Source organism: Deinococcus humi (assembly GCF_014201875.1).
Classification (GTDB): domain Bacteria; phylum Deinococcota; class Deinococci; order Deinococcales; family Deinococcaceae; genus Deinococcus; species Deinococcus humi.
The window spans coordinates 227,939-284,434 of sequence record NZ_JACHFL010000003.1 but is presented as its reverse complement, the minus strand read 5'-3'; the positions used below and the strand labels follow the sequence as shown (position 1 = coordinate 284,434).

Here is a 56,496-nt window from a genome sequence, read left to right as displayed (position 1 = left end):
CCAGCCGCCATAGCGCCCGTTCTTGATGTGCGGTGGGTGCCAGTCGATCGTCTGGTTCAGCTCGATCAGCCGCTCCTTCATGGAGGTGTTGTTCAGGTACCAGGACTCGGTGGCGTAGTACATCAGCGGTGTGCCGCAGCGCCAGCAGTGCGGGTAACTGTGCACGAAATTCTTGTCGCGCCACATCAGGGAGCGCGACTTGAGATCACGGATGATGTCCTGGTTGGCGTCGCGGAAGAAGACACCTTTCCAGGGGCCGTAGCGGTGCTTCCCCTCCGGGTCGACCCCCACGATCACTGGGAAGCCGTAATTTTTGGCCAGCCGCATGTCGTCCTCGCCAAAGGCCGGAGCAGTGTGGACGATCCCGGTGCCGTCGCTGTCGGAGACGTAGCGGTCCAGGCCGCTCATCCAGACGGGTGCGCCGTCGCCTTCCGCGTCGTACGCCTCGGTGTAGAGGGGCGCGTAGCTCAGCCGGTCCAATTCCGTGCCCGTGAAGGTCTTCACGACTTCCGCGCCCTCGCCCAGCACCTCGTTCAGGAGCGTGCGGGCCAGGATCAGCACTTTGCCGTCCTTGTCCCTGGCCGCTACGTATTCGAAGTCCGGGTGGATCGCCACGCCCACGTTGTACGGCAGCGTCCACGGCGTCGTTGTCCAGACCAGGAAGGCCGCGCCAGTCTCCAGCCCGAGTTTCTCCGGCTCCCGCAGGTCGAGGGCGACGTAGATGCTGGGGTCCTGGATGTCCTTGTAGCCCTCGCTGACCTCGGCATTGGAAAGGGTGGTGCCGTCCTTGGGGCAGTACGGCGCCACGCGGAAGCCACGGTACAGCAGCCCCTTCTTCTCCAACTCGGCCACGCTCCACCACACCGACTCGATGTAATCCTTGTGCAGCGTCATGTAGGCGTCATCCAGATCGACCCAGTAGCCCATGCGTTCGGTAAACCTGCGCCACTCGGCCTCGTAGACGAAAACGCTCTGGCGGCATTCGGCATTGAACCTGTCGATGCCGTAAGCCTCGACTTCCCGCTTGGAATTCAGGCCCAGTTTCCTCTCGACACCGATTTCTACGGGCAGGCCGTGCGTATCCCAGCCCGCCTTGCGCGGCACCGAGAAGCCCTGCATGGTCTTGAAGCGCGGGAACAGATCCTTGAAGCTGCGGGCCTGGACGTGGTGGATGCCTGGCTGCCCGTTGGCCGTGGGCGGCCCCTCGTAGAACGTGTAGACCGGACCACTGGCGGTGGCCTCCAGGCTGCGCTCGAAGATCTTCTTCTCGGTCCACCACTGCAGGGTGGCCTCTTCCAGCGCGGGAAATTTAGGGTTGGGTTCGACGGGTTTAAAGGTGGACATTTGGGAACCTCAGTGGGGGAGAGTGAACGCTGGAAAGACGGTGCTAATCGACGATAAACAGCCTGGCGCCCGTCGCCGTGCTGGAGCGGTGCGCCTCGGCGTGATCGGCGACCTGATAGCTCTGGCCGCTGGTCAGCGTGAAGGTGCGGCCGTCGGCCAGCTCGGTGTCCAGCTGCCCGTCCAGGACCAGCAGGATGTGGCCCTTGCTGCACCAGTGATCGGCCAGGTAGCCGGCCGAGTACTCCACCATGCGGACGCGGATGCCGCCGAAGGTTTGCGTGCGCCAGTGCGCCATGCCCGTCACGCCGGGATGCCCGGTCCTGGGCACGGCCGACCAGTCAGTAACACCGAACGGAATGTCGTGCATCTGCATGATGACCTCCCACAAACCAGAAAACCTAACGAGAAAGACGACGCGCCTCAGCTTCAATGCTGGGACGCGCCGCCTGTATCAGAAGACGTGTGCGTGGTACCACCCAACTTCGCCGCCATCTTTGCTTGCGGCCTCGTTGCACGGCCCTCTGCCGGGGGGCGTCCGGACGGGTCTAATCGGCCCCTGCGGGCTTTTCTTCCGTCTGCGCGGGAGGTGATCTTCGGCGTGGCGGCTGGTCTGTCAGGCTCTCACCGTCCCTGACTCGCTCATGACTGCCCTGCGCTGGCGTACTGTCCTCTCGGTCGCGTTCGAGTGCTCACCCCTTTTTCAGGAGTGACCCTCATGGTAGGGCGGCGGGCCAGTGCGGGTCAATGTGCTGGGCCGCAGTTGGACCCAGAATGGATGAAGTCACCCCGGCGATAGGGGTATGCTGGGTGTCGTTTCCGTCTGCCTCCCCCCTGTCGCCGCCCGCCCTCACGGTGGATTTGGTGGTGGGCGCGTACAATCCTTGTCAGGGAGTATCACATGAAGTTGCCTTGTCATCGTCCAGAGAGCCGTCATCACATGAACACCTGTTTCACCTCGCCCCAGGGAGGCCGCCCGCAGTGACCGAATTCACCGGTTCCGCCCCCTATACCACTGCCCTGCCGTTCCAGGAACTCCAGCAGAAGATCCTGCCCGAGCTGCACCTGATCGCCGCCGGATACGGCATCGACAACTACCGCAAGCTGAAGAAGGACGCCCTTGCGCTGGCGATCATGGAGCATCAGGCCGACGCCGAGGGCCAGCTGCTGGCGCGCGGCTACCTGGAAATCAGCGCGGACGGCTACGGCTTCTTACAGTCGGACCTGCTGGACCCCAACAGCCGCACGGTGCTGGTCACGGCGGGCCTGATCAAGGCCAACCACCTGCGGACCGGCGACGAGGTGATCGGCCGCGCCCGTCGCCCGCGCGAGAGCGAGCGTTTCGGCTCGCTGGTGCAGGTGGAAGCGGTCAACGGCCTGGACCCTGAGGCGGCCCGTCGCCGCCCGCGTTTCGATGACTTGACCCCTACTTTCCCCGAAGCGCAGCTCGTGTTGGAAGACCCCGGCAACTCCGACGGGCTGAGCCTGCGGGTGGTGGACCTGCTCGTCCCCATCGGCCGTGGGCAGCGGGCGCTGATCGTCGCGCCGCCCAAGGCCGGGAAAACGACGCTGCTCAAGCAGATCGCCAACTCCATCGTCAAGAACTATCCGGACGTGACCGTGATGGTCCTGCTGGTCGATGAGCGTCCCGAGGAAGTGACCGACTTCCGCGAGAGCGTGCAGGGCGCGCAGGTGGTGGCGTCAACCTTCGACGAGCCGCCGCAGCATCACGTCCGGGTGGCCGAGTTCGTGCATGAACGTGCCCGGCGCATCGTGGAAGACGGCGGCCATGTGGTCATCCTGCTCGACAGCATCACCCGTCTGGCCCGTGCCAACAACCTGGTCACTCCGCCCACCGGGCGCACGCTGTCGGGCGGTCTGGACAGCAACGCGTTGCACTGGCCCAAGCGTTTTCTGGGAGCGGCGCGCAACATCCGCGAGGGTGGGAGTCTGACCATCCTGGCCACCGCGCTGGTGGAAACTGGCAGCCGAATGGACGACGTGATCTTCGAGGAATTCAAGGGCACGGGCAACGCCGAACTGGTCCTGTCCCGCCGTCTTGAAGAACGGCGCATCTTCCCAGCACTGGACATCATCAAGTCGGGCACCCGCCGCGAGGAACTGCTGCTGCAGCCCGAGGTCCTGAAAAAGATGTGGCTGCTGCGCAAGGTCATCAGCGATATGGACCCTGCCGACGCGATGGAAATGCTGCTCTCGCGTATGGGCAAGACGCGCAACAACGTCGAGTTCTTGCAAAACCTGGCGGGCGGCTGACGCCCGCTGCTGAATTGATCAGGAGTTCTTGAAGATTGACTGTCCTGTCCTTTGCCCGTCGGCGGGCCTGCGGCCTGATCGGCGCCACCCTGCTGGCCGCCAGCCTGCCCCTAGCCCACGCCTCAGCCCCGCTGCCTGAACGGCTGGGCGGATTGCTGGCCACACCCTCCGAACTGTTCACCCCCGGGGCTGAGGTCACCCTTCAGCCAGACACACGCGGTCCGGCCCTGCAAGTCGTCACGAACGGCCAGACCACGGGCAAAGTCCTGGCCCGGCGCTATGGCGTGACCCCTGGTGCGGTGCGGACGCTCAGCTCCGGCGCTGGCTGGCGGCTCCGGGAAGTGAGGCTCCCCTATCCGGGTGTGGCGCGGGCTCCAGCCCGCCCGGCCTCGATCCAGGCCTACACCGTGCGCCCCGGCGACACGCTGAGTGGGGTGGCCACGCGCCACGGCCTGAGCATGGTGGACCTGCTTGGGGTCAATCTGGATCGCCAGAGCCTGGATTCGCTGCGGGCGGGCGAGACGCTGAACATCCCCACCCGTGAACGCGGCCTGCTGGTCCGAATCAAACCCGGCCAGTCGGCGTTGTCGCTGATTGCCGGCTACGGCGCGGACCTAGTGACCACGGCCCGCGCCAACGACGTGCTGCCCACCGAACTGCACGTGGGCGACGAGCTGCTGCTGCCGGGCATCCGCGCAGAGAGTTTCCGTCAGCAACTGCTGGCCGCCCGTGAGGCCGACCGCCTGGCGCAGATCGCCTACGAGAAGCAGCAGAAGTATGGGGAGTATCTGGCCTGGAAGAGGGACCGCGAGCGTCAGCGTTTGCAGGAGAAGTATGCCCGTCAGGAGAAATACGAGGCGTACCTGGCCTGGAAGAACAGCCCGGAGCGCCAGCGCAAGCAGGCGGCCTACGAGCGGCAGGCCCGCTACGAGGCGGCACAGGCCGCCGCCCGGCAGCGGGCTGCCGTCGTGCAGCAGCCGGCCAGCCGTCCCGGGCGTGTGCAGACTGCCAGCACTGGCCACGTGGGCGGTCTGGCCTGGCCGCTGCGCTCCTTTACCCTGACCAGCCGCTTCGGAGAGCGCGACATTGCGTTCCACCGCGAGGTCTTTCACGGCGGTATTGATCTGGCTGCGCCTTTCGGCACGCCGATTTATGCGGCCAGTGCCGGCACGGTGTCGGCCAGCGGTTATGGGGCCTTTGGCCTGAATGTCTGGACGGTCAACGGCAACAGCACCGTGATCTACGGCCACATGAGCCAGACGGCAGTGGTTCCCGGCCAGACGGTGCAGACGGGCCAGCTGCTGGGTTATGTCGGCTGCACCGGGATCTGCACGGGCCCACACCTGCATTTCGAGGTGCGATTGGGGGGACAGGCTGTCGATCCTCTCGCGCTGCTGCCGTGACCCCACGGTCATGAGGCACCGCCTGTGAGTGATGGGGCACCGCCGCCGCGCCGCCCCCTGCATCTGCTGGTGGTGGACGACGAGCAGCAGATTCTGGAGTTGCTGGACCTGACCCTGGGCATGCGGGGATATACTGTGTGGCCCGCTTCGGACGGCCCACAGGCGCTTGAGGTCTCCCGCCAGCATCCCATCGACGTCATCGTCATGGACGTGCTGATGGCCCCCTGGGACGGCTTCGAGACTGTGCGGCGACTGCATGCCCAGTACACCCAGCCCAGCAACGCCCCGCCCGGCCAGAGGATGCCCCCGGTGGTCTTTCTCTCCGGTCTCAATCCACCGGACGCCCTTCCCGAACTGGCCGAAAAGCTGATCCAGACCTACTTGGTCAAGCCCTTCCGGCCAGCCGATCTGGTGCAGGCCATCGAGAACGTCTGGGAAGCCCAGCACAGGCAGTCTTCAACTGACCCCATCTGAACCGCTTTTCTGGCCCTGTTGGTGGGGGCAGTTGCGGCTTATGCTGCGGCCATGAGCGAAGACACTTCCCAGACCCCCCAGCAGGCAGACCTCAACTTCGGCTTTGCCGAGATGTTCAAGGGCGGCGTGATCATGGACGTGGTCACGGCAGACCAGGCCCGCATCGCCGAGGCGGCGGGGGCCACCGCCGTGATGGCGCTGGAGCGCGTTCCGGCCGACATCCGCGTGGACGGTGGCGTGGCCCGCATGAGCGATCCCAAGATGATCAAGGAGATCATCGCGGCCGTGACGATTCCGGTGATGGCCAAGGTCCGCATCGGTCACATCGTCGAAGCACAGATCCTGCAGGCGTTGGGCGTGGACTTCATCGACGAGTCCGAGGTCCTGACCCCGGCCGACGAGCAATTCCATATCCTCAAGTCGGACTTTAAGGTGCCGTTTGTGTGCGGCGCCAAGAATCTGGGCGAGGCGCTGCGCCGTGTGGGCGAGGGCGCCAGCATGATCCGCACCAAGGGCGAGGCCGGCACCGGCAATGTGGTGGAGGCCGTGCGCCATGCCCGCACCGTGCTGGGCGAAATTCGTGCCATTCAGGCCCGCCCCGGCGAGGAACTGATGACGGTTGCCCGTGACCTGCAGGCCCCCTATGAGCTGGTCAAATATGTCCATCAGAACGGCAAGCTGCCCGTCGTGAACTTCGCTGCCGGTGGCGTGGCCACCCCTGCCGACGCCGCCCTGATGATGGTTCTGGGCCTGGATGGGGTCTTTGTGGGCAGCGGCATCTTCAAGAGCGACAACCCCGAGCGCCGCGCTCAGGCCATTGTCAAGGCGGTGACCCACTTTCAGAATCCCGAAGTGCTGGCCGAGATCAGTGAGGATCTGGGCGCACCCATGACCGGCATCAATATCGACGATCTGATTCCCGCCGAGCGTCTCGCCTCGCGTGGCTGGTAAACCCCCAAAAATTGGCGTCCTGGCCCTCCAGGGCGCCTTTCGTGAACATCGTCGCCTGCTGGAATCGCTGGGAACGACGGTGCAGGAGGTTCGGCTGCCCGCTGATCTGACTGGTCTGGACGGCTTGATCCTGCCGGGAGGGGAGAGCACCACGATGGCTCGCCTGCTTACGGAGTATGCCTTGTGGGAGCCGATTCGCGCCTTTCAAGCCAGTGGTGGTGCTCTCTGGGGGACCTGTGCCGGAGCGATCCTGCTGGCCCGCGAGGTCCGGGGTGCCCCGCCGCAGTTCGGCGGACGGCAGGAAAGTCTGGGGCTGCTGGACGCTGCCGTGGTGCGAAACGCTTTTGGGCGACAGATTAACTCTTTTGCCGCTCCGCTGTCAGTGCAAGGCCTCGATGGTTCGTTTCCAACGGTCTTCATTCGCGCTCCAGCTTTTGGAGAGATTGGAAATGACGTTGAGGTTCTGGCCCAGTGGCAGGAACAGGCAGTGATGCTGCGCCAGGGGAACATTCTCGCCACCGCCTTCCATCCCGAATTGACGCAGGATGCTCGGATCCATCAGCTCTTTTTGGATATGACGAGTGATTCCAAGGCTGTTGTCATGTAGCGAACAGATTTTTCACAATCTAGATTCATCGTGAAACTATTCACTTGCTTTGGAATGACTAATTAACCAGAGCCCATCAAGCCAAACGGGAACGTTCAGCCGCAAATGCCATGCGGTGCGAATCGAGCGACTCGGCCAGGGGAGTAGGTACGGCAGCTTCACCGCGCAGGAATGCCAGCCAGTCGTGAACCAGCCGCGTATCGCCGCCGCCGTGATTGCCGCTGGCCTCCACGGTCCAGCGCTCCACGGTCCCGCCGTGGAACCCGTGAACTTCCAGCTCACCAAGTTCCATCTGGCCGCGCAGTTCGCCGTGCGTGCCCAGCAATTTGAGGGTTCGGGTGTTGTTGTGCGTGAAGGCGCTGACGCTCAGGCCAGCGGTGACTCCGTTGGCGAAGGTGACACTCACGGTCTGGTGATCGGCAACATTGTTCAGACCCAGATAGACGCACTGCCCGTACGGCCCGCTTGCCAGAGCCTCGGACAGGGACTGGCCACCGGCAGTCAGCACCGTGTTGGGCCACACGTCCAGCGGGCGCGGACCATAGATTAGCCGGGCGTCGTACGGGCAGCCGCTTACCAGGCAGGTCACGCAGCGTTCTGAAGCCCCGGGCGGCGCGTTCTCCGGTCGGAAATGGTGTAACCCGCCCTGACTGTCCACTCGAGACGGCGGCGCACCCGCGAACCAGCGCAGCAGGTCCAGATCGTGGCAGCTCTTGGCGAGCACAAAGGGCGCTGCTGGAGGTGAGGAACGCCAGTTACCCCGCACGTACGAGTGCGCGTAGTGCCAGTACGCCACATTCTCAGCGTGCTGTATGCCAACCAATTGTCCCAGCCGTCCGGAGTCCAGCACCCCCCGGATCTCCTTGAAGAACGGGGTAGCGCGCAGGACATGACAGACGGTCACGCTTCCAGTTGACCGGGCCTCGGCGTGCAGCAAAGTGTCCAATTCGGATTCGGCCAGGCAGACCGGTTTCTCCAGCAGAACGTCATAGCCCAGTGCCAGCGCCCGCAGGCACGGCTGAACATGGGCATCATCCGGCGTGGCGATCACCACAGCGTCGGCCACCCGCCCCAAAGCAAAGAATGCGTCCCAGTCCGGGAAGCAGACCGCTGATGTCAGGCCATGCCGGGACGCCACCTCCGAGAGACGGGCCGGGCGTGGGTCCACCAGATGCGTGACGAGCGCCCCCTGGGCAGCCAGATGACGGGCGTATACGTCGCCACCCCGATTGCCACAGCCGAGAATGGCAACCGTAATTTCCTTCACCGCCGCTCCACGCCCCAGCCCGGGCCCACAGGCCGGGCCAGTTCGCCTGCCGTCCACTCCAGGCCCGCGAACGGATCGTCGGCCAGCAGCAGCGCCCCGTCCAGATCGGCCCAGTCGCACAGGCCCGCCAGATGGGCGGCGGCGGCTATCCCCAGGCTGCTCTCGATCATGCAACCCATCATGACGCTCATGCCGTGCGCGCGCGCCAGCCGCAGCGCCGCGAGCGCCCGCAGCGGCCCACCGAGTTTGGCCAGCTTGAGGTTCACGCCGTCAAAGGCCCCCGACAGGGCAATCACGTCCCGAACGTGATGCAGGCTCTCGTCGGCCACAATGGGCACCCGCGACAGGCGGCGCAGTTCGGCGTGGCCTTCCAGATCGTCCGCCGCCAGGGGCTGCTCGACGAGTTCCACGTGCGCCGCGTCCAGCACGCCCAACATGCGTTTGGCCTGCGGGCGGGTCCAGGCCGCGTTGGCGTCCACGCGCAGGGTCACGTCCGGCACCTCCTCCCGCAGCGCTTCCAGAATGGCCGTATCGCGGGCCGTGCCCAGCTTGACCTTGAGGAGCGTCTGTCCAGCCGCCACTGCCTCTTTCGCCTGGCGCCGCATGTCGGGTAGTTCGGCCAGGCTGACCGTGAAGCTGCTGCGGGGCAAAGCGGTGGGGGAGAGGCCCAGCAGGGTCCACACCGGCAGGCCCGCCGACACCGCGCACCACTCCAGCCCTGCCATTTCCAGCGCACATTTGACCGAGGGATGATCATGCGGCATTCGTGCCGAAAGACGGTCATGCAAGCCGTCCCAGTCCCAGGGATCAGTCAACGCCTCCGAGAGCAGAGGAAGCACCGCCTCCACTGTGCCGCGCGTCTCACCGTAAAAAGCGTTGGGAGCAGCCTCTCCGCGTCCGGAAACGCCGTCGCGCGTGAAGGTCACAAACGTGCGTGGGTAGACGCTGTGCGTCCAGCGCGCAATACCGAAAGGCTGGGCGGTGTGAAGCTCCAGCGTCTCCCAGTCCATACTCACGCCGTCCACCGCCCAAAACCAGTGCAGCCCGCCTGTAACCTCTGCCCATACTCGCCCTCGCCCAAGGTTTCTATCGTCACGCGCATGTGGGTGGCATTGGCATGGACCATGCGCCGCTCGTCCAGCATGATGCCGACGTGGCCGGGGAAGAAAGCCAGATCGCCGCGTCGGAGAGTGGTGACCGCCTCCAAGGCTTCCTGTTGCTGGTCCGCGTCACGGGGAAGCGGCTGACCGAAGGCACTGAACGCAAGCTGGGTCAGTCCCGAGCAGTCCAGCCCCCAGGCACTGCGCCCGCCCCAGACATACGGCGTGTCCACAAAGCGCAGGGCCAGCTCTGCCGGGTCCGCGTCCGTCAGAGGAGAGAGGACGGCCTCGCCCACCCAAGCGACCGTGCCGTCTGGCAGCGAGACCGGCACCCAGCGCCGCCCCCCCTCCTCGGCCACCTCGCCCGGAGCGCGGGCCACCCTGGCCCCCAGGCACAGCTCGCCGACAATCGGCTGGCTGACCTTGGGTCTGGCGAAGGCGTGGGCGCGCAGGGCGGTGACGGTGAGCGTTTCGCTCTCTAGCGGCGCACCCAGCCCGGCTGCCGGGGTCCAGCCCAGGTAGCGGTCGTGCAGGGTCCGGACGTAAGCCCAGCCGTGCCCGTCCTCCCAGAGGCGTTCCAGCGCCTCGCCGGGCAGCGCCTCCGTGACCTGGGCCGCGTCAGCGCGGGGCGCGGCCCGCAGGGTCAGGCGGGCAGTGGCGGCGCTGGGCTGCGGGACCACATAGGTCCAGTCCGTTCCAGTCAGCTGGCCGCGCAGACCCTCTTCGGCCATGCGAGTGTCGGGATGGTGGGCGTGGGTCCGGGGATCGGGCAGGGTGGAGACCATACCCGACAGGGTAGCGGGAAATCCCATGGAGCACGCGGCAGCGTTACAGGTAAGCGGTCAGCCAACGCCGCCAGTTGTCACTTGCGACCCCAGCACGGTGCTCAGTGGGCAACACGTCCAGCAAGCCGGGCAGATCGCGGTAGCGTTCAATGCCTACCGGCGTCTTCTCGGCCCCAAAACCGCCGTCCATGTCGCTGCCCACCGCCACCCGATCCCAGCCGATCAGTCCGGCGTAATGCCGGGCGTGGCTCGCCAGATCGTCTCCCGTCGCGCCCCACGTCACTCCATCCCGGAGAAACTGACTCAGGAAGACGAGGCCGATCACCCCGTCCGTATCGGCGATGGCACGCGCCATGTCGTCACTTAGATGTCGGTTGCCAGGGACCAGCGCGCGGGCGTTGGAATGCGAGGCAATCATCCTTGGCCCGATCTCGGCAGCGTCCCAGAACGCGGCGTCGTCCAGGTGCGAGGCGTCCAGGGCAATGCCAAGGTCACGCATGGCCGTCACCAGCGCCCGCCCCGCGTCCGTCAGCGGCCCCGGCGCTCCCGTGCCACCAGCGTAGCGGGTGGCGCCCCAGGCCGGTCCGATTAGCCGAACACCCGCCTCCAGCCAGAACGGCAGATCATCGGCGTCCCGGACCGGGTCTGCCCCCTCCATCAGCAAGACGACGCCGGGAGGAGCGTCCTGCAGCGCCAGATGGGCGCTGACCTCGGCCCCTGAGCGCAGCAGCCGGATAAAACCGCCGTCTTCCCAGCGGCGATACACGTCTAACTGGGCGAGCGCCTGCGCCCGTGCCCCAGCGTGATCGGTGTAGCCGTCCGGTGACTCCGCCGTATGCGGCAGGGCGAACAGTGTGCCGAAGCACACCCGCATATCAGCCGCCCGCAATTCGGAAAAGGTGGTGGTGGCGGTCTGTCCCTCCACCGGATCATCCGCCCGCAGAGCGTCGAGATCCAGCGTTAGATCACGTCCATTCAGGGCGTTGTAGGCTAGGTCCAGATGGCCGTCGATCAGCATGCGCCGGCCACCACCTCGTCAACCAGCTCCAGCACGGCGCGCAGATCGTGAATAGCCTGCATTTCCCAGCCCTGCAGATCAATCAGCTCGGCCCGCATGCCCAGTGCGCGGGCCGCCTCCACATTCTCCAGCCTGTCGTCCACGAATAGAATCTCCTCCGGCAGCACTCCCAGCGCGTCGGCGGCGTGGAGGAACGCTCCGGCATCCGGCTTATGCACGCCCACAGAGCACGTCGCCACCGCCACATCTACCAGATCGTCCAGGCCCACCGCTTCCAGAGTGCGGGCGATGCTGGGCAGCGTGTTGCTCAGCACACCGATCTTCAGGCCACGGGCGCGCAATTGTTGCAGGACCTCGCGAGCGTGCGGCACAGGCTTCATGAAGCGCTCGTAGGGATATTCGGCCATGAAGGCGACGGCCTCGGCGTGCGGCAGGCCCAGCCGTTCCATCAGGTCCAGGCCGTACCCGTCCCAGAAGCTGGTTTCATCGTCCTCGGTCCGCAGGTCCCACCAGGCCAGTGCCTGCTCCTGCCACTGGCCCAGCATCGCGGTGCCCACCGCCTGCGCGTCCAGCCCATAGGTCCGGGCGGCCCAGCTTGCCGCCTCGGCGTAGATCTCGCGGTCCGTGTAGGCGATGGTGTCGTCCCGGTCGAACAGCACAGCTCGAAGGGGGGGGTGGGCCGCGGGCAGTGTGGTCATGCGCTCCATCCTAATGACATCGCCGATCCATGGGGTGACGAGGGGCTGAATCGAGCCTCAACCTGTTGTGTGATAAAGCATCTGCGCGTTTTACGATATCTTTGAGCAATTTTATTGTGTATTTAGGGTCATAATCCGCTTATGACGCAACAAAATTGCCAGACGGCAACCAAAGCTCTATGCTTTGGGCATGCCTCTGGACGCCTTTCGCGAACACGTTCTGCTGACTCCCGGTCCCACCCCAATCCATCCACGCGCCCTGCAGGCCATGACTCGCCCGATGTTGGGCCATATGGACCCGGAAGTTTTTGCCCTGAATCGCGAGATCCAGGCGGATCTGCGAGTGATGTACGGCACGGAGCCGGAGGGCTTCACGGCGCTGTTGGCCGGCACCGGCAGTCTGGGGATGGAAGCAGGGTTCGCCAATCTGGTGGAGGCAGGCGACGAGGTCTTGGTCTGCGCCAACGGCAGCTTCGGGCGACGTATGGCCGAGATGGCCGCCCGTTACGGTGCACGGGTCCACCTGGTCACGGCCCCACTGGGCGAGGCCGTCCGCCCGGAGGACGTGGCCACGCAACTGGAGATGGTCCAGGACCTCCGCATGGTGGCCGTCGTCCACGGAGAAACGAGCACCGGCGTCCTGAACCCGGTGCCCGAGATCGCCGAGCTCGTTCGTGGCACCGGGGCATTGCTGGCAGTGGACGCCGTGACGACGGCGGGCATGGAACCCTTCCACATGGCCGAGTGGGGGGTGGACTACGCATACACCGGCGCGCAGAAATGCCTGAGCGCTCCTCCCGGCGTGGCCCCAGTGGCGATCAGCGATCGGGCGCTGTCACGCTATGGGGCCCGACACACCCCCACGCCGCTGTGGTACTGTGATTTCGAGGGCCTGCGTGACTACTGGACCCGCCACACCTATCACCACACGGTCCCGGTCAATCTGCACTTTGCCTTTCACGCGGCCCTGCAAGCAGCGCTGGACGAGGGCATGGAGACCCGTCAGCGCCGCGTGCAAAGGGTAGGTGATGCGATCTTGAGTGCGCTGACTCCGCTGGGCTTCTCCCCCTATGTGCGCCGCCCACAGGACCGTCTGCCCACCGTGCTTGCCTTGAGACTGCCCGACGGCTTCGATGACGCTGGGGTACGTCAGGCGCTGCGGGTTCGCGAAATCAGCGTGACCGGCGGCCTCGGCCCCACGGCTGGCGTGATCTGGCGTCTGGGACTGATGGGTGAGGCAGCCCGCCCAGGTCCCTACCGTACCCTGATGGCCGCGCTGGAGGATGTACTGGGCGCACGAGGACTGGTGGCGCGGTTTGATGAGGCGCTGGAAGGCGTCCTGGCTTGAGCGTGTAGGAGTACGGCAGGATGGTGAGGCACCGTCTGGGGTGGCGCACCATCCGCTGGCTGTAGTCGGTCCTGGAGGCCGGCAGTCTCAACGTCCAGTGCCTGTGAATAACTTTTAGCCCATCCGTCCAGTCTTGATCACGTCTGCGATCACTGGGGGCAGGCTCCACGCCATGATGTCGAAGGCGCTGGAGGCGTAATCGTAGGTGATCTTGTGTAATGAGACCTTGGGTTTACGCCCGATGCAGTCCACAATTACCACGTCCGCGCCAGGTTCGTGATTCAGGCTCAGGCCCACGCTGCCCGGATCGACGAAGGTGGTCTCGCCGATCACCCGGCTAAAGGGGACATGCGAGCCGCCCACCACGATCACGCGTGCGCCCAGCGTCTCGGCCAGGTCCTCCAGTTCGCGCTCGTTGGCCATCAGATCAAGGCGCTGTTCGGGATCATGGGGGCTGCCGTGGAAATACCGCACCCGACCAACTGGGGTCATGATGCGTCCACCTGCCGGTAGGCGCCGCAGGAACTCGATCTGCTCAGGGGTCAGGACTTTCTTGGTCCAGGTCAGCACCTGATCGGCCACGCCGCGCCGCCCCTCGCGGTCCCCCAGATCGATAGCGACACGCATGTCGCTGGAGCCCAGCCCGGTGGGCCAGCCCTCGCGCTTAACAAAGTCGATCACCGGGCCGGGGCTGGCACCGTAGCCCACCAGATCGCCCACCACAATCACCTGATTGACGATGTTCTCGGTGAGGAACCGCTTGACAGCCGTCAGGGCGTGGATATTTCCATGAATGTCGCTGATGAAGGCCAGTCTCAAGGTGCAATCATCTTAACCCAGAGACAGCCGCATGGACACTCGGTTCGCGGGGCGTCCTCACTTAACTTCCCTCTATCATGGAGGGCGTGCCATCTGTTCCTCCACCCCTGCTGGCCCTGCTGCTGGGCGCACTTCTTGGTCTGTGTGGCCTGCCGCTGCCCTGGAGTTTCCTGGGCTTTGTCCCCCTGGCGGGGGTCCTGGCTTTTGCGGCCTCGGCGCGGACCATGGAAGGGGTGTCGGGCCGTCTGTTGTGGTCTGGCGTGGGGTACTTCGCGGTGCACCTGTGGTGGCTGACCGCTTTTCTGGGCAAATTGTTCGGCTTCCCTCCGGCGGGCGTGCTGGCCTTCGCACTCTTCATTCTGGAGGGTCTGTTTCTGGCGGTGATGGCCTACCCGGTGGCCCGACTGGTGAAATCGCCCCAGGCACGGGTCTGGGCACTGGCGGGCGGCTGGGTGGTGCTGGAGTGGCTCCGCTTCCTGGGCCCGCTGGCCTTTCCCTGGCCAACGCTGGGGTACGGTTTGTTGCCCAGCCCGGCCATTCAGATTGCGGATCTGGGCGGCGTGCTGTTGGGCAGCGTCCTCGCGGCCCTGAGCGCGGCGGCACTGGCCGGCCTGGGTCTGAGTCGGGGGGAGCGGGGGAGAGGCGGTCCGGTGATTCTGGCCGCGTTGTGCTGGGCGGCGGCCCTGGCATATGGTCTGACCCGCACGCCGGGTGAGGGACCTGAACAGCCCATGCGGGTGCTGCGGACGGATTTCGATTCGTTTGGGAGGGCAGTGGGGAGTCTGCCGCCGGAACTTCAACTGCCCGCTCAGCAGGCTGCCTCGGTCCGAAACTCACCGGGAGAAGTCGTGGTCTGGAGCGAAACTGCCCTGACAGCGCCAGCCTCCGAAACCCTGCTGCCACAGTTCCCCGGTCCAGGGATCAGCGGGCTGGGGACGCCACGCTACGAACGGCCAGAGCGGAACAGCGTCGTTGCCATCGACGCTCAGGGTCAGATCACCTCCAGGGAGGAAAAGGCAAAACTGGTTCCCTTCGGTGAATATTTTGTCTTCTACAACGGCATCCTGCGTCCAATCTACCGGATGATCGAGAACACCTTGAACTTCGAACTGGCCAGCGCCCAGCCTGCCGAGATGGTCCAGCCGCTTACTTTGAATGGCGTGCAGTACGGCGCCTACATCTGCTATGACAGCGTCTTTCCCTGGGTGGCCCGCAGCCTGACCCGGCAGGGCGCGCAGGTTCTGGTCAATCCCAGCAATGACGGCTGGTATGACGGCTGGGGCGTGCAGCAGCACTTCATGATGGGCCGGGTGCGTGCCATTGAGAATCGCCGCTGGCTGGTCCGCAGCGTGAACAAGGGTGTGGCCGGTGCGGTCAATGACCTGGGGCAGCCCGTGGAGATTGTTTCTAGCGGAGATTCGATTCAGGCGTTGAGTGTGCGGCCCAAACTTCTGACCGGCCGTACGGTGTTCAACCGCGTCGGCGACTGGCCCGCGCTATTGCTGGCGCTGGGGATGATCGGGTATGGGTTGAGGTTGGATCGGCGGCGTTGAGGATTACTCTTGTGGATCGCGCAGACGTTCCATCGCTTCCATTGCCTCCCGCCTGACCTCCGTGTCCATTTTGGCGTAGATGGCCGAGGTATTAACGGATGAGTGGCCCAGCACGTCCGCAACGACATGGAGGTCACGGGTGGCGCGGTACAGGTGGGTGCCTGCCGTGCGTCTGAGGGTGTGAAGCCCCCACAATTCTGGAGACAGACCAAGTGCCCGGTAATAAAAGGCGGCGATATCGCGTCCGCCTTTGGTTGTCAGCCGCCCGCCATAGTTGCGTCCGGTCAATGAAACCAAGAGGGCATCGGTTTTTAGCTTTTCTCCTGAGAGCGCAGACCGGGAAACGATCCAAGCTCGTAGCCTGCGCTCGATTTGGGTAGTGATAGGTATCGTGCGCTGTTTGCCGCCTTTGCCGCGAATTCGTAAGTGGCGCCCGCCGAGGTCTATGTCATCCATATTTAAACCGACCAACTCTGCAGCACGCAGGCCGACGCTACCGCCGAGTTCGAGGAGGAGGACGTCGCGGTGGGCGCGGAGTGTGTCTGTGAGGTGCAGAGCAGCTGGCAGCGCCAGCAAGTCCGCGTACTGTGCGACAGAAAGGGCCTGCTTCTTAGCGTGTGCAGGCGTCGTGTCGCTAGGAGGTCTCACCCCAGCAGTGGGATCACTAGCGATCGCTCCAGCCCAGACCAGCGCCTTCATCAAGTTTCTCACACCGTAAAGGTGGCGCTTGATGCTTGAGGTTGACAGACCAGTCTGCTGCATAGTCAGGAGCCAGACCTCAAAGTCCTCAGCGTTGAGCTGATTCAGAGCCCGCTCAGGCGATTCGGGGGGTCCAGTAAAAATCAGAAAGCGTCTGACCGATTCACAGTAGTGTTCCAGTGTCAGTTGGCTGACCCGCGCGCCTCGGCTGGATTTGAGACGCATATACGTTACAAGCAAATCGGATAGCGCACCAGCATTTTGCTCATGCGCTGCCCTCAGGCCTTCACGCCGACGGTTGGCGGCGTTTGCCCAACGAGAAGCTAAAACTAGCGCCTCACCTGTCACGTGCTGATCCTATGTTCCATAAGTGAAATTATAGAACATAAACTATGTATCTGACAAAGTCTGTAACCGCTGAGCCGCGCCGCGCAACCAGTCCAGAAACTCAGTTTCTGTAGAATTCCATTTGGCGCGGTTACAAGGTTCGCAACACAGCGCGATATTACCAAAGTCGTGAGCGCCGCCTTTCGACAACGGGATGACATGGTCGAGCTGAAATCCTCGTCCCAAACCGTCGTTGGGTAAGCCACAGTATCGGCAGCCTTGCGTTTCCAGCATGACAGTTACTAGTTGCTCCGGCGGCAGTCGGGCCAAATGGGGAAAACGCCGCTCCACACTTCCGTTCATACTGTAAGCAATCTGGAAAGCTCGGCGTCGATCATCATAGTGATATCTCGTCTGGTACGACTTGGCCTGACTGACATACCAGACAACGCATATGACGGCTGCCATCGGGCCGATTCTTTGGAAACAGTTCAAGAATTTTGGTCTGACGGCAAATCCGACAGGTTCGCTGGTTGTCAGACCTATAGGAGGCATTGGTCACGACTCAAGGATAACAATTCGTCCTTAGGTCTCTACCTCTTCCTCTCTGACCGCGGTGATAAACCGAACCGCACGGGGCAAAATACGCGCGGTGAAGGGCGTCGTCTCCACCATGAGTTCGCCGTCGTATTGCAGCGGAAAGGGATCAACCGCGTCCACGGTAATCTCACGGGCGTACAGGGTTTCCAGATTGCCACTGAACAGAGGATCACCCAGGTTCAACTTGGCCCGCAACGAGTCGATCAGGTTGGGAATCAGCCGCAGCAAGTTGCCCGCCTTGAGCAGCACCACTGTGAACTGGCCGTCGCTGGGATTGATGTCGGTGGTGATCGGCATCCGGTAGTTGGCCATGCCAAAGTTGGCAGCCATCACGCCAATGCCCACGAACTCGCGCTCCTGCCCATCCAGAATGAGTTTGAAGGTCGTCTTTTTCGGGTTGAGTTGTTTCATGGCGCTCAGGACGTAGGCCATCACGCCGAAGTGCTCCTTGAGTTCCTCGCTGTCCCGGATCATGGCGGCATCCGCCCCGGCTCCAGCGAGCATGGCGAAACCGTTTCGCTGACCATTCACGTCGATCTCGCCCAGATCAACGGTGATGCTGTGCCCAGCCAGCACCAGATCAGCCAGTTCTGAGGCGTCGGTGGGCAGCGCCAGGTTCTGCGCGATCAGGTTGGCAGTCCCCGCAGGAAATGCCAGCAGTGGGATCCCCGTGTCGCGGGTGGCGTAGGCCAGGCTGCTGACTGTTCCGTCGCCGCCCGCCGCCACCAGACAGTCGAAATCTGAAAGGTCCTTGACCTGATCTGCCAGCGGCGTCTCGCGACCCAGTTCGCGTTGCGTCACCTCGGCTCCCGCATCTTGCAACAGCTGCACAAATTCCGGCAGATCGCTGTCGCCTTTGCCGCTCTTAGGATTGAAGACGACCAGAACGCGCTGGGCCTTGGAGGTGCTGGGGGGGCCGGGGGGGGAGGTTTGACCTGTCATCTGAACGTTCATTAGACTGTGAACTCGGAGGCTGTTGCTATGCTGCGTTTCTTGGTTGCTTCTTCACTCATGGTTGGGGCGCTCGCGTCCTGCGCGCCTTCTCAATCCACAGACCGTTTCGTGACGGTCACCCCTGTCCTCATCAAGGTTTCCGAAGCGGCTAAGCGTGGCGACACAATCACCATCCAGGGTCGCTATCTGGGCGGACCCACCACCGGGCAGGTTCGCCTGGGAGCAGATGAATCCGGCAAGGGCGGCTACGTCTTCCCTGGCTCGGCCATTCAGTCCTGGACCGACAGCGAGATCGTTTTGACCATTCCCACCGACGCCCCCGTGGGTGGGAGCTGGTTGTTCGTGGAAGTGGCGGGTAAGCAGTCGACCGGACTGCCGTACAGCGTTCGTCAGTAGAGCGCGGCGCAGAGGAGGCCACCTTCCCGGTCTGGAAGGTGGCCTCCTCTGCCGTTTGCTTTGACCGTGGACCCTGTGGCCTTTAGACTCCGCAGGTTATGGCGATTACCCGCCCCAAGGGCACCAACGACCTCCTGCCACCGGGCAGTCCCAAACTCTCAGCGCTGACCAGCGCCGCCGCGCATGCCTGGTTGACCGGCGTGGCACGGCGCGTGCTGGAACGGGCCGGAGCGCAGCGCATCGAAACGCCGGTTTTCGAGGAAGCAGAACTCGTCAAGCGCGGTGTGGGCGATAGCACCGACATCGTCCGCAAGGAGATGTTCACGGTCTACTACTTTGGCGACCACGGCGGCTTCATCCTGCGGCCAGAGGGCACGGCGGGCATCGTGCGTGCGTACCTGCAGAATGGTCTCAAGCAGTTGCCCGCGCCGCTCAAGCTCTGGACCTCTGGACCGAACTTCCGTGCCGAGAACGTGCAGAAGGGCAGGTACCGTCAGTTCCATCAGGTGGATTACGAGGTGCTGGGCAGCGCGGATCCCCTCGTGGACGCCGAGGCGATTGCCCTGATGGTGGACGTGGTGCACGAGCTGGGCTTGAAAGATGTGCGCGTCAAGCTGGGCAGCATCGGCGATCCTGCGGACCGCGACACCTACAACACCTACCTGCGCGACCTGTTCACCGCCCACAGTGACCGCCTCTCCGATGATTCCAAGGACCGCCTGAGCCGCAACCCGATGCGGATTCTGGACTCCAAGAGCGAGGGCGATCAGGCCCTGATTGCCGAGCTGGCCGTGAAACCCATGCTCGACTTTCTGGGCGAGGAGGCGCGGGCCCATTTTGAAGCGGTCCAGGGATACCTGAAGGACTGGGGTGTGCCGTACGACCTGGACCCCAGCATCGTGCGCGGGCTGGACTATTACCGCCGGACCGCCTGGGAATTGCACCATGAAGGTGTCGGTGCAAAATCCGCGCTGGGTGGCGGCGGACGCTACGACGGCCTGGCGCAGTTGCTGGGTGGCCCCGAGGTCCCGGGCATCGGCTGGGCTTTCGGCATCGAGCGACTGCTCCTGGCACTGGAGGCCGAGGGCGTCGAACTGCCGCAGGCCGAAGGTCCGCTCCTGTACGTCGTCGCCCTGGATGAGGAAAACGTGCCGCACGCCGCGAAGATTGCGCTGCAGGCCCGTGCTGTGGCCCGCGCCGAGTTTGCCTACCGTGCCCTGAAACCCGGAGGTGCCTTCAAGGACGCGGAGCGCCGGGGCGTGAAGTGGATTGCGCTGCTCGGATCACAGGAAGTCGAGAACGGAACGCTGAGCCTCAAGAATCTGTCCAGCGGCGAGCAGCGTGTGATCGACGTTTCCGAACTGTCCGAATTCCTCGCGAGTGCCAGCTGATGTTCCTCCCTGTCTTTCCCATCATTCTGAAGGAGTTCAAATGAAACGCACCGCCATGATCGGCCACCTCTCCCCCACCCACGCCGGGCAAACGGTGACCCTGCAGGGCTGGGTCAACCGTCGTCGCGACCTGGGCGGATTGATCTTCGTGGAATTGCGGGACCGCAGCGGCATGATTCAGGTGCAGGTGGAGCCGGACTCCCCTGCATTTGCCCAGGCTGATCGCCTGCGTGCCGAATATGTGGCCGAGATCGAGGGCATGTATCAACTTCGCCCTGAAAGCCAGCGCAAGGGTGGCGTGGCAGATTATGAGGTCATCGCCTCGCGCGTGAAGGTCCTGAACACCGCAAAGACTCCTCCCTTCGAGCTGGAAAAGGGGGCGGAGGTGGCCGAGGACATCCGGTTGAAGTACCGCTATCTGGACCTGCGCCGCCCGGAGATGCAGCGTGCATTGATGCTGCGGAGCCGGGCGACGGCGGCGGTCACGGCCTTTCTGGACGGCGAGGGCTTCGTGGCAGTGGAAACGCCCATGCTCACCCGGTCCACCCCGGAGGGCGCGCGGGATTTCCTGGTGCCTAGCCGCCTGAATCCCGGGGAGTTCTACGCGCTGCCCCAGAGCCCGCAACTGTTCAAGCAACTGCTGATGATCGCTGGGTTTGACCGTTATTACCAGCTCGCCCGCTGCTTCCGCGATGAGGATCTGCGTGCGGACCGCCAGCCGGATTTCACGCAACTCGATATGGAAATGTCGTTTGTGGAGCAGGAGGACGTGCTGAATCTGCAGGAACGCCTGCTGGCGCACGTGTTTCAAACAGTGCTGGATGTGGCCCTGCCTCTCCCCTTTCCGCGCCTGAGCTACAGGGACGCGATGGACCGTTACGGCTCCGACAAGCCCGATCTGCGCTTTGGGATGGAGTTCGCGGACGTCACGACACTGTTTGCGGGTGGGGAATTCGCTGCATTTGCCAGTGCAGAGGCGGTTAAGGTACTGGCCGCGCCAGAACTGACCCGCAAGCAGATTGATGAGCTGGAGCGGGTGGCCAAACAGAACGGCGCGAAGGGGCTTGCCTGGGCCAAACGCAGTGGCGAGGGTTTCACCGGCGGCATCAGTAAATTTCTGACGGCGCAGGCTGCCTCCCTTCTGGAACAAACCGGCGTGCAGGACGGTGGCATCTTGCTCTTCGCGGCAGGCGAGTGGAAACGGGCCGTCACGGCGCTGGGCGCCGTCCGTCTGAGCCTGCGAGACCTGTTCGGCCTGGCCTCGGCTGGTCCCCAGTTCCACGTGTCCTGGGTGACCGACTTTCCTCAGCTGGAATATGACGAGGACAGCGCCACCTGGACCTATATGCACCATCCCTTCACTGCTCCGCATCCGGACGACGTCCCCCTCTTTGGGACCGAGCGACAGAGCGAGATTCGCGCCCAGGCCTACGATCTGGTGCTGAACGGCTTCGAGATCGGCGGTGGCAGCATTCGTATCCATGACCCAGCAGTGCAGGAACAGATGTTCGCTGCCATCAGCTTTACCCCGGAGGAGGCGCGGCGGCAGTTCGGCTTTTTTCTGGATGCGCTGGAGTCGGGCACTCCCCCGCACGGTGGGATTGCTTGGGGTTTTGACCGCTTGGTTATGGTGATGTCTGGTGCCACCAGCATTCGCGAGGTCATTGCCTTTCCCAAGAACAATCGGGGGGCAGACCTCATGGCGCAGGCCCCCTCCTTTATCTCGACAGCTCAGTTGGAAGAGGTAGGGCTGGAGCTGGCTCAGGAGTAATGTTGTGGGGCAAAGTGCCCCATTCATAATTTCTAAGCTAGTGAATATATTCACGACAAGTCCAGTTCGTGAAAATTTTATGCTCTATTGGCCAACTGCATTCAAAAAGTCGATGGTATATCGAGCCATTGTTCGTGGAAAGAGGTCGGTCAGCGCGTGCGTTCCGCCTTCAATTTCACAGACGTACGCGGTGGGAATGGCGTCCCGGATGGCCTTGAGGGTCCACGTTCGAATCACTGGATCGGACGTTCCGTCCACCAGAAGTGTCGGAGCCTTGATCTGCAACAACAGTGGGCCAGTACTGTGGTGGCGCTGATCGTCAGCCAGCTTGAGCATCCGCCGCGCACCACACCGGACGTAGGCCCGTACACCCGGAATCATCAATCCCAGGCGTTCGCGTGGCAGGTCAAGCAGCAAACGGACAAACTGGGCCAGGACGCTGGGGTTCTCCGGAATCCCAGTGGGCGCGCAGGCAATCAAGGCGCCCACATGCTGGGGGTAGCGGGCCGCCAGGTCAAAGGCCACCTCAGCACCCAGCGAGTGCCCGAAAATAGGTGCTCCCTTCAGACCAGCCACTTCCAACCACGCAGCCAGATGATCGGTGAGTTGCTCGATACAATCCGGAAGGTGCGGGAGGCCCTGGCTGTGACCGTGACCAGGCGGATCATAGACGTACACCGTGCGGCGGCTGGCCAGTTCACGGGACACACGCACGTACATCCAGGAGGCACAGCCCAACCCCGGCACAATGACTAACGGTGGGCCACTGCCCCGGACCCAGGCGTGTGTGGTCAAACCATTGACTTTCAGATACAGCGCCTGCCCCTGGCTCACTCATCAACCTGTGGACCATCGACAAAATTCAACACAGCCGCATTGAAGGCCTCGGGCGCGTCGACCATGACCACATGGCCGGCATGGGGAATCACGGCTAATTGCGCGCCATCGATCGACTCAGCGAGAAGCTCACCCAGCGGTAACGGCACCAGCGCGTCGCGCTCCCCCCACACGACCAGCGTTCTGGACGAGATCTGAGGGAGGCAGTCCTGCACGCTGTCCTTGAGCAGGTCACTGGCACTCCGCCACAGGTTTAGTGGCCCCGCCAACAGGGCGTCAGTCAGGATACGTGGCACAAAGCGTTTGCGTCCGGTGACCAAGGCGCGCGGCAGGTTCAGGGCCGTGCGGTAGGCGCTGGCCTTCAGCAACCCACTGGCACACACCAGCACCAGATTCTCAATGCGCTGCGGATGGTCTGCAGCCACACGGATGCAGATATGGCCTCCCATGGAGTGTCCGATCAACGTAATGCCTTGCAAATCCTCAGCCTCCAGCCAGTCAGCAATCAGGGCCGCACTCTCACGAACCGACAACGCACGCTGGCGGCGGGCGGAACCGTAGCCGGACAGATCGAGGGAATACACTCGATGACTCTGAGTGAGTGCGGCGAGATTTCTGCGCCACCAGCGTGAGGAGCCACTCAAGCCATGAACCAGCACCATCGGCGAGCCCTTCCCCGAGACGCTGTAGTGCATCCTGACCCCTGATCGCTCGTAGACACCGCTGGACACAGCAAGAAGATAGCGCCTCACTTTTGAGTTGCCCGGAATAGATAAGCATTACTAATAATGCAAGTGAATAGTTTCACGATAAATCTAACTCGTGAATTTTATATTCGATTGTCTACCTTTGCAGTGAAACAGTAACAGTTACCGCTTCAGCAAATGGTTGAACGTTCACGACACGTCCCACATCTACTAGGAAGGCATTCCAGCCCTTTTTCAGGGATGCCTGATACCCCTTGTTGGCGGTCACCGTCACATCAGCGCTTACCCAGGGGATGAACAACGACGATCTGCCGACCATCGGCGAGACCTCACGCAAGGATTCGTTCTCGTCATGGCGTGCGTTGCCGTTCTGATCGCGGTACACGAAGAGCTTCAGCTCTCCAGTCTGTGCGGCGGCGCTCACCTGCACTGGATCGATCACGCCAGGCCAGGACACGTTCTGCGAACTCAACACGGCCTGGGCACGGGCAGGCGGCGGCCCCGCAGGAAGATCAAGTCGGAATTGACCGCTATCAAGCGATGAGCTGGCCAGTTCCTGCACCGGCTGACCGAACGGCGTGACGGCAAACCCAGCGAGACGCAGATCCGGCGCCGCGCTGCCCTGTACCGTGCCTGTGACCGTCAAGGCCGACGCCTGGGGCACAGACAAACCCAGCGCAAGGGACAGCAGAAGGCGGAGATTCATGGGTCCAGTGTAAGCTGGTCGGCTGATCTGGACGTGACGCGCTGGTAGGAATGCCCCAAAGGGCGACGCAAGGTCAGCAACAGAAAAGGGACCGCCGACGCATCGGCAGTCCCTCCAAAAAGACAGAATTACTTGTTGAGCGCTGCCTTGACGAGATCGATGATCTCGGGCATGGTGTCGGCCACCGGAACACCCGCATCCTTGAAAGCGGCCAGCTTGCTTTCTGGGGTCCCAACGTTGCCCATGATGATGGCTCCCGCGTGGCCCATTCGCTTACCCGCCGGGGCGCTGCGCCCACTGATAAACGCCACCACGGGCTTCTTCATGTTGTTCTTGATGTACTCAGCCGCCGCTTCCTCGTCCGCACCGCCGATTTCACCGATGACCACGACGGCGTCGGTGTCCTCGTCCGCCTCGAACATGGGGAGGACGTCGGCGAAGGTGGTCCCGATGACCGGATCGCCACCGATGCCCACGGTGGTAGAAGTGCCCATCCCAGCGTCGTTGAGCAGCTTCGCTGCTTCGTAGGTCAGGGTCCCGCTGCGGCTGATCAGGCCGATGCGGCCGGGGTTGGTGTAGATCTTGTTGGGCATGATGCCCACCTTTGCTTCCCCGTTGGTCACCAGACCGGGGCAGTTGCCACCGATCAGGCGCACGCCCTCGCCACCGTGTTCGCGGCTTCTGGCGTCGAGCATCCTGACTTCCTGAACCGCCTTCATCATGTCGACCGTGGGGACGCCCTCGGTAATCAGGATGACAAGCGGGATGCCCGCGTGCGCGGCTTCCAGCACGGCGTCGGCGGCCCCGGCGGGCGGCACGAAGATGATGGACACGTTTGCGCCCGTGGCCTCCTTGGCCTCGGCCACCGAGTTATAGATGGGCCAGCCCTCGAAGTCCGTGCCACCCTTGCCCGGGGTCACGCCCGCGACCACCTGGGTCCCGAATTCCTTCATGGCACGGCTGTGTGAAGCGCCCTCACGTCCGGTCATGCCCTGGACGATCACCTTGCTGTCCTTATTGACGAGAATGCCCATTTACTTATTCGCCTCCTTGGCGGCCTCGGCGGCGGCATCGAACATATTGGGGTACATCTGGATCAGCGGGCTATTGACCTCGGCCAGCAGCGCCTTGGCTTCCTCTTCGGCCGTTCCGGCAATGCGCATGCGCACCGGCTTGGTCAGGATGCCGTCCTGGAGCGCCTGAATCACGCCCTTGGCGACCTCGTCGGCGCGGGTGATGCCGCCGAAGATGTTGATGAAGATTGCCTTGACGTCGGTGTCCTTGGACACGAGCTTGACCGCGTTGTACACGATCTCGGCCTTGGCCCCGCCGCCGATGTCGAGAAAGTTGGCCGGCTTGGCCCCGGCACGGTTGACCACGTCCAACGAGGTCATCACGATGCCTGCGCCGTTGCCCAGCACGCCCACGTTGCCATCATCGAGCTTGACGTAGGCGAAGCCGTACTTGCTGGCCTCAATTTCCAGCGGATGCTCCGCTTCCATCTCGCGCCAGTCGGCCAGATCCTTGTGGCGGTACATGGCGTTGTCGTCAATCTCGAACTTGGTGTCCAGCGCCAGGGGAGTGCCGCTGACATCCACGAACAGCGGGTTGATCTCGACCAGCACAGCGTCACGCTCCAACGCGGCCTGGCTGAGCTTGACCATCATGTCGGCAATCTTGTTCAGGTTGCCCTTGAAGCCCGCCTGAATGGCGACCTCGCGCGCCTCGTAGGGGCGCAGGCCGGTGATCGGGTCGACACGGTAGTGTACGATCTTTTCGGGGGTCTCGGCGGCCACTTCCTCAATGTCGACGCCGCCCTCGGCGGAGGCCATCAGCGTGAAGCTCTGGACGTTGCGGTCCACGATCATGCCAATGTAGTACTCAGTCCCGGCGTCGATGTCCACGGCTTTGGTCACCAGCACCTTGTTGACGGTCAGACCCTTGATGTCCATGCCCAGGATCTTCTCGCCGTTCTCGTACGCCTTGTCGGGGGTGGGGCTGAATTTCACGCCGCCCGCCTTGCCACGCCCACCGACATGCACCTGGGCCTTGACCACAACGGCATCTCCGTAGTCGCGCGCGATCTGACGCACCTCGTCCGGAGTCGTGGCGACCCGACCCTCTTGCACGTTGACGCCGAACTGGCGCAGGATTTCTTTGCCCTGATATTCGTGAAGCTTCACGGTGTCCCTCCTTGGGGATGGGGCCTGGGTAGGCCCGCTGTGCGAATCTCGTGTTGTCCCGATAGAGGAGTATAAGCGTCCCGTCAGATTGATGGACGTTGCAGGGGCAAAACCTTAACCGCGAGGTGTCTCCTGAACGGGGACAGGTTGCAGTGGCGGCACGAATGGGGAAAGGGCAAGGTGTTAGCGTCTTGGTTTATGAGCCAACTGCAAAGGTTGAGAGACGCGATAAGCGAGGCGGGCGTGGACGCCCTGTGGGTCAGCAACCCGGCCAACGTGAGGGCGCTGACGGGCTTCACGTCGCCCGAGGACGGCCGGGTGCTGGTGACCCCGGACGCCACGACGCTGTACACCGACGCGCGGTACACCGTTCAGGCCCGCGAGGAGTCCAGCGTGCCGCAGCACATCGCCCGCCCGCCGGAAACTTTCAAGCATGCAGCGGGGACGCTTGGGGGGCGAAAAGTCGGTTTCGAGGCCGATCACCTGACCGTGGCGGGGCTCAAAGATCTGAAGGAACACTGGCCGGACGCCGAGTTGGTGCCCTTGCGCGGCGTGGTTCAGAGGTTACGGCTGCACAAGACCTCGGAGGAGATCGGGGCCATCCGGGCGGCGCAGGATCTGGCAGACCAGGTCTTTTCCGAGGTCCGGCCCATGATCGCCGCCGGGGTGCGTGAGCTGGACATCGCGCTGGAGATCGAGACGCGGCTGCGCAAGGCCGGAGCCGGACCGGCTTTCGGGGTCATCGTGGCCAGCGGGCCGCGCGGAGCAATGCCACACGGCTTGGCCTCGGAGCGGGTGATTCAGGACGGCGAGCTGGTGACGGTGGACATGGGCGCACGCATGAACGGCTACAACAGCGACATGACCCGCACAGTGGCCGTCGGTCAACCCTCCGACGAGATGCGGCGGGTCTACAACGCGGTGCTGGAAGCCGAGGAAGCCGCCGTCAGGGCCGTCAGGCCAGGGGTGCGCGCCGCCGACCTCGACAAGATCGCGCGCGACATCCTGACCGGGCACGGGCTGGGCGAGGCCTTCTCACACTCGCTGGGCCACGGCGTTGGTCTTGAGGTCCATGAGGGGCCGGGGCTGCGCGGCACCAGCGAGGACGTGCTGGCACCAGGCATGATCATCACCATTGAGCCGGGAGCGTACCTGCCAGACGTGGGTGGCGTGCGGATCGAGGACCTGTTGCTGGTCACGGAGGACGGCTGCGAGGTACTGAGCCACGCACCGAAGGAGTCGGTTTGAGGCGCATGGCCCTGGCGCTGACCCTGATCCTCTCCCCTCTTGGCGGAATGGAGACAGGGACGGCCAGCGCTTCTACCGCTGTTTTTCAAAGCGGCTCGGCGGTGTTCTACGGCGGCCGAACCGCGCGGCAAACCGTGATGACCGCCGCGCACCGCAGCCTGCCGTTCGGCACCTGGGTCCGGGTCACGCACACTGGCACGGGCCGCAGCGTGGACGTGATGGTCAATGACCGTGGGCCGTTCGGGAGTTCGCGGCGCATTATCGACCTTTCACGCTCTGCTGCCGCCTCGCTGGGCATTCTGGCGCAGGGCGTCGCCCCGGTCACCCTGAGGATTCTGTCGAGACCCTGAAGGCACACCCCCCGCATCTTGGACTCCGGTTCAAGGTGCGCACTGGACGGCAGGTGTTAGAATCGTTCGGGTTTCAACCACGCACCAATGTTGGAGCGTTGAGCTTCACCCCCTCAAGGAGATGGTTTTGATGACGATGGAAACGGCACTGCTGACCCTGGATACGCTGGCGAAGTACCTGAAGGAAAAGGAAGTCCAGCTCGATATGGAAGAGAACAACGGCCAGCGCTTCATCCGCATGGGCTGGCGCTTCGAGATGGGCGACGCCGCCGTGCTGGTCAGCGTCAATGACGGCCCCAACAACACCTCGCGCCTGGAAGTCACCTGCGTGACCCAGAAGACCTACACCGATCGCCGCGACGAGGTCGTCAACATGCTCAACGACCGCAACCGCGAGCGCGCGTTTGCCCGCAGCATCGACAGCGACGGCAACGTGTGGCTGGAGTACGTGGGCTTCTACCCCACCCTGGCCGAAATGCCCCAGGAAACCTTCGACACCTTGTTCGGCGGCGTGCTGATGCATTTCCAGGACGACTACGCCACCCTGGAAGGCTTCGTTCCCGGCCCGCAGCTGCAGCAGCCCCAGGCATAAGCTTTCAAGTAAGGAAAGAGGCGGGCCAGTACCCGCCTTCTTCTTATCTCTTATTAGTGAAAGTATTCACGATATTTTTAATTCGTGAAATTTTTGTTCTTCTGGCAGTGTTCAGAGTGAGAAGCACTCCTGTCCTAACATCGGGCCAATACACTTCCGCCCGATCAGGCTCCGAGGCGCTCAATAAAGCTGGCGCCCGTGCACAGCCGCACGTCTTGCAGGGTGGTGCCGGGCATCAGACCGGTCAGGGTCAATTGCCCGTCCACCATCTCGAAGACGGCCTTATCGGTGATGACCATGTCTACCGCGCCGCGCGCCGTCAGCGGCAGCGTGCATTCAGGGACGATCTTGGGCGTGCCATCTGGATCGGTGTGGGTCATGGTCACGATCAGTTTTTTAGCTCCACTGGCCAGATCCATCGCGCCGCCCACGCCCAGCAGGGGCTTGCCCGGCACGGCCCAGTTCGCCAGATTGCCCGCCTCATCGACTTGCAGTCCACCCATCACCGCCACGTCCACATGGCCGCCACGGATCATCCCGAAACTGTGGGCGCTGTCAAAGTAACTCGCTCCCGGCAGGGCAGTCACTGGAATCTTGCCCGCATTCACGGGGTAGTCCATGGCGCCGCCACCCTCGGGGGCCGGCCCCACCCCCAGCATACCGTTTTCGGTGTGCAGGTTGACCTGCATCTCGGGGGTGATCAGGTCTGCCACCAGGGTGGGGATGCCAATGCCCAGGTTCACGACGTCGCCGGGGCGCAACTCCTGCAAGGCGCGGCGGGCCATGTTCATTCTGGCCTCGTCCACCCGCTTGGCTCCTCCCCTGACATCTGCGCTGCTGCCCAGATCCGCCAGGGTCAGGGTGGCGTGCACCAGGGCGTCCACATACAGTCCGGGGGTATGGACGTGCTCGGGGGCGATCTCGCCGACCTCCACAATTTCCTCGACCTCAGCAACCACCAGTTGCGCCGCCGTCGCCATCGCCGGGTTGAAATTCTGTTCAGTCAGGCGATACTGCAGGTTGCCCGCCCGGTCCGCCCGCCATGCCCGGACGAACGCCACGTCGCCGCGCAGAGCAGGGACGAAGACCATCTCCTGACCGTTCAGGGTCCGGGTGTCTGTGTCCCCGGCAATCACAGTGCCAACTGCGGTCGGTGTGTAGAAGCCGCCAATACCGGCCCCACCAGCACGGATGGCCTCGGCCAGCGTGCCCTGCGGGATCAGCTGCACTTCCAGGGAGCCGTCCTGCGCCGCCGCCACCGCCTCGCGGTTGGAGGTAAAAAAGGAGCCCACCGCCTTTTTCAATTGACCGTTTCTCAGCAGACGGCCCCCGCTCAGGCCCGCCTCACCGACATTGTTGCCGACGAAGGTCAGGTCACGGGTGGCCGTTTCGGCCAGCGCGTGGACGAGATGCACCGGATTGCCAGTCATCCCGAACCCGCCCACCAGCAAGGTATCCCCGGACGTGACCAGCGCAGCGGCCTCATCGGCGGAGATGATCGGGACGGTCTTCACGCCTCCACCCGTTCGATGATGGCCGCCTCGCCCTGCCCGACGCCCACGCACAGCGTCGCCAGCCCGTAACGCCCGCCCGTCCGGCGCAACTGGTGGGTCAGCGCCACGATCAACCGTGCGCCCGACATTCCAAGGGGATGCCCCAGCGCAATCGCCCCGCCATTGACGTTGACCTTTTCGGGATCCAGGCCCAATTCGCGGATCACAGCCAGTCCCTGGGCTGCAAACGCCTCGTTCAGCTCGATGAGATCGAGGTCCGCCTGCTTGATTCCGGTGCGCTCCAGCAGCTTACGCGTCGCTGGAATGGGTCCCAGGCCCATCACGCGCGGCTCCACCCCTGCCACCGCCCCGCCCACCCAGCGGGCCAGCGGCTCGATGCCCAGTTCCCGCGCCCTGCCCGCGCTCATCAGCACCAGCGCCGCTGCGCCGTCGTTGAGCCCTGAGGCATTGCCCGCCGTGACACTCCCACCCTTACGGAAGGCCGGTTTGAGGCCGGCCAGCTGTTCAGCCGAGGTGTCCAGCGTGAAGGTGTCGCCGACCCGTTGAAAGCGAGGATGCTCATCGGTGTCGAAGACGGTCACGCCCTTCCTGCCCTTGACCTCCACCGGCACGATTTCATCTTTGAAACGGCCCGCGTTCAGGGCGGCCACGGTCCGCCGTTGCGATTCCAGCGCGAAGGCGTCCTGATCCTCTCGGGTGATCTCACCGCCCGCGTACGCGCCCTCGCGGCTGCGTTCAACGATGTTCTCGGCGGTCTCCCCCATTGCTTCCAGGGGAAACAGTTCCTGCATGGCGGGGTTGGGGAACCGCCAGCCCAACGTGGTGTCGTAGACCGTCACGTTGCCGTTCTGAAAAGCCCCTGCACCCTTGGGCATCACCAGGGGAGCGCGGGTCATGCTCTCCACGCCGCCCGCCACATACACGTCGCCGTCGCCGTTGCGGATGGCGCGGGCCGCCGTGTTGATGGCTGAAAGGCCCGAGGCACACAGACGGTTGACCGTCAGGCCCGCCACGGTGTCGGGCAGCCCAGCCAGCAGGGAAGCCATGCGCGCCACGTTGCGGTTGTCCTCGCCAGCCTGGTTGGCACAGCCGAGGATAACTTCCTCGATCAGCGCAGGATTGACGCCGCTGCGCTCGACAGCAGCCTTGATGATGTGGGCGGCCAGATCGTCCGGGCGGACGGTAGAGAGCGAGCCACGAATGGCCCCGATCGGGGTACGGACGGCGCTGACGATCACCACGTCACGGTCCTGGAGTGGATTGGAGGATGGGTGGGTCATGGATTCTCCTTGTCAAGACTGCCTGGGAGCTTCTCTGTGAGCACCCGGCAGGCGGGCGCTCGGTCTCCTGGCCGAAGACAGGATAGACGGCGGGGGCCTGCGAAAGCGTGAAGCGGCAGGATCGTCTGGCGCAGCGTGAAACGGCGGCCATCCTCCTGGGGATTGGCCGCAGGAGAGCGTCTAACCGCCGTTCACGCCGCCCACCTTCCGAAGTGGCAGGTATTTGGGCAGCCAGGCGCGGTCACGAATCACCGCTTCAAGCTCCACATCGGTCATCGTTCGGATGCGGCGCTCGGCACACACCCCGTCGGTAATGGCCTGCCGCGCCACGTTCACGGCCACACGGATGCTCAGTTCGCGCAGGGCGCTGATGGGCGGGTACACGCGCTCGCCGTACTGTTCAGTAAAGGCGGCCAGCGTGCGGGCCGAGGCCATCACCATGTTGTCGGTGATCTCGCGGGCACGGGCGGCCACCGCGCCAAAACCCAGCCCCGGAAAGATAAACGCGTTGTTACCCTGGCCCACCGGATAGCTCTTGCCCCCATACTCCACGTCAGGGAACGGGCTGCCGGAAGCGATGATCGCGCCGCCGTCCGTCCACTCGATCAGGTCGGCGGGCCGGGCCTCGACATGGCTGCTGGGGTTGCTGAGGGGAAAGATGATCGGACGCGGCGTGTGCGCCAGCATGGCCTCCACGCTTTCCTGGCGAAACAGGCCCGGCACGCCGGTGAAGCCCAGCAGCGCAGTGGCACGCGCGCCGACGATCACCTCATGCAGCGTGGGGTAGTCGCCAGCGTAGGTCCAGCCCGCGATGTCCTCCCGGCGACGCACGAAGCTCTGCTGCTGGGCTTCAAGATCGTCCTGCCCCTCCATCAGCAGGCCGTGACGGTCTACGACGAACACGCGGGCATTGGCCTCGGCGTGGCTCAGGCCATCGGCTTCCAGGCCCTGACGGATGGCGGTGGCCACGCCGATGCCTGCCGCGCCCGCCCCCACGATCACGAAGACCTGTTCGGAGAGGCGCTCGCCCTTGATGCGGGCCGCGCTCATCACCCCGGCCAGGGCCATCGCCCCGGTACCCTGGATATCGTCGTTGAAGCTGGGGACCACCTTACGGTAGCGCTCCAGCACCCGGAAGGCCGTGCCGCGCGAGAAGTCCTCCCACTGGATGATCGCCTTGGGGTAGCGGGCGGAGACAGCCTCAACGAAGGCGTCCAGAAACTCGTCGTATGCGGCCCCGGTCAGCCGCTTGTGGTGGACCCCCAGGTACAGCGGGTCGTCGATCAGGTCCTGGCGGTTGGTGCCCACGTCCAGCTCGACGGGCAGCGTCTTGTCGGGGCCGACGCCGCCCGCCGCCGTGTACAGCGAGAGCTTGCCGATGGAGATCGCCATGCCGCCGAAGCCCTGGTCTCCGATGCCCAGGATCGCGCTGCTGTCGGTGGCCACAATCATCCGCACGTCATTGACCGGCACATTCTCCAGCATGTCCTCGACCCGGTCGATGTCCTGGGTGCTAACGGTGAAGCCACGCGGATAGCGGTAGTTGTTGGAGAAGAACTTGACCGCCTCGCCCACCGTGGGGGTGTAGATGATCGGCAGCATCTCCTCCAGGTGGTCCTCGAGGACTCCGAAGAACAACACCTCGTTGCGGTCCTGCAGGGCGCGCAGATACTCGTGCTTTTCCAGGTCGTTGGCGCTGCGCTGGTAACGGCGGTAAGTGCGTTCCTTCTGCTCCTCGAAACTGCTGTTGTGCGGCGGGATCAGTCCTTCCAGGCCCAGGTCCCGGCGCTCCTCCGCGGTGAAGGCAGTGGTCTTGTTGAGCAGCGGGTTTTGCAGGAGCGCCAGACCACTGACCTGCACGTCGATAAACCGGTTGCCCTGTTCATCGCGTTTGACGTCGTAATACCGGGACACGGGAGGAGATTTGGGCATACTGCCCACCAGCATAGCGGGCCGGAGCCTTGTCCATGGCAACTTACTTAGAGGTCAAAGTGATCTGTTAATCAAGGCGGCCAAAGCGATGGGTGAGGGGAGCACTCAGCTTCCGCCCGTCCCGGCCACCCTGGCGGCCCACCGCGCCCGCAACGCCTCAAAATTGGCGTCGATCCGGGTCTGCGGCAGGACGAACTGGGTGGTGCTGCCGTGGCCGATCTCGTCGCCCAGTTCGGTCACGGCACGCATGGTGGCGTGGACGCGGCGTCCCGCCTGTTCTGTGAACGTGGCGGTCACGGTCACGGCCATGCCGGGCAGCGCCGGCCCGGTGTGGATTACCTCCACCTGCGAGCCGATGCCGCCCTCGCCGTCTTCCAGAAACGGCAGGATGATCTTGCGGCCCACCTCCTCGAAGTGTTTGGCCATCCAGTACGTCGCGTAGACCGGGTGAACGGCGCCGAGTTCGCCGAAGTCGACCGTCATCTCATCGGTCACGGTCACGGTCAGGGTTTGCACGAAGCCTGCGGGAATGGGGCGCATAACTTTAGGTTAAGACAGGCAGGCGCATACCGCCCCGCCCGCTACACTGCCCGGATGAGGTTCACGCCCGCCGATCTGTTCACGCTGCTGCGCGAATCCGCGCTGGCCTTCAGCCAGGACAAGGCCCCGCGTCTGGCCGCTGCCATCGCGTACTACGCCATCTTCGCCATCGCGCCGCTGCTGTTTTTCGTGCTGGCCGTCGCGAGTGGGCTGCTGGCCAACGCGAACGTGCAGGACCGGCTGTTCGATTTTCTGGCCCAGAACCTCAACCAGAGCGCCGTGGAATTCGTCAAGGGCATCGTGCCCGACGGCAGCCGACTGCAACAGTCGACGCTGCTGGCGAGCATTGCGGGCTTCGTGACGCTGTTCATGGGGTCCACCGGCCTGTTCGTGCAACTTCAAGACGCGCTGAACACGCTATGGGGCGCAGACCCGGCCCCCGGCAACGGCATCCTGAACGTGATCAAGTCGCGGCTGATCTCCTTCGGACTGGTGCTGCTGATCGGCCTGATCATCATCGCCTTCCTGATCGGCAACACCTACCTGTCGGCCATCGCCGAGCATCTGGGCGAGGTGATCGGCCTCGGGACGCTTTTTGTACGCGTCGCCACCTTCTTCGTCAGCGCGGGCATCCTGACGGTAGTATTCGCCGCGTTGTACAAGGTGCTGCCCAACGTCAAGCTCCAGTGGCGCGAGGTCTGGATCGGCTCGGCGATCACTTCGGTGCTGTTCACCATCGGCCAGATCGCCATCGGCATCTACCTGGGCCGGGCCGCGCCGGGCAGCGCCTTCGGGGCCGCCGGGTCGCTGGTGCTGCTGCTGCTGTGGATCTACTTTTCCAGCATGGTCTTCTTTTTCGGCGCGGAGGTCACCTGGGTCTACTCGCAGAAGTTCGGCTCCGGAGCGGGCGGCGCGGCCAGTGTGGACAAGAAGGCGGCACTGGTCGAGAAAGGATCGCAAATCAGCGCCGCGCCCACTGCGCAGGAGCTGGAGGCCAGCCAGAAGGCGGAGACAGGCGCTTCGTTGCCGGGCCGTCTGGGGGAAATGCTGGACACTGCCAATTCGAAAATGCCCCGCATGCTGCCCCACGCACCCACCCGCGCCGAGGGGCGGCTGCTTCCTACCGTGCGCGGCACCATGTGGAATGCGATGCGCGCCGTGCTGGCCGTGCCCGCCGTGATCGTCCTGCGGTTGTTGGGCTGGACCGGAGGCAAGGGGAAGAAGTAGCGCCGCCCGCGCTAGATTCGGCAGACAGGCAACAGCCCCTGAACATAAGTAGTCCACCTCGCACCAGAACATGCGGCCAGGGCGTACGCGGTTGCGGGAGGCATACTTGGCTCCATGTCCTCCAGCGAGATCTTTGGCATCTTCGTGGTGTTGCTGGCAACGCTGTCATTCGTCAACAGCCGCTTTCTCAAACTGCCGCCCACCATCGGCATCCTGATCGGCGGCCTGATCCTGGCGGGGGGCGTGGCCACGCTGGATCTGCTGGGCGTGCCGCTGGCCGAGCGGTTTCAGGCCACCGTAACCTCTCTGCCTTTCGGCACGCTGGTCTTCGACTGGCTGCTGGGTTTGTTGCTGTTTGCCAGCGCCATTCAGATCAATGTGAAGTTGCTGTTCGAGGAGCGCCTCACGGTGCTGGCCGTGACCCTGCTGACCACCCTGGTCACCTTGCTGTTGCTGGGAAGCGGCTTTTACTTCCTGCTGCAATGGGCGGGCATGCCGGTGCCCTGGGTGGCGGCGCTGCTGTTCGGCGCCATTGTCGCGCCCACCGATCCGGTGGCGGCCCTGCCGTTACTGAAGGCCGCCGGAGTGCCGGAAAAGGTGGAGTCACTGATTGCCGGGGAGTCGCTCTTCAACGACGGCGTGGGCGTGGTGGCCTTCACGGTGCTGGTGGCGCTGCTGCCGCCCATCACGCAGGAGGTGACTGTCTGGAGCACGCTGCTGCTGTTCGGGCGCGAGATGCTGGGGGGCCTCGCGCTGGGCGCGGCGCTGGGGGCCCTGGCCTTCGCGTTCATCCGCCGCAGCGCGCTCGACGAGAACACCCGACTGGTCATCTCGCTGGCCCTGGTGGTGGGGGGCAACGCGCTGGCACAGCGGCTGGAGGTCAGCGCGCCCGTAACGGCCGTGATGAGTGGCCTGACGCTAATGGCGCTGCTTCAGCTGATCCGCCGCAAAATTCGGCAGAGCGAACAGCTGGCCCAGTGGGAAGCCGAGAACCACGCGCAGCTGGATACCATCCACGATCACCTCGCCACCTTCTGGAACTTCGTGGACTACCTGCTGAACGCCGCGCTGTTCACGCTGATGGCTTTCGAGATCCTGAGTCTGGATCTGGGCTGGCCGCTGGTGGCGCTGCTGCCCGCGGTGATCGCACTGGGGCTGGGGGCGCGGGCGCTGGGCGTGTGGCTGCCCATCACCCTGCTCACGCGGCGCGAGCACTTTCCGCCGTACACCCGCCGACTGATGGTCTGGTCCGGGTTGCGCGGCGGCGTGACGCTAGCCCTGGCCTTCAATGTGCCAGACGGCGATCTGCGTGACATGCTGCTGGTCCTGAGTTACGGGGTGGTCATCTTCAGCCTGCTGGTGCAGGGGCTGACCATTCCGCGGTTGGCCCGGAAAGCGACAGCCGCGGCGAGGACGCAGGGAACCTAATCAGGCTGGCTTCTGGCTACAGCCGGACTGGGTACGCCAGCGTGCCCTCGTAGATCGCCCGGCCCACGATGGCCCCGTGGATGCCCTCCTCGGCGAGCAGGCGCACGTCGTCCACGTTGGCGACGCCGCCGCCCACGATCAGGGTGTTGATCCACAGTCGCCTCACCTCCTGCATCAGGGGGCGGTCCAGGCCCTTGAGGGTGCCGTCGCGGGTCACGTCGGTGAAGATCAGGGTTTCCAGGCCCGCCTCGGCCAGCCGGGGAGTCAGTTCGGCCACCATCAGGCCGCTGCCCTGCGCCCAGCCATGGGTGGCGACCTCCAGCCCGCGGGCGTCGAGACTGACCACCACCCGTTCGGGGCCGTGTGCGGCGATCAGCGCAGCCACCAGTTCGGGCTGCCTGACGGCGGCGGTGCCGATCACCACCCGGTCTACCCCACTTCTGAGTAGCGCCTCCGCCGTGGCCTGGTCCCGGATGCCGCCGCCCACCTCCACCGGCATGCCCAGCTGCGAAACGATCTGCGCGATCACCGCGCGGTTCTCGCCTCGTCCGGTGGCAGCGTCCAGATCCACCAGGTGCACCAGCCCCGCACCCAGGCTGACCCAGTGTCGCGCGGCGTCCAGCGGCGACTCGAAATACACCGTTTCACGGTCCGGATCGCCCTCGTACAGACGCACGGCCCGCCCCGACTGGATGTCCACGCAGGGAATGATGAGGGGCGGGACAGAGGATGGAGTTGAGGCAGTCATGCGGCGCAGGATAGCGAGGCGAAGCTTTGATTTGGGTCAGGGCACAGGAACCGTCGGGCGGCGCCGGCGTGGATTGCTGCACGAAATGGCGCCAGGCGGCCCACCCCCCCCTCCCCGCCCGTCCCTATGCTCTAGACTGCCGCCCAGCGTGAGAATCGGAATCATCACCGCGACCTACCTGCCGTCCCGCAACGGTGTGGCGACCAGCACGGCGCTGTACGTGCGTGGCCTGCGGGAGCGCGGCCACGATGTGCGGGTCTTTGCCCCCCGCCATCCGCTGATGCCCGCCCGCGAGGACGGCGTGTACCGCCTGAACAGTTCGTTCCTGGGGGCGCAGGCGCTGGGCGCCCCGGCGGATTATCCGGTCCTTCTGGCCCCCGGACCGCTGCTGACCGCCCGATTGCCGCTGCGCGATCTGGACGTGCTGCACACCATGCACCCGTTTCTGGCGGGGGGGCTGGCCCTGAAGTGGTCCCGGTTGTCGGGCGCGTCGGTGGTCTTCACGGCGCACACCCAGTACGACGAGTACCTGCATTACACCCCGATGCCCCGGCGATTGGGGCGCGCCATGCTGCGCCCCCACGTCAGCGCCTTTGCCCGCCGGGTCGACGCCGTGCTCGCTCCTGGCCGGGCGATGGTCCAGATGCTGCACGAGTACGGCTTTGCGGGCCATGTGGAACAGTTTCCCAACCCGGTGGATCTCGCCGCGTTCCAGGCCGCCGACGGACGTGCGTTCCGCACCGAGCACAACGTGCCCCCTGACGCGCCGCTGGTGATGTACCTGGGCCGCCTGGCCCCGGAGAAGAGTCTGGACGTGATGGTCCGGGCCTTCGATCGGGCGCGGGCCAGCCGCCCGGAGCTGAGGCTGCTGGTGGTGGGCGACGGCCCCAGTCGGGCGTCGGCGGCGCAGGCTGCCCCTGAAGGTGTGACCTTCACCGGTCCGGTCCCCTACGCCCGGGTGCCCGAGGCCCTGGCCGCCGCCGACACCTTCCTGACCGCCAGCACCAGTGAGGTGCTGCCCATGTCCATGATCGAGGCACTGGCCGCCGGCGCGCCGCTGGTCGCCGCCCGCAGTCCGGCCGCGCTGGACCTGATTGAGGAGGGCGTGAACGGCACGGTGCGCGACGCCACCCCACAGGCGCTGGCCGACGGCCTGCTGTACACCCTGCACCTGCAGCGCTTGAGTGCGCTTCAGGCCGGCGCACGGACCAGTGCGGCCCGCTACGATCTACCCGAAAGGGTGCGGGCACTCGACGAGATCTACAGCGGTGTGGTGGCCCATCGCAGGCACCGGCGCCAGCGCGCCTGAAGGCGAGGCAATACGGGAGTATCCCGTTCCCGGTCTGGCCCGGCGGGCCCACAGCAGCGCGCCGCCTCTGCCATAATTCCGCGCATGGCCTCCATTTCCAGCATTCATGACCTCAAGGAACATATCGGCCAGAGCGTGAGCGTTCACGCCTGGCTGACCGACAAGAGCGGCAAGGGCAAGTTGCAGTTCCTGAAGCTGCGCGACGGCAGCGGCTTCGTACAGGCCACCGTTTTCAAGGGCGACGTGGACGAGAGCGTCTTCGAGGCTGCAAAGCGGCTCACCCAGGAACAGGCGGTGACCGTGACCGGCGAGGTCCGCGCCGACGAGCGCGCGCCCGGCGGCGTCGAGCTGAGCGTGCGCGAGTTGACGCCCATCTCCGAGAACCATGCCGAGTACGCGATCACGCCCAAGGAACACGGCATCGAATTTCTGATGGACCACCGCCACGTGTGGCTCAGGCATCGCCGGCCCTGGGCCGTGATGCGGGTGCGGGACTGCGTACAGCGCGCCATCGTGGATTTCTTCCATGGCGAGGGCTTCGTCCGCTTCGACGCCCCGTTCTTCACGCCCAACGCCGCCGAGGGCACCACCGAGCTGTTTGAGATCGACCTGTTCGGCGAGGACAAGGCGTACCTGTCGCAGACCGGGCAGCTGCATGCGGAGGCGGGGGCGTTTGCTTTCGGCAAGGTCTACACCTTCGGCCCTACCTTCCGCGCCGAGAAGAGCAAGACGCGGCGCCACCTGCTGGAATTCTGGATGATCGAGCCAGAGGTGGCGCCCAGCAGTCACCGCGAGAACCTGGACCTGCAGGAGCGCATGCTGAGCTTTATCGTGCGCCGCGCCCTGGACGAGTGCGCGCCAGAGCTGGAACTACTGGGCCGTGACACTGCGAAACTGGCCGGAGCCGCCGAGGGGCACTACCCGCGCATCACCTACACCGAGGCGCTGGACATCGTGCGCCAGCACATTGAATCCAAGGACCTGCCGCCCAACGTGCAGGATGACGTGCAGCCCGTCGAGTGGGGTGATGACCTGGGTGCGCCGCACGAGACGATTCTGGGCCACCACTTTGACCGGCCCGTTATGATCGAGAAGTACCCGGCAGCCATCAAGGCCTTCTACATGCAGCCGGACCCCGAGGACCCCAGGGTGGCCCTGTGCGACGACGTGATCGCCCCTGAGGGCTACGGCGAGATCATCGGCGGCAGCGAGCGCATCCACGACTACGGGTTGCTCAAGTCGCGCATTGAGGAACAGGGGTTGCCGCTGGAAGCCTTCGACTGGTATCTGGACCTGCGCCGCGTAGGCAGCGTGCCGCACGCAGGCTACGGCATGGGCCTGGAGCGCGTGATCGCGTGGATCTGCGGCCTGGACCACATCCGCGAGGCGATCCCCTTTCCGCGCATGCTGACCCGCATGCGGCCCTGAATGCTGTCAGACTTAAGAGAGGGTATTCCCGACAAGATTGGCGACGATGAAATTTCAAGCTACTTTTCTAATCCTAGCCGTTACGACACTTCTGGGAGCCTGCGCCCCGGTAACTCAGGCTTACACTGCCGGAAATCCTGTATTCACCTCTGGTCAGATTTGGGAGGTGACATATAGCAATGGCATCCCTTCTTCTACAATTGCTATTCCTTCTCTAGTAATAGATGATGGCAATTATATGTTTTATAGGGAAAGAAGGAAGAACTCTACCGATGCCGTGAAAATGCTTAGGGAGGATGATGTAAGAGCCGCTTACTCCTTCCCCAAGGGGTACAAACCAACTATGAGAATCATAATTTATAAGGTGGATCTGGGCATAAATGTGACGTGCGATAGCGAAATCGATACCAAAGTCGAGATTGAACAAACACTGGTCGGAAAGTACTCGGTAGATACGAGCTAGAATATAAATAGCTGTACCATGAAACGACTTCGGTAATCCAGAGATGAAGCAAAGTGTTTGAAGGGAGCCAAGATCCGAACTGAACTCCTCCTCAGCCGTTCAGCAGCTTCACCACGCCCTCTAAAACTCTCACCCTGATCGCCGTCACCTGGCCGTGCAAGTCGCCGTCCAGGTGAATCGGCGTGGGCGCGTCCCAGCGAACCGTAACCTCGTGGCCTTTGGCCGCATGAACCTGCGGCTGGTCCAGGTGGGTGCCGCGCAGCACGCGCAGCATCAGGCCCACAAGCTGCAGGCGGTTCATGGGGCCGCCCGCCACCACGTCCAACTGCCCATCACGCGGATTGGACTGCGGGCTGATACGAAAGCCGCCGCCATAACGCGTGCCGTTCATCACGGCGACGATGGGACTGGGGCCGCTGTAGAACGGCTGGCCGTCCAGCGTGATCTGCACGTCCGCCAGACGCAGCTCGCGCACCGTGGCCACGGCAGCCCAGGCGTAGCGCATGAAGCCTTGAAGACGCGCGGGCGCGTGGGCCATGTTGGTGGTCACGGCGGCGTCAAAGCCCAGGCCCAGGCCGTTCAGCAGCACGTGGGTGCGACCCGCGCCGTCGCCTTCTAGAATGCGGACCTCCAGCGCGTCCACGTCGCGGGGCTGGAAGCTCAGGCGGTCCAGGGCCTCGGCGAACTGGCCGGGCCGCAGACCCAGCATGCCTGCAAAGTCGTTGCCGGTGCCCAGCGGCACCACTGCCAGCGGGCGGCCTGGGCGTTTTGGCACCGAAACCAGCGCAGGCAGCAGCGCTCCCACAGTACCGTCCCCGCCCACCGCCAGCACGCCGATACGGGGGGGCAGCGCCTGAATCCTAGCTAGGGCGTCGTCGCCGCTGCTCTCCAGAATCAGCTCGAAGGGCTGGCCGCGCCGCTTCAGCTCGGCCTCCAGGCGCGGCCACGCGCGGGTCGCCTGTCCACCGCCCGCATTGGGGTTGAGGACGACGGCCAGCGGGGGAACCGAGGATTGGGGAGCGCTCACGAGAAGCACATCATACGCGCCGGGAGAGCGGGTTCAGTGTCGATCGTCAGGTCCAGTCCGCCGGGCGCTCGCCCAGGCCGAAGTGCCACGCGATGGCCCGCGCAATGCGCCCGGCCGCCTGCCCGTCACCGTAGGGGTTGCGGGCTTCACGCATCTGCTGAAGGCTTGCCGGGCTGTCCAGCAAGCCATTCAGGACGGCCTCAAGTTGCGCCGGGTCATTGCCCGCCAGCTTCAGCACACCCGCTTCCAGTCCTTCCGGACGCTCCGTGACATTGCGCAGGACCGCCACCGGCACGCCCAGGGCCGCGCCCTCCTCCTGCAGGCCGCCGCTGTCGGTGGCGAGCAGCACGGAGGCGGCCATCAGCGGGGCCATATCGCTGTAATCAAGCGGGTCGGTCAGCTCGAAATTGGGCACCCCCTCCAGCACGGGACGTACCGCTTCCTGCACAGCGGGCGAGAGGTGGACCGGGTAGATGAAATGGTGCTGCGGATGGGCCCGGGCCACGTTCGCCAGCGCCTGCGCCATCTGGCGCATGGTGGGCTGGTTCTCGCGGCGGTGCATGGTCACGGTGACCAGGGGCTGTCCGGCGTCCACCCGCGCCTGCCATGCGGGGCGCAGTGGCACCCGTCCGGCGACCTCGCGCACGGCGTCCACGGCGGTCTGCCCGGTCACAAAGATGCCGGCCTCTGTCTTGCCCTCACGCAGCAGGTTGGCCCGGCTGCCAGACGTGGGAGAAAAATCCAGAGCGCTGAGGACGCCGGTCAGGCGGCGGTTGGCCTCCTCCGGAAAGGGTTCGCGTAGATCGCCGCTTCGCAGGCCAGCCTCGACATGCCCGACCGGGATCCCCTCGTAGAAGGCAGACAGGGCCACGCAGAACGACGTGGAGGTGTCGCCGTGGACCAGCACCAGATCCGCGCCCATCTCGCGCAGCATGCGGCCTGCCTGCGGCACGATGCGGGCGGTCAGGTCCGCGAGGGTCTGGCGCTCGGTCATGACGTTCAGGTCGCGGTCCGGCGTCAGGCCGAACACGTTCAGCGCGCCGTCGAGCATCTGGCGCTGCTGTCCGGTAGACAGGATCAGCGGGTGCAGACCGGGCTGGGCGGCCACCGCCGCGTACACCGGGGCCATCTTGGTGGCCTCTGGGCGGGTACCGAAAGCGAGCACAATTCGTTTGTCAGTCATAAGGAATCCTTGGGTGAGACATCAGGGCGCGGGCCGGAATCGGAACACCGGTTCGGCCGGGAACGAGAGGTCTGGCGCGGCTCACCACGCCGGGAGCAGGGCGTGGTCATCAGGTCACATTACAGGACATCCAGCACGTACAGCCGGTGCCTGCCCGGCAGGCCGCCGAAGCAGGAGGTGAAGCCGCGCTCGTGCGTTACACCCAGGCCACCGGCATCGAACAGGACAAGCCAATCGAAGCGGGAGCGTTCACTATGCGGGTGGCCGATTTCCAGGTTGATCAGCGCGTCTGTCACGCGCTCCAGACGGCGCGGTGGGTGGGCCTCGTCCCCATCTTCCAGCACCAGCACCCGCCCACGTGATACCCGCCTCGCCTCGCGCAGCACGGCCAGTGGATCGGGGCAGTGGTGCAACACGAAGGCCAGCAGCACCACGTCAAAAGATCCATCGGCGAACGGCACGGTCAGACCGTCGTACAGCACGCGCGGCAGGCCGAACTCGCGGCTCAGTCGCGCGGCGATGGGATGCGCCACCAGCCGCTGCCCCAGCGCCCCGGCGTGGGGGTGAACGTCGGCCATCGTGACCTGCCAGCCCTCCTGGGCCAGAAGGGCCGCGGTGTGCCCGGTGCCCGCGCCCAGGTCCAGCACCCGGCCCGACGGCAGATGCGGGCGGATGAGCTGGAGGACGAATCGCGCTCGCCGCCAGCCCAGCGGGGCATACGCGGCAGCGACTAAGGGAGACCAGAGTTTCAGCCGCCCCGCCGCCGGGTGCCCTTTATGGGGGCGTGGGTCCAGGGGTCATCTGGCCAGGCGTGTTTGGGGTAGCGGCCCCGCAGGTCCTTGCGGACCTCGAAATACGACGAGTTCCAGAAGCTCCGCAGGTCCTGCGTGACCTGCACGGGCCTCCCGGCGGGCGACAGCAAATGGAGCAGGACGGGCGTGCGGCCCGCGTTCACGGCGGGCGTGTCGGCCAGACCGAACACTTCCTGCAGCCTGACCGCCAGGATCGGCGGCGAACCGTCGGTGCGGTACTCCAGCCGGATGCGGCTGCCACTGGGCACGGTCACGTGCGTGGGCGCGAGATCCTCAAGCTGCTGCGGCAACGGCCATGGCAGCAACGCCTGCAGCGCGGGCAGCAGGTTGATGCGGCCCAGATCGTCGCGGGTGCGGGCCGTGCCGAGGAAGGGGCCGAGCCAGTCTTCCAGCGTGTCCAGCAACGCCGGGGCGGAAAGGGCAGGCCAGTCGCCGTCCGGCTGCCAGTAGCGCAGCGACTGCACGCGGGCGCGCAAGCTTTCGGCCTCGCGCCCGAAGTTCAGCAGGTGCAGACCCTCAGCGCGGATGGCCCCGGCCAGCGCCTCCACCCGCAATTCGGCAGGCACGTCTTTGAGCGGTCGAGTTTCGAGGATCAGCGCCCCCACGCGGCGTTCACGCTGGGCCAGCAGCGTGCCCGTCCGGGCGTCCCAGCGCACCGCTTCGGTCCACTGGGCGCGGGCGTCCAGGGTGGCCTCCGCCAGCGGCGCGGCCAGATAGATGCGCCCCTCGGCATTGCCGGGGTTCACCGTGCGGGAGTCCAGGTGGGCCACCGCCAGCGCCGGTGCCCCGGCCAGGGCGTCCCCCTCTGGCAACGCCACGCCCTGACCGCCCGCCAGCAAAAAGCGGCCCCGCACGCCGCCCGGCCCCGCCTCGCGCGCCAGGGCCAGCCGTTCGGGGTAGGCCAGGGCAATCAACCCACCCAGGTCATACGGGTCCGCTTCGGTGTTGTCGGCCCTCAGCTCCAGCAAGCTGCGCCACTGCCTGGACAGGCGCTCGACACGCTCCAGCACGGCCACGTCTCCCCTGCCCCCCCGCCCGGCCCGCCAAAACCGCAACGCCGCCACCCGCTCGGTCAGGTCCGCGCCCGAGCCGGGAGGCAGGGGATCGCGTTCTTCCAGCAGGGCGGCCAGATCGGCGGCCAGCGGTCCCAGCCTCGCCTGCGCCCCGCCCGTCAGCAGATGGGCCAGACGCGGATGGGTGGGGAACTCCAGGAGGCGCTGGCCTTCCGGGGTCACGCGGCCCGCGCTGTCCAAAGCGTTCAGACCGCGCAGCAGGGCGCGGGCCGTCTGCACACGCGGGGCGGGCGGCGCGTCCAGCCACGCCAGATCGGCGGGGTCCGGTGTACCCCAGGCGGCCAGTTCCAGCACCAGCGGGGCAAGATCGGCTTCCAGCACTTCCGGGGGACGCGTAGGGGGAAGCAGCGGCTGAGTGCGCTCGGACCACAGCCGGTAGGCCACCCCCGGCGCGGTGCGGCCGGCGCGTCCGGCCCGCTGCGCGGCGCTGTCGCGGGGGACGCGCCCGGTGACCATGCGGGTCAGGCCCGTGGCCGGATCGAAGGCCTGGGTGCGGCTCTGGCCGCCGTCCACCACCACCCGCACGCCGTCGATGGTCAGTGACGTTTCGGCAATGCTCGTCGCCAGCACCACCTTGCGTTGGCCCTTCGGATCGGGCAGCAGGGCACGGCGCTGTTCCCGGACGCTCAGATCGCCGTACAGCGGCAGCACCAGCGCGCCCGTGTCGGCCAGTTGCGCGGCGGCCCCGCGAATCTCGCGCACGCCGGGGAGGAAGGCCAGAACGTCGCCCTCCTCCTCGGCCAGCGCCTGCCGAACCTGGCGGGACACGGTGTCCTCCACGCGCCCCACCGGGTCTGTCGGCAGGTAACGCACCTCTACCGGGTAGGCGCGGCCTGCGCTCTCCACCAGCGGGGCGTTCAGGCGGGCCGGCAGGTCCGGGTCCAGAGTGGCGCTCATTACGAGGACTCGCAGGTCATCCCGCAGCGCCCCCTGCACCTCGCGCAACAGGGCCAGGGCCAGATCAGCATTCAGGCTGCGTTCGTGGAACTCGTCCAGAATGACCAGACCGACACCCGACAACTCGGGATCACGCTGCAGCCGGCGGGTCAGGATGCCCTCCGTGACGACTTCCAGGCGGGTCTGCGCCGAGACGCGCGACTCGAAGCGTACGCGGTAGCCCACCGTCTGCCCCACCGCCTCATTCAAGCCCTCGGCCAGCCGTGAGGCCACCGCCCGCGCCGCCACCCGCCGGGGTTGAAGCACGATGACCGATTGCCCGGCCAGCCAGTCCTCATGCAGCAATTCCAGCGGCAATGCCGTGCTCTTGCCCGCCCCCGGCGGAGCCTGCAACACCACCAGCGGGTGCGCCGCCAGGGCCGCGCGCACCGCCGGAATTACCTCGGCGATGGGCAGGGTGGGAGGCTGGACAGACATGGGGGCAATGGTAGCGGAGACGGGTGGGGCGCGGCAGTCACCACTGGAGGGACCGCCGGGCTTCTTGTTGCGCCAACCGGAAACCTGCTGCCCTGCTGAGAAGGACCTGGCACCGGCCAACTCAGCGCGCGTCCAGAAAAGCGTGTTCTACTGGGTCACCTGCACCGTGGGCCCTGTCAGCGGGCACCTCGCAGGTATACTGATTCGCCCTGACAGTTCCCCTGCGGGCCGCCCGCACGGAGACCCTGCCCCCATGACCATTGACCCACCCACCAATGCCACCCCCCATCCGCCTCAGTCCAGCGCCCCACTGTACTCGCCCGCTCGGGTGCGCGAACTGCTGACCCAGCATGGCTTGAAACCCACCAAGAGCCTGGGCCAGAACTTCCTGATCGACGGCAACATCCTGCGCGCCATTGCCGAGGCCGGACTGGCGGGAAGCCCGGCCCAGGGCACGCCGGTGCTGGAAGTCGGGCCGGGCCTGGGGGTGCTGACCCGTGAGATCACCACGCGCGGCGCGCACGTCACGGCGCTGGAAAAGGATCAGAAGCTGCGCCCGGTACTGGCCGAGACGCTGGCCGGGCTGGACGTGAAGGTGGTCTGGGGCGACGCGCTGGAGTTCGACTATTCCTCGCTCCCGCAAGGCACGCGCGTCATCGCCAATCTGCCCTACTACATCACCGGCGTGCTGCTGTCGCGTTTCATGCATGCGCCCGCCATCGTGTCGGCCACGGTGCTGGTGCAGAAGGAAGTCGGGCAGCGGCTGACGTCGCGGCCCGGTGAGGACAATTACGGCTTCCTCACGGCCCTGGCGTCCCTGTACGGTAGCGTCAAGCATGTGCGGGACGTGCCAAAAGGGGCCTTCTTTCCGGCCCCGGACGTGACCAGCAGCGTGATCCGGCTGGACTTTGACCGCTCCCGGCCGCCACCTCCACCCGCCCTGCTCAAGTTTGTGGAGGCGGCGCTGGCCTACCGGCGCAAGACGCTGCGCAACAACCTGCGAATGTTCGGCCAGGACGGGGCAGCCATTGACGCGGCGCTGGCAGCAGGAGGCCTGCGCCCGGACGTACGGGCCGAGGACGTGCCGCTGGACGCCCTGCGGGACTTGGCCGGGCGGCTGGGCGTGCTAGGGTAATGGCAACGATTCCATGACCGTGAGCTGTCCGCTTGAACCCCTTGCCGATGGGGCCTTCCGCCTCGCTTGTCCGGGCCTTTCCTGTGGATCCATGCCCACGTTCACGTTCCAGCGTCAACTCGCTCTCTACACGGGGTCCGCCCCGGAGGTTTTCCCTTGAAGTTCTACGTAATCGGCGACGTGACCGTTGACCACCTGTACCACCTGAACAAACTGCCCCGGCCCGGCGAGGAGATGACGCCTCTGCGCGCCAGCATGAAGCCGGGCGGCGCGGGCGGCACGATCGCCGTGACGCTGGCTCGGCTGGGCCACACCGTCACGCTGGCGGCCTGCGTGGGCGATGACCCCTTCGCCGATTACGCCCTGAGCCGCGTGCGCGAGAGCGGCGTGAGTGAGGCGGCCATTCAGCGCAGTGCCAGTCACCTGACCAGCACCATCACCCTGATGCAGACCTCAGACGGCCAGCGCACCATGATCAGCGACGGGGCGGCCAACCGGCAGCTGGACCCGGCCAAACTGAAGAAGAAGGACGTGGAGGGCAGCGACGCACTGATCGTGAACGCCTACGGCCTGATTGAGGGACCGCAGCGCGAGTTCACGCTGCAGGCGGTCGAGTACGCCCGGAACGCCAAGAAATCCGTGCCCGTCTTTATCGATCTGGGCACCGGGGCGGTCAACAAGGTGGGCACTGGCCTGCGCGACGTGGCCCTGCGCTCGGATTACCTGACGCTTAACCAGCACGAGCTTCAGGCGCTGACCAGCACGCGCTCGATCAGCGCCGCCCTGAAGCAGCTGGGCGAGGCCGGGGCGCAGCGCGTGGTGGTCAAGGTGGGCAAGATGGGCAGCATCATCTGGACCCCCACCGAGACCGAGCTGGTGGACGCCGTGCCGCCCGAAGGCGCCGTGGTGGTGGATTCCACAGGCGCGGGCGACACCTTTACTGCCACCTTCGCCCACGCGGTCCTGTCGGGAGCCAGCATGGCCGAGAGTGCGCGCGCCGCCAACGCTGCCGGAGCGCTGGCTGCCACCGGCTTCGGCGCGCAGGAACACCCGATCACCGCCGCCGATCTGGCCGTCGCGGTGCCCACGGGCAAGAAGAAATAAGACGCTGCCAGGGCGGAGTTCAGGAAGGGGGCAACAAGGCAAGCTGCGCTTTGTTGCCCCCTTCTCGGTGTTTGAGCACAGCTCAGGCCTTCAATGCCGGCGGGTCCGGCAACACGCGCCGGAGGTACGGTTTCCAGCTCCCCGAGGGGTGGCTGCGTGGCACAGGCTGCCCGGCGTCGTTGACGTAGACCATGCGGAACCGCCAGCGCTTGACCTCCAGTTCCCCGGCCTCGCGGTAGTGCAGTTCCACGTCCAGATTGGTGGCGGCGGGGTCTGTGTCACGGGCGGCCAGCAGGCTGAAATCGGTTAACTTCTGGCTCCCGTACAGTTCCCTGGTGGCCTTGACGGTCTGCTTTTTTGGTGGCGTTCCCTGCGCGGGCAGCAGGCGCGACATGCTGGAATAATCCCGCTTCTGCCAGCAGGACAGGAATTCGGTCAGCGCCTGTTGCGGAGTGGGAGTATTCATGCCCCCATTGTCGCAAAACTAGCCTCAGGCTGCCTTGAGCATTCTGGCGGACTCGGGGGGGTCGGCCATTTTGCGCAGGAACAGCGGGCTGGTTTCGCTGGCTGGCCCCTAGTCTGCCATTAGATCGAGGGAATGCTCCATCCCCTCGATCTGACCACCCCTAGCCCCAACGACAGATCTTCCAGCACTTCCGGCAGTATCCCTGTACCTTCCATGGACGGGACCGCCACCCAACGTGATAAATATTTCCGTGGCGCTGTGGCTGAGCTTCAGCACCTTCGAGCTGGACGGTTTCGGGAGGACGCCTACGTAGACCGGCCTGTTCTCAACCCTCCACCATCACCCGCCGCGCACCGTCCTCGGACTGACGGATGCTCAGGACCCGGCTGGCGCCGCTGCCATCGGTGGTCACGCCCCACAAGGCGGTGGCGACTTCCATCGTCGCCTTCTGGTGCGTGACCAGCAGAAACTGCGCGCCGCGTGCGCTGAAGCGCTCCAAGAAGGCGGTGAAGCGGCGGATGTTGGCCTCGTCCAGCGGGGCGTCCACCTCATCGAGCACGGCCAGGGGCAGCCCGCCCGCACCGTCAACCACGCTGGCGCCGTCGCCTCCGGCGTGATTCAGCGCGAACAGGAAGCCCAGTCCTGCCATCGTGCGCTCCCCAGCACTCAGCAGGTTGAGGTTGCGGGTGCGCTTGCCCTTGGGCTGCACGGCCAGCCTCAATCCGGTCAGGCGGCCCGAATCGTCGCTCTCGCCTTCCAGTTCACCCTCGCCGCCCAGCAGCTCGGCACTGTATTCGCGGAAGGCAGCGTTGACGCGGGCGAAGGCCGCCTGGGTGGCCTTGCCCTCGGCATCTTGCAATTCGCTCAGATGGGCGCGCAGCTCGGCGGTGGCGCTGCCTGCGTCCTCGGCCTCGGCACGCTGGGTCTGCAACTCAGCCAGCTCGGCAGCGTGGTCGGCCTCGGCGCGGGCATTGACGGTGCCCAGTCCCTCCAGCTCAGCGCGGACGCGGTTCAGTTCCGCCGTCCATTCGCGTGGAGTGCCGGACGGGACGCAACCGTCGGGAATGGGCTCCAGACTGCCCTCGCGGCGGGCAATCAGCACCCGCAGGTCATCAAGGCGGGCGCGGACCCTGTTCTGGTGGCCGATCAGGTTGGAATAGGCCAGGGCGGCGGCCTCCCGGGCGGCCTCCGCGCGGGAAAATTCGGTTTCGTCCAGCTCACCGAGCGCGGCCTCGCGGCGCGCGAGTTCGGCGGCGGCCGCCCTCAGATGAGCGTCCTGGGTGGCGCTGGCAGCGGCGTTGGCGTCCAGGCGCAGCCGCAGGTCCGCCGCACGGGTCTGGGCCGTTTCAAACGCCCTCCACGCGGCGGTCAGTTCGCGGGCCAGGGCCAGGGCCTCGGCACTTTCACGCTCGCTTGCCCGGCCCGTCTCGGCGACGTGCCGGGCGGCGGCCAGTTCGGTCTCCAGGGCTTCAACGTCCGGGAGTTCCGGCGCAGGGCTGACCTCTACCTCCGGTCCCAGCCGCGCCAGCAGGCGGTCCCGATTTTCATTCAGGCTGCGGGTCTGCGCGGTCAGTTCGGTCACGCGGCGCTCGGCGTCCCGTTCCTCGCGAGCGGCGCGTTCGCGGGCGGCCAGCAACTGATCGTGACGCTCACTCCCACTCCCCAGCGTCTGCTTCAGCCGCTCGAGTTCCGCCGAGAAACGCGCGCCCAGCGTATCGGCCTCGGCGAGTTCCGACTCCAGCTCCTGAAAGCGGCGCTGATCCCCGAGCACGCCCGCGCCGCTGTCGCGCAAGCGGCCCCCGGTGATTGCCCCGCCCGGCTCCACCAGTTCGCCGTCCAGCGTGACCAGACGTGGGCGGTTTGCATGCGAGCGGGCAATCCGGTTGGCGGCGCCCAGGTCCCGCACCACCAGGGTGTCGGCCAGAATCGCTTGGCCCACCAGGGGCGGATCGCTGGGGCACAGGTCCGCCAGATTGCCCACCACGCCAGGTTCGTGCAGGAAGGTGGCGTCTCGGCGCGGGCGCGCACGAATCAGGTCCAGTGGCAGGAACGTCGCCCGCCCCCCTGAACGCTTCAGCTCCTCGATGATGCTGCGGGCGTCGTCAGCACGCTCCACCACCACCTGCTCCAGCCGCCGCCCCAGCGCCGCGCCGATGGCGGTCTCGAATTCAGCAGGCACAGTGAGCAGATCGGCGACCGAGCCCACGATGCCGGGGTGGTCGAGCCGCAGCGCATTGCGTGCGCCCTCGCCGTAACGGGCGTAGCTGTTCAGCGTGCTCTCGAGGCGTTCGCGTTCGCGTCGCAAGGGGGCCACACTGGCATTGACGCGGGCCAGTTCACCTGATAGATGGCGTTCCTGGCTCACGGCGGCCTCGCGTTCGGCGGCCAGCGCGACGTACTGCCCCTCAGCATATTCGCGGGCTTGTTGCGAGAGAGTCAGACGTTCGGCGGCGGCTTTCAGATCCTCCGAGGCCCTCTCCAGATTGCCCTCGGCGCGTTCCAGTTCGGCATGCAGGGTCTCGCGGCTGGCCTCACTGCGGGCCTGCCCCTCGGCGGCGCGGGCGGCCTGCGTACGGGCGCGGGTCAGTTCGGCGTCCAGGGTGCGGACGCGGCGCTCGGCAGCCTCGGCATCGGCGCGAATTCGGTCCGACGCCGATTCCAGCGCGTCCAGATCGGGAGCGGGCTGAGCCGGAGCGGCGGTGGGGAGGCGCCCCAGTTCCGCCGCCAGAGTGTCGGCCTCGCCGCGCAGGTGAACGCGGTAGCGCTCAGCCTGGGCGTGGGCGTCGCGGGCGGCCCGCAGGGCGTCCAGCGCTCCAGCGTACGCGTCGCGGCGGGCGCGGGCGTCCTGAGCGGCCTCGCGGGCGGTCTCCACACCGACGGCGGCCACCTGAACCTCGGCAGCCAGGGCCGCACTCTGGAGTTCGAGTTGCGCCGTCTCCGTCCGCGCTCCGGCAATTTCGCGGGCCAGCGCTGCCTGACGCTCGCGTTTCAGGGCGTCCTCCAGCGTCAGCGTGCGCGCGCTCAGTTCGCGCCAGCGACGGGCCTGACTGGCGGCGCGTTCCAGCCGCGACACCGCCGCCTCGCGCTCATCAAGCAACAGGCGCAACTGGGCCAGATGGCTGTCAGCTTCCCTGAGCCGGGCCTCGGTCTCCTGGCGGGCGCTGACGGCGCGGGACAGCCCGGCGGCCTCCTGCACGTAACCCAGCAGCGTGCGGCCCTCCGCGCCCACCACGCCGCCGACCTCGCCCTGGCCGATCACCGCCAGCCCGCCCGGCCCAAGCCCGGTGCCGCGAAGCGCGGCCTGCACGTCCCTGGCACGCACGGGCCGCCCGTTCAGGTCCTGCTCACCTGCGCCGTCGCGGTAGATGCGCCGCGACAGGTTAACCCGGCCCTCGGGGGTCTGCAATTCGAGCTGCACCTCGGCCAGCCCCAGCGGCGCCTTGCCACCGCTGCCATGAAAGATCAGCTCGCTGCCACGTCCAGCCCGCAGTTCGCGTGCGCGCGCGCCGTGCGTGACCCAACGCAGACCCTCCACAACGTTGCTTTTGCCGCTGCCATTGGGTCCGATCACGGCACTGACGCCGGGGCCGAATTCCAGTCGGGTGCGCTCGGCGAAGCTCTTGAAGCCCTGCAAGGTAATGGTTCTCAGCATGTTGAGGTGTTACACCGTCAGACCGTCCAACTGTCCAACCGTCAAAAAAGCGAGGCGTCCGCCCCCCTAACTTTCAGGCGGTTGCGAGGTTAAACCGTCAGACCGATGGACCTTCCCCCTTGCGACACATCGGCCTACTCATCGGCGCAGTCCTGCCGCGTAAACGGATTGCGCAGATCAATCTGGCCCAGGGTGTCCACCGGCTGGCCGTTCAGGATGAAGGTCACATCGTCGCCGCGCGTCGCCAGCAGGGTACGGGTCAGCGTACACAGCAGCATGCGCTCGCCGCTGGGGCCGTAACGCAAGCCAGCGTAGGCGGCGGGCAGGTCCACGTAATAGTGCGGACCGCGCAGGTAGACCTTGGGGGCCGCCGTGCCCGCGGGCACCACCGCTAGATTGGCGGAGTTGCTGGGACCCGTGGCCCAGACATTCAGGGCCGCCTGGGCCACGGCGCGGGGATTGCTCTGCGTAACCTGCACCGTACGGGTCTCGGCCTTCATGGCGCGGACCTGCGGATCGGTGAAGTACACCTGCACCTTCATGGCGGTGCGCTCGGCGAGTTGCAGTCTGGGCGCTTCAGGCGCCGTGGGCGGTTTCTGCACCGCCTGATACGCCAGTAGCGCGGCGGCCAGCAGCACGACGCTGATCACGTTGAACAGCGAGAACAGGCGGCGGATCACTGTCCGACCCCCGCCGCGCCGGAAACAGCGGCACTGATATTGGCATTGTTGTTGGCGCGGGCCGTCAGGTACGTAGCCACCGAGCGGGCCACCGCCACCGACAGCGCCTGCAGACGACGCTCAACGCTCAGGTTCGCCAGGTCCTTGGAGTTGCTGGCCCAGCCCAGTTCCAGCAGCAGGGCAGCCTGGGGGGCCTCACTGAGGGTCATGACCCGCGAGAGGCTGCCCTGTCCCGCTGTGATGTTGCCGCCCTTGAGTTCGCCACGCAGCAGTTCGCTCAGCCGGCGCGTTCCTCCCGTGTCTCCCACCACCAGCGACCCGTAGGGAAGCGCCGCGCCCACCCGCACGCCATTGACCAGCTGCGACGGCGCTCGGCCCGTCGGCTCGTACACCGTCACGCCGCCACGGTTCGAGCCGGGAAAACGGCCCAGATCCAGGGCCAGATACACGTCGCTCTGGCGGGCCAGTTGCTGTTTCTGGTCGCGGCTCAGCGCGGTGGCGGTGTCGCGCGTGACCTGCACCTGCCAGCCCGCCTTGGTCAGCATCTCCGCCGCCCGGCGGGCCACGTCCAGGGTGGGGTCACGGCCAATTCCGGCGGTCTTGATCGGATCCAGCACGATCAGCGGTCGCGTGACCCGTTCCAGAATGGCCGGACTGCCGCGCGGAATGCCTGGCCCCAGGTCCAACACCACCCGCGTACCGGAAGGACGGACCACCTTGTAGACGCGGTAACCGCTCGCGGCGGTAATCGGCGCGCTCACGATCAGGTCATCCCCATCACGGCTGACCTCAGCGGACGGTAGAAAGGCCCCGCGCGTGGTGTACTTGCGGGCCTCGCCCTTCACGCCGCGCAGACGGACCACGACTCGACTGCCGCGCGCCTCATCGGTGAGTGTCACGTCACGACTGAGGTCCAGCACCAGCCGGTCACTGTTCTGACCAGCGCGGCTGCTCACGCCCAGCAACTCCGGCTGCGCCAGCGTCAGCTGCCCCTGCTCATACTTGGCCCCCAGACCAGTGGCCAGCGTGGACAGGGGCAGGTACAGATTGCCGTTGACCAGCGTGGCCGCCGGAGCCTGGATACGTCGCGTATCGATCTGCACGGTATTGAAATCCGTGGTGGCCCGCTGCTGGTCCAGATCGATCGGAACCAGCAGCGTGTGGCCCAGCCCGGTCACGCGCACCACCTGCCCGTCGCGGGTGACGTTGACCAACCGCCCCAGCACATCCCCATTGATGTACTCGGCACCGTACAGGCCGATGCTCTGCACCTGCTGTCCGGCCAGATTCAGCTTGCCGTAGGTGATCTGCGCGCCCGCCAGGCCGGCCAGCAGCAGCGCCGCCGCCAGCAGGGGCCAGGACCGCCACATGCCGGCGCGGCTGCCTGCGCTCCTGCGTTGTCGTCCCCACTGCCCCAACGGTATCCGCCTCACAGCGCGCGCAGCTCCCGCTGCACGGTCTTCTCGGCCTCGGCACGGCGCTTGTCGTGCAGCTTCTTGCCCCGGGCCAGGGCCAGTTCCACTTTGAAGTAGCGGCCCTTGGCGTAGAGGCGGGTGGGAATCAGGGTCAAGCCTTTCTGCTCCAGACCGCGCTTCATCTTGGCGATCTCCTCGCGGTGCAGCAGCAGGCGGCGGGTGCGGCGCGGCTCGTGGTTGTTGTATGTCGCCTCAGTGTAGGTCGGGATGTACAGGCCTTCCAGATCGACATTGCCGTTTGCCAGTCGGGCAAAGGCATCACGAAAATCGACGCCTCCGGCGCGGATGCTCTTGACCTCACTGCCGGTCAGACTGATACCCGCCTCAAAGCGCTCCAGCAACTCGTACTCGTAATGGGCGCGGCGGTTGGTATACACGCCCCGCAGTCTAGCAAAGGTGCCGAGGGGTGATCCTCATGACTGCACCCCGCGCATCCAAGGTCAGCGTGGCCCGCCGACTCCCCTGGCGGATATGGGCGAAATACACAGCGGATCGCTGACCTCCACAGGAAGATGCCGGGCGCAGAAAAATCGCCCGGCATCTTCCAACAGTTCAATCCTGGGCGAACCGTTCTTCCAAACGAGTCCGTCCAGGCCAGAGTTACTTCTTTGGTGGCTTGCTGGGGCGCACTTCTACCCGGCTGGGCAGTGTACGTGCGGGCATATTCAGCAGGTCCACTGTCAGCTGCGCGATGTCCTCCGGCTGAATCTTCCAGGCGTCGGCGTCGGACGGCGTGTGCCCGCCGAAGTGTGTCGCCACGCTGCCGGGCATGATCTGCGTCACCTTGATGTCGTGCTGACGCAGGTCCAGGGTCAACACCTCTGACAGACCATTCAGGCCGAATTTGCTGGCGTTGTAGGCTGCGCCGCCTGCAAACGGATTCTTGCCCGCAAGGCTCGATAGCGTGAAGATGTAGCCGCCCCGCTTCTTGAGGGCCGGAATGGCCGCCTTGACCGTGTAAAAGGCTCCCGACAGGTTGGTGTCGATCACGTCCTGCCACTGCTCGATGCTCATGTCAGCCACGTTGGCAAAGTTGCCGACCCCGGCGTTGACGAACAGCACATCCAGGCCACCGAAGGCGTCGGTGTGGGCGGCAACCTCGCGTTCCAGGGCCGCCGGGTCCCGCACGTCGCAGACCACGCCCCGCGCCTGACCGCCAATCTTGCGGGCAGCCTCGCTGATCTCCCCCTTGTCTCGGCTGGTGATGGTCACGGCATAGCCTGCCGCCGTCAACGCGCGCGCCACCTCGTAGCCAATGCCCTTGCTGGCCCCGGTTACAAAGGCGCTGCCGCGCGTACCTGCCTCCTGCTGTGCTGTCTGGTCAGTCATTTCCCGACGCTAACACGCCGGTGCACAGGAGTCCCGAATCACAAGGCGAGCTAAATTCCACGGGGCTGTGAGCCTGAGGGGGCGGCGTCCACCACTGCTCAGCGCGTGTACCAGGGCTGTGCTTCCACGTCCGACGAGTGCCGCAGGTAGGAATTCATAGCGATGCCCAAAGCGCTCAGGCCTGAGAGAGCCGCAGCCCCCATCATCAACCCGGTCGGCACGGGATCCACCACCCCGGCGCCCACTGTCCCAATCAGCCCAGCCGCGACCACCCAGCCGACTCGGCGCTGCAAACTGATGCCGATGCAGTGTGTTAAATATGTTCTTCTGCTCATCGAAATTTAAGATAGCGCTCAAAAACCAACCGTGTGGCAAAAATGTGCGGCTACACCGGATGGGGGATTGACCTTACGGAAAATTCAAGGGCAGAAATTTCCCGGGCTCAACCCTGGCGTCTGAGGCCCGCTGATCTTAAAAGACGCCCGCTCAGGGCAGCCGCTGGGCCAACTGGTCGTACACGAAGTTGGCCGCCTCCGCCTGATGCTGGTAGACGCTCCACAGGGTGAAATCTTGTCCCACGCTGATCCGCTCTCCCTCGGGCAGGGTGAAATCCAGCCGTGCATTCAGCTTGAGCCAGGGCAACAGAGCGCCGGGCGTCTGCAACACCGGGGTCACGCGAATGGCCTGCGGGCTGGCCATGTCCTTGCCGATTGTGGCTCCCGGATAGCGCCGCTTCAGGGCGCCCGCCGCATCCCGGCGCATGGCGGCCAGAACGCTGGTCTGGTCGCTGCCGCCCAGCAGATTGGGGCCCACCATCTGCGGGTCCAGAATCACGAAGGTGGCGGTGGACAGCCGGGCTTTGCTCCAGGCCGCGGACAGCGGCCCAGCGGGAGACTGTGTGGCAGGTGTCTGGGCCTG

At 65.4% G+C, this 56,496-nt stretch carries 53 protein-coding genes (2 of these 53 only partly in view); 21 read left to right on the top strand and 32 right to left on the bottom strand.

All coding sequences use genetic code 11. From position 1 onward, the window contains the following. Both ileS and HNQ08_RS08145 read right to left on the bottom strand, forming a co-directional pair. A protein-coding gene (gene ileS / locus HNQ08_RS08150) for an isoleucine--tRNA ligase (RefSeq protein ID WP_184129691.1) crosses the window boundary here: on the bottom strand, positions 1-1,344 show its start. Its footprint begins 1,836 nt before the window's first position; the window shows 1,344 of its 3,180 coding nt (coding positions 1-1,344); the start codon lies at positions 1,342-1,344; its stop codon lies off the left edge, out of view. 43 nt (positions 1,345-1,387) lie between these two features. Further along, on the bottom strand, positions 1,388-1,717 hold the full coding sequence (locus HNQ08_RS08145) for a DHCW motif cupin fold protein (protein WP_184129688.1): 330 nt from the start codon (positions 1,715-1,717) through the stop codon (positions 1,388-1,390). Positions 1,718-2,322: 605 nt separating this feature from the next. Here HNQ08_RS08145 and rho point away from each other — a divergent pair. From rho to pdxT, 5 genes are read left to right on the top strand one after another with little or no spacing between them, the layout of a single operon-like run. Continuing rightward, positions 2,323-3,615, top strand: coding sequence for a transcription termination factor Rho (rho, locus tag HNQ08_RS08140; protein ID WP_184129685.1), 1,293 nt, complete (start codon positions 2,323-2,325; stop codon positions 3,613-3,615). A 35-nt stretch (positions 3,616-3,650) separates the two neighbouring features. Next, entirely contained in the window at positions 3,651-5,018 is a 1,368-nt protein-coding gene (locus tag HNQ08_RS08135) for a M23 family metallopeptidase (protein ID WP_184129682.1), read from the top strand. 24 nt (positions 5,019-5,042) lie between these two features. Continuing rightward, the gene (locus tag HNQ08_RS08130) at positions 5,043-5,492 is read left to right on the top strand and encodes a response regulator (protein ID WP_229789983.1); all 450 of its coding nucleotides are present in this window, start codon (positions 5,043-5,045) and stop codon (positions 5,490-5,492) included. Positions 5,493-5,543: 51 nt separating this feature from the next. Continuing rightward, positions 5,544-6,443, top strand: coding sequence for a pyridoxal 5'-phosphate synthase lyase subunit PdxS (pdxS, locus tag HNQ08_RS08125; RefSeq protein ID WP_184129679.1), 900 nt, complete (start codon positions 5,544-5,546; stop codon positions 6,441-6,443). Next, positions 6,433-7,050: a pyridoxal 5'-phosphate synthase glutaminase subunit PdxT gene (pdxT, locus tag HNQ08_RS08120; protein ID WP_184129676.1), complete on the top strand. Its 618-nt coding sequence runs from the start codon at positions 6,433-6,435 to the stop codon at positions 7,048-7,050. Before pdxS ends, pdxT begins: the two co-directional genes overlap by 11 nt. Positions 7,051-7,126: 76 nt before the next feature. Here the strand turns inward: pdxT and HNQ08_RS08115 are convergent, their stop codons facing one another. From HNQ08_RS08115 to HNQ08_RS08095, 5 genes are read right to left on the bottom strand one after another with little or no spacing between them, the layout of a single operon-like run. Beyond that, entirely contained in the window at positions 7,127-8,317 is a 1,191-nt protein-coding gene (locus tag HNQ08_RS08115; protein WP_229789984.1) for a Gfo/Idh/MocA family protein, read from the bottom strand. Beyond that, the gene (locus HNQ08_RS08110; protein WP_221284092.1) at positions 8,314-9,327 is read right to left on the bottom strand and encodes a dipeptide epimerase; all 1,014 of its coding nucleotides are present in this window, start codon (positions 9,325-9,327) and stop codon (positions 8,314-8,316) included. The genes HNQ08_RS08115 and HNQ08_RS08110 overlap by 4 nt, the downstream gene beginning before the upstream one ends. Before the next feature lie 2 nt (positions 9,328-9,329). After that, positions 9,330-10,202 carry a C40 family peptidase gene (locus tag HNQ08_RS08105; protein ID WP_184129670.1) on the bottom strand — a complete coding sequence of 291 codons (873 nt, stop codon included), beginning with the start codon at positions 10,200-10,202 and terminating at the stop codon, positions 9,330-9,332. 43 nt (positions 10,203-10,245) lie between these two features. Then, positions 10,246-11,220 carry a dipeptidase gene (locus tag HNQ08_RS08100; protein WP_184129667.1) on the bottom strand — a complete coding sequence of 325 codons (975 nt, stop codon included), beginning with the start codon at positions 11,218-11,220 and terminating at the stop codon, positions 10,246-10,248. Further along, positions 11,214-11,918 (bottom strand): HAD family hydrolase, encoded by a 705-nt coding sequence (locus tag HNQ08_RS08095; protein ID WP_184129664.1) that lies wholly within the window; start codon positions 11,916-11,918, stop codon positions 11,214-11,216. Before HNQ08_RS08095 ends, HNQ08_RS08100 begins: the two co-directional genes overlap by 7 nt. A gap of 190 nt (positions 11,919-12,108) precedes the next feature. On the opposite strand from HNQ08_RS08095, the gene HNQ08_RS08090 reads away from it, so the two are divergent. Continuing rightward, positions 12,109-13,266, top strand: a complete 1,158-nt coding sequence (locus HNQ08_RS08090; RefSeq protein ID WP_184129661.1) for an alanine--glyoxylate aminotransferase family protein — start codon at positions 12,109-12,111, stop codon at positions 13,264-13,266. Between the two features lie 114 nt (positions 13,267-13,380). On the opposite strand, the gene HNQ08_RS08085 is transcribed toward HNQ08_RS08090, so the two are convergent. Continuing rightward, complete coding sequence (locus tag HNQ08_RS08085) at positions 13,381-14,085, bottom strand: metallophosphoesterase family protein (RefSeq protein ID WP_184129658.1); 705 nt, start codon at positions 14,083-14,085, stop codon at positions 13,381-13,383. 86 nt (positions 14,086-14,171) lie between these two features. Between HNQ08_RS08085 and lnt the strand changes: the two genes are divergently transcribed. After that, a complete protein-coding gene (gene lnt / locus HNQ08_RS08080; RefSeq protein ID WP_229789985.1) occupies positions 14,172-15,638 on the top strand; it encodes an apolipoprotein N-acyltransferase in 1,467 nt (488 codons plus the stop codon). Positions 15,639-15,641: 3 nt separating this feature from the next. Here lnt and HNQ08_RS08075 read toward each other — a convergent pair whose 3' ends face one another. The 3 genes from HNQ08_RS08075 to HNQ08_RS08065 form a co-directional block, all read right to left on the bottom strand. Beyond that, positions 15,642-16,685, bottom strand: a complete 1,044-nt coding sequence (locus HNQ08_RS08075) for a tyrosine-type recombinase/integrase (protein ID WP_184129651.1) — start codon at positions 16,683-16,685, stop codon at positions 15,642-15,644. Positions 16,686-16,727: 42 nt separating this feature from the next. After that, the gene (locus tag HNQ08_RS28195; protein WP_425321342.1) at positions 16,728-16,958 is read right to left on the bottom strand and encodes an HNH endonuclease; all 231 of its coding nucleotides are present in this window, start codon (positions 16,956-16,958) and stop codon (positions 16,728-16,730) included. Between the two features lie 291 nt (positions 16,959-17,249). Further along, positions 17,250-18,206: a diacylglycerol/lipid kinase family protein gene (locus HNQ08_RS08065; RefSeq protein WP_184129645.1), complete on the bottom strand. Its 957-nt coding sequence runs from the start codon at positions 18,204-18,206 to the stop codon at positions 17,250-17,252. A 39-nt stretch (positions 18,207-18,245) separates the two neighbouring features. Here HNQ08_RS08065 and HNQ08_RS08060 point away from each other — a divergent pair, with 39 nt between their 5' ends. From HNQ08_RS08060 to aspS, 3 genes are all read left to right on the top strand, one after another. After that, on the top strand, positions 18,246-18,614 hold the full coding sequence (locus HNQ08_RS08060) for an IPT/TIG domain-containing protein (RefSeq protein WP_184129642.1): 369 nt from the start codon (positions 18,246-18,248) through the stop codon (positions 18,612-18,614). Between the two features lie 98 nt (positions 18,615-18,712). Then, positions 18,713-20,005, top strand: coding sequence for a histidine--tRNA ligase (hisS, locus tag HNQ08_RS08055; protein WP_184129639.1), 1,293 nt, complete (start codon positions 18,713-18,715; stop codon positions 20,003-20,005). Positions 20,006-20,045: 40 nt separating this feature from the next. Next, complete coding sequence (aspS, locus tag HNQ08_RS08050) at positions 20,046-21,776, top strand: aspartate--tRNA ligase (RefSeq protein WP_184129635.1); 1,731 nt, start codon at positions 20,046-20,048, stop codon at positions 21,774-21,776. A gap of 84 nt (positions 21,777-21,860) precedes the next feature. Here the strand turns inward: aspS and HNQ08_RS08045 are convergent, their stop codons facing one another. The 5 genes from HNQ08_RS08045 to sucC form a co-directional block, all read right to left on the bottom strand. Continuing rightward, a complete protein-coding gene (locus tag HNQ08_RS08045) occupies positions 21,861-22,610 on the bottom strand; it encodes an alpha/beta fold hydrolase (protein ID WP_184129631.1) in 750 nt (249 codons plus the stop codon). Beyond that, complete coding sequence (locus tag HNQ08_RS08040) at positions 22,607-23,308, bottom strand: alpha/beta fold hydrolase (RefSeq protein WP_184130366.1); 702 nt, start codon at positions 23,306-23,308, stop codon at positions 22,607-22,609. The genes HNQ08_RS08045 and HNQ08_RS08040 overlap by 4 nt, the downstream gene beginning before the upstream one ends. Positions 23,309-23,456: 148 nt before the next feature. Next, a complete protein-coding gene (locus HNQ08_RS08035; RefSeq protein ID WP_184129628.1) occupies positions 23,457-24,026 on the bottom strand; it encodes a hypothetical protein in 570 nt (189 codons plus the stop codon). 128 nt (positions 24,027-24,154) lie between these two features. Beyond that, on the bottom strand, positions 24,155-25,060 hold the full coding sequence (gene sucD, locus HNQ08_RS08030) for a succinate--CoA ligase subunit alpha (protein ID WP_184129625.1): 906 nt from the start codon (positions 25,058-25,060) through the stop codon (positions 24,155-24,157). After that, on the bottom strand, positions 25,061-26,209 hold the full coding sequence (gene sucC, locus HNQ08_RS08025; RefSeq protein ID WP_184129622.1) for an ADP-forming succinate--CoA ligase subunit beta: 1,149 nt from the start codon (positions 26,207-26,209) through the stop codon (positions 25,061-25,063). It lies immediately after the preceding gene. Positions 26,210-26,407: 198 nt separating this feature from the next. On the opposite strand from sucC, the gene HNQ08_RS08020 reads away from it, so the two are divergent. From HNQ08_RS08020 to HNQ08_RS08010, 3 genes are all read left to right on the top strand, one after another. Beyond that, on the top strand, positions 26,408-27,457 hold the full coding sequence (locus tag HNQ08_RS08020; protein ID WP_184129619.1) for a M24 family metallopeptidase: 1,050 nt from the start codon (positions 26,408-26,410) through the stop codon (positions 27,455-27,457). Positions 27,458-27,462: 5 nt separating this feature from the next. Further along, entirely contained in the window at positions 27,463-27,807 is a 345-nt protein-coding gene (locus HNQ08_RS08015; protein ID WP_184130363.1) for a septal ring lytic transglycosylase RlpA family protein, read from the top strand. 130 nt (positions 27,808-27,937) lie between these two features. Beyond that, positions 27,938-28,399, top strand: coding sequence for a YbjN domain-containing protein (locus HNQ08_RS08010; RefSeq protein ID WP_184129616.1), 462 nt, complete (start codon positions 27,938-27,940; stop codon positions 28,397-28,399). Positions 28,400-28,563: 164 nt separating this feature from the next. Here HNQ08_RS08010 and HNQ08_RS08005 read toward each other — a convergent pair whose 3' ends face one another. The 4 genes from HNQ08_RS08005 to HNQ08_RS07990 all read right to left on the bottom strand — a co-directional run bounded on the left by HNQ08_RS08005 (position 28,564) and on the right by HNQ08_RS07990 (position 33,665). After that, entirely contained in the window at positions 28,564-29,913 is a 1,350-nt protein-coding gene (locus tag HNQ08_RS08005; protein ID WP_184129613.1) for a 3-oxoacid CoA-transferase, read from the bottom strand. Further along, positions 29,910-31,193 carry a thiolase family protein gene (locus tag HNQ08_RS08000; protein WP_184129610.1) on the bottom strand — a complete coding sequence of 428 codons (1,284 nt, stop codon included), beginning with the start codon at positions 31,191-31,193 and terminating at the stop codon, positions 29,910-29,912. The genes HNQ08_RS08005 and HNQ08_RS08000 overlap by 4 nt, the downstream gene beginning before the upstream one ends. Positions 31,194-31,373: 180 nt before the next feature. Continuing rightward, positions 31,374-33,125: an NAD-dependent malic enzyme gene (locus HNQ08_RS07995; protein WP_184129607.1), complete on the bottom strand. Its 1,752-nt coding sequence runs from the start codon at positions 33,123-33,125 to the stop codon at positions 31,374-31,376. A 105-nt stretch (positions 33,126-33,230) separates the two neighbouring features. Next, entirely contained in the window at positions 33,231-33,665 is a 435-nt protein-coding gene (locus HNQ08_RS07990) for a thioesterase family protein (RefSeq protein ID WP_184129604.1), read from the bottom strand. Positions 33,666-33,719: 54 nt separating this feature from the next. Between HNQ08_RS07990 and HNQ08_RS07985 the strand changes: the two genes are divergently transcribed. Together HNQ08_RS07985 and HNQ08_RS07980 are read left to right on the top strand one after the other, a co-directional pair. Then, positions 33,720-34,892, top strand: a complete 1,173-nt coding sequence (locus HNQ08_RS07985; RefSeq protein ID WP_184129600.1) for a YihY/virulence factor BrkB family protein — start codon at positions 33,720-33,722, stop codon at positions 34,890-34,892. A gap of 114 nt (positions 34,893-35,006) precedes the next feature. Further along, complete coding sequence (locus HNQ08_RS07980; RefSeq protein WP_184129597.1) at positions 35,007-36,320, top strand: cation:proton antiporter; 1,314 nt, start codon at positions 35,007-35,009, stop codon at positions 36,318-36,320. 16 nt (positions 36,321-36,336) lie between these two features. On the opposite strand, the gene hisA is transcribed toward HNQ08_RS07980, so the two are convergent. Next, positions 36,337-37,068 carry a 1-(5-phosphoribosyl)-5-[(5-phosphoribosylamino)methylideneamino]imidazole-4-carboxamide isomerase gene (gene hisA / locus HNQ08_RS07975; RefSeq protein ID WP_184129565.1) on the bottom strand — a complete coding sequence of 244 codons (732 nt, stop codon included), beginning with the start codon at positions 37,066-37,068 and terminating at the stop codon, positions 36,337-36,339. 148 nt (positions 37,069-37,216) lie between these two features. Between hisA and HNQ08_RS07970 the strand changes: the two genes are divergently transcribed. The 3 genes from HNQ08_RS07970 (at position 37,217) to HNQ08_RS07960 (ending at position 40,268) form a co-directional block, all read left to right on the top strand. Continuing rightward, entirely contained in the window at positions 37,217-38,377 is a 1,161-nt protein-coding gene (locus HNQ08_RS07970) for a glycosyltransferase (protein WP_184129562.1), read from the top strand. Between the two features lie 84 nt (positions 38,378-38,461). After that, entirely contained in the window at positions 38,462-39,805 is a 1,344-nt protein-coding gene (gene asnS, locus HNQ08_RS07965) for an asparagine--tRNA ligase (RefSeq protein WP_184129559.1), read from the top strand. 46 nt (positions 39,806-39,851) lie between these two features. Then, positions 39,852-40,268: a hypothetical protein gene (locus HNQ08_RS07960; RefSeq protein WP_184129556.1), complete on the top strand. Its 417-nt coding sequence runs from the start codon at positions 39,852-39,854 to the stop codon at positions 40,266-40,268. A gap of 91 nt (positions 40,269-40,359) precedes the next feature. Here HNQ08_RS07960 and HNQ08_RS07955 read toward each other — a convergent pair whose 3' ends face one another. The 3 genes from HNQ08_RS07955 to HNQ08_RS07945 form a co-directional block, all read right to left on the bottom strand. Continuing rightward, the gene (locus HNQ08_RS07955; protein WP_184129553.1) at positions 40,360-41,295 is read right to left on the bottom strand and encodes a diacylglycerol/lipid kinase family protein; all 936 of its coding nucleotides are present in this window, start codon (positions 41,293-41,295) and stop codon (positions 40,360-40,362) included. A 46-nt stretch (positions 41,296-41,341) separates the two neighbouring features. Then, a complete protein-coding gene (wecB, locus tag HNQ08_RS07950; protein ID WP_184129551.1) occupies positions 41,342-42,478 on the bottom strand; it encodes a non-hydrolyzing UDP-N-acetylglucosamine 2-epimerase in 1,137 nt (378 codons plus the stop codon). 119 nt (positions 42,479-42,597) lie between these two features. Continuing rightward, complete coding sequence (locus HNQ08_RS07945; RefSeq protein WP_229790012.1) at positions 42,598-43,122, bottom strand: class I SAM-dependent methyltransferase; 525 nt, start codon at positions 43,120-43,122, stop codon at positions 42,598-42,600. Here HNQ08_RS07945 and HNQ08_RS27310 point away from each other — a divergent pair. Beyond that, on the top strand, positions 43,042-43,212 hold the full coding sequence (locus HNQ08_RS27310) for a hypothetical protein (protein ID WP_229790016.1): 171 nt from the start codon (positions 43,042-43,044) through the stop codon (positions 43,210-43,212). The two genes, HNQ08_RS07945 and HNQ08_RS27310, sit on opposite strands and share 81 nt — an antisense overlap. 14 nt (positions 43,213-43,226) lie before the next feature. On the opposite strand, the gene hrpB is transcribed toward HNQ08_RS27310, so the two are convergent. Beyond that, positions 43,227-45,737 carry an ATP-dependent helicase HrpB gene (hrpB, locus tag HNQ08_RS07940; RefSeq protein ID WP_184129548.1) on the bottom strand — a complete coding sequence of 837 codons (2,511 nt, stop codon included), beginning with the start codon at positions 45,735-45,737 and terminating at the stop codon, positions 43,227-43,229. A 253-nt stretch (positions 45,738-45,990) separates the two neighbouring features. Here hrpB and rsmA point away from each other — a divergent pair, with 253 nt between their 5' ends. Together rsmA and HNQ08_RS07930 are read left to right on the top strand one after the other, a co-directional pair. Beyond that, positions 45,991-46,872 (top strand): 16S rRNA (adenine(1518)-N(6)/adenine(1519)-N(6))-dimethyltransferase RsmA, encoded by an 882-nt coding sequence (rsmA, locus tag HNQ08_RS07935; RefSeq protein ID WP_184129545.1) that lies wholly within the window; start codon positions 45,991-45,993, stop codon positions 46,870-46,872. 156 nt (positions 46,873-47,028) lie between these two features. Next, positions 47,029-47,976: a carbohydrate kinase family protein gene (locus HNQ08_RS07930; protein WP_184129542.1), complete on the top strand. Its 948-nt coding sequence runs from the start codon at positions 47,029-47,031 to the stop codon at positions 47,974-47,976. Between the two features lie 82 nt (positions 47,977-48,058). On the opposite strand, the gene HNQ08_RS07925 is transcribed toward HNQ08_RS07930, so the two are convergent. The 7 genes from HNQ08_RS07925 to HNQ08_RS07895 form a co-directional block, all read right to left on the bottom strand. Next, entirely contained in the window at positions 48,059-48,442 is a 384-nt protein-coding gene (locus HNQ08_RS07925) for a hypothetical protein (protein WP_184129539.1), read from the bottom strand. A 325-nt stretch (positions 48,443-48,767) separates the two neighbouring features. Then, a complete protein-coding gene (locus HNQ08_RS07920) occupies positions 48,768-52,094 on the bottom strand; it encodes an AAA family ATPase (RefSeq protein ID WP_184129536.1) in 3,327 nt (1,108 codons plus the stop codon). A gap of 134 nt (positions 52,095-52,228) precedes the next feature. Further along, positions 52,229-52,771, bottom strand: coding sequence for a GerMN domain-containing protein (locus HNQ08_RS07915; RefSeq protein ID WP_184130357.1), 543 nt, complete (start codon positions 52,769-52,771; stop codon positions 52,229-52,231). Further along, entirely contained in the window at positions 52,771-54,144 is a 1,374-nt protein-coding gene (locus HNQ08_RS07910) for an N-acetylmuramoyl-L-alanine amidase (protein WP_184129533.1), read from the bottom strand. Before HNQ08_RS07910 ends, HNQ08_RS07915 begins: the two co-directional genes overlap by 1 nt. A gap of 59 nt (positions 54,145-54,203) precedes the next feature. After that, positions 54,204-54,635 (bottom strand): SsrA-binding protein SmpB, encoded by a 432-nt coding sequence (gene smpB, locus HNQ08_RS07905; RefSeq protein ID WP_184130353.1) that lies wholly within the window; start codon positions 54,633-54,635, stop codon positions 54,204-54,206. A gap of 214 nt (positions 54,636-54,849) precedes the next feature. Next, a complete protein-coding gene (locus HNQ08_RS07900; RefSeq protein ID WP_184129530.1) occupies positions 54,850-55,578 on the bottom strand; it encodes an SDR family oxidoreductase in 729 nt (242 codons plus the stop codon). Between the two features lie 486 nt (positions 55,579-56,064). After that, on the bottom strand, positions 56,065-56,496 hold the 3' portion of the coding sequence (locus HNQ08_RS07895) for a hypothetical protein (RefSeq protein ID WP_221284067.1). The gene runs 60 nt beyond the window's last position; only the last 432 of its 492 coding nucleotides appear in the window; the start codon falls outside the window, past its right edge; it ends in the stop codon at positions 56,065-56,067.

Bases quoted from the DNA above. Each gene is read 5' to 3' on its own strand.
- HNQ08_RS08095 (WP_184129664.1), bottom strand. From the start codon at position 11,918: ATGACCACACTGCCCGCGGCCCACCCCCCCCTTCGAGCTGTGCTGTTC.
- HNQ08_RS07900 (WP_184129530.1), bottom strand. From the start codon at position 55,578: ATGACTGACCAGACAGCACAGCAGGAGGCAGGTACGCGCGGCAGCGCC.
- HNQ08_RS08100 (WP_184129667.1), bottom strand. From the start codon at position 11,220: ATGCTGATCGACGGCCATCTGGACCTAGCCTACAACGCCCTGAATGGA.
- HNQ08_RS07910 (WP_184129533.1), bottom strand. From the start codon at position 54,144: ATGTGGCGGTCCTGGCCCCTGCTGGCGGCGGCGCTGCTGCTGGCCGGC.
- HNQ08_RS08105 (WP_184129670.1), bottom strand. From the start codon at position 10,202: ATGGTCTCCACCCTGCCCGATCCCCGGACCCACGCCCACCATCCCGAC.
- HNQ08_RS08010 (WP_184129616.1), top strand. From the start codon at position 27,938: ATGACGATGGAAACGGCACTGCTGACCCTGGATACGCTGGCGAAGTAC.
- hisA (WP_184129565.1), bottom strand. From the start codon at position 37,068: ATGACTGCCTCAACTCCATCCTCTGTCCCGCCCCTCATCATTCCCTGC.
- HNQ08_RS07980 (WP_184129597.1), top strand. From the start codon at position 35,007: ATGTCCTCCAGCGAGATCTTTGGCATCTTCGTGGTGTTGCTGGCAACG.
- HNQ08_RS08145 (WP_184129688.1), bottom strand. From the start codon at position 1,717: ATGCAGATGCACGACATTCCGTTCGGTGTTACTGACTGGTCGGCCGTG.
- HNQ08_RS08110 (WP_221284092.1), bottom strand. From the start codon at position 9,327: ATGGACTGGGAGACGCTGGAGCTTCACACCGCCCAGCCTTTCGGTATT.
- HNQ08_RS08020 (WP_184129619.1), top strand. From the start codon at position 26,408: ATGAGCCAACTGCAAAGGTTGAGAGACGCGATAAGCGAGGCGGGCGTG.
- HNQ08_RS08060 (WP_184129642.1), top strand. From the start codon at position 18,246: ATGCTGCGTTTCTTGGTTGCTTCTTCACTCATGGTTGGGGCGCTCGCG.
- HNQ08_RS07995 (WP_184129607.1), bottom strand. From the start codon at position 33,125: ATGCCCAAATCTCCTCCCGTGTCCCGGTATTACGACGTCAAACGCGAT.
- HNQ08_RS08000 (WP_184129610.1), bottom strand. From the start codon at position 31,193: ATGACCCACCCATCCTCCAATCCACTCCAGGACCGTGACGTGGTGATC.
- asnS (WP_184129559.1), top strand. From the start codon at position 38,462: ATGGCCTCCATTTCCAGCATTCATGACCTCAAGGAACATATCGGCCAG.
- pdxS (WP_184129679.1), top strand. From the start codon at position 5,544: ATGAGCGAAGACACTTCCCAGACCCCCCAGCAGGCAGACCTCAACTTC.
- wecB (WP_184129551.1), bottom strand. From the start codon at position 42,478: ATGACTGACAAACGAATTGTGCTCGCTTTCGGTACCCGCCCAGAGGCC.
- hrpB (WP_184129548.1), bottom strand. From the start codon at position 45,737: ATGTCTGTCCAGCCTCCCACCCTGCCCATCGCCGAGGTAATTCCGGCG.
- HNQ08_RS07960 (WP_184129556.1), top strand. From the start codon at position 39,852: ATGAAATTTCAAGCTACTTTTCTAATCCTAGCCGTTACGACACTTCTG.
- HNQ08_RS08035 (WP_184129628.1), bottom strand. From the start codon at position 24,026: ATGAATCTCCGCCTTCTGCTGTCCCTTGCGCTGGGTTTGTCTGTGCCC.
- rsmA (WP_184129545.1), top strand. From the start codon at position 45,991: ATGACCATTGACCCACCCACCAATGCCACCCCCCATCCGCCTCAGTCC.
- aspS (WP_184129635.1), top strand. From the start codon at position 20,046: ATGAAACGCACCGCCATGATCGGCCACCTCTCCCCCACCCACGCCGGG.
- HNQ08_RS07920 (WP_184129536.1), bottom strand. From the start codon at position 52,094: ATGCTGAGAACCATTACCTTGCAGGGCTTCAAGAGCTTCGCCGAGCGC.
- HNQ08_RS28195 (WP_425321342.1), bottom strand. From the start codon at position 16,958: ATGCTGGAAACGCAAGGCTGCCGATACTGTGGCTTACCCAACGACGGT.
- HNQ08_RS07925 (WP_184129539.1), bottom strand. From the start codon at position 48,442: ATGAATACTCCCACTCCGCAACAGGCGCTGACCGAATTCCTGTCCTGC.
- hisS (WP_184129639.1), top strand. From the start codon at position 18,713: ATGGCGATTACCCGCCCCAAGGGCACCAACGACCTCCTGCCACCGGGC.
- sucD (WP_184129625.1), bottom strand. From the start codon at position 25,060: ATGGGCATTCTCGTCAATAAGGACAGCAAGGTGATCGTCCAGGGCATG.
- HNQ08_RS08015 (WP_184130363.1), top strand. From the start codon at position 27,463: ATGGCCCTGGCGCTGACCCTGATCCTCTCCCCTCTTGGCGGAATGGAG.
- HNQ08_RS07985 (WP_184129600.1), top strand. From the start codon at position 33,720: ATGAGGTTCACGCCCGCCGATCTGTTCACGCTGCTGCGCGAATCCGCG.
- HNQ08_RS08065 (WP_184129645.1), bottom strand. From the start codon at position 18,206: ATGACAGGTCAAACCTCCCCCCCCGGCCCCCCCAGCACCTCCAAGGCC.
- HNQ08_RS08090 (WP_184129661.1), top strand. From the start codon at position 12,109: ATGCCTCTGGACGCCTTTCGCGAACACGTTCTGCTGACTCCCGGTCCC.
- HNQ08_RS08040 (WP_184130366.1), bottom strand. From the start codon at position 23,308: ATGCACTACAGCGTCTCGGGGAAGGGCTCGCCGATGGTGCTGGTTCAT.
- HNQ08_RS07990 (WP_184129604.1), bottom strand. From the start codon at position 33,665: ATGCGCCCCATTCCCGCAGGCTTCGTGCAAACCCTGACCGTGACCGTG.